Below are 48,550 nucleotides of genomic sequence, written 5' to 3' on the forward strand. Positions count from 1 at the left end.
GGCGAACGCCAGCCGAGGCCCTCACGAAGCTACTGTTAGATCAACAAACGACAGGTGTTGCAACCACCGCGTGAATCCGCCTGGCATTCACGGACCTTTGGACGGCAGCCGGGGATCAGAACCCGCCGAGGCCGTTCGGTACCCCGAGGCCCGTCGGGGCGTCGTAGCCCGGGCCCGCTACGCACAGGTAGTCGCCGCCGCACTTCTTGCCTGCTCCGGCCGGGTCGTTGTGGCCCGTGGTCACGTCGAGGAACGCGGCGGCCTCGGCGTACAGGCCGGCCGGTTGGGTCGCCCCCGCGTGCCCGGAACGGCCGACCAGGCCGGCGACGAACGGCGCCGAGGCGCTCGTGCCGTTCACCGGGAGCCAGCCGTCCGCGTCCGCGTAGTGGATGGCGATGTCCTCGGCCGCCGCCGCGATGTCCGCGACCGTCCGCTTGCCGCAGTGGGTGTCCTTCTGCCACGTCGGTTTCGCGATGTAGGCCGAGCAGCCGCTGCCGCCGTACTGCCACGCCGACTCCGCCCAGCCCCGCGGCGAGTCCGGGTCGCGGGCCAGCGACGTGCCGCCGACCGCGACCGTGGAGGCCAGTACCGCCGGATAGCTCGCCGCCGTGAAGCCGGTGTCGCCGGAGGAGGCCACCACCGTCACACCCGCGTGCTGGTAGTGGCTCGCGAACGCCAGTGGCGCCCCGCCTTCGCGCGCGCCGTAGCTGTTCGACACCACCTTCGCGCCCAGCCGCACCGCGGTGTCCTCGGTCTCGGCGAGGTCGGCGAACCCGGGGGTGTTGCCTTCCACGACGAGGATCCGGCAGGACGGGCAGGCCGCGGACACCATCGAGACGTCCAATGTGGACTCGAGAGCCCAGCCGAAGTTGGCGGGCGGCAGGGGAGCCACGGCGCCCTGCTGGTTGACCTTGCGGAAGCAGCCGTTCGCCGTGGTGCACGGCGGCAAGCCGTACTGCGCCCGGTAAGCGGCGAGGTCGGCCTCCAGGTTCGGCGCGTCGTAGGCGATCGAGATGCCGACGACGGTGTCCGGCCCCGCCTCGGCGGGCAGCCGGTAGGCCGACGCCAGGTCGTCGGCACCCCAGCCGACCGGGCCGTCGGCCAGGGTGCGCGGCGCGCCCGGCGTGTACGTGGTGAGGCAGCGCAGCAGCCCGGGACCCGGCTCGGGACACGCCGTGCGGGCCACCGGCGCGGCGGCCGCGGCCGGGGCGAACCCGCCCACCGCGGCCGCCGCGCACACGGCGGTCAGCGCGCGGATCATCCTTCTGTTCCCCATGAACAGTCCTTTCAGGACACGTAGACGTGGTAGGCGGCGGTGATCGTCTCGGCGATCGTCGCCCCGGCGGCGTCGGACGCCGTGACGCGCAGCGAGACGTCCGTGCCGCGGTACGCCTCCGTGGTCGCGGTGAAGTCCGCGTGGAAGACGCCGTCACCGCGCGGGCTCACCGTCGCGTCCTGCCAGGTCGTGCCGTCGGTCGAGTACTGCACCGTGGCCCCGGTGACCGCGCTGCCGGTGCTCAGCTGCAGGTGCCCGGCCGTGAGGTCCAGGCTCTGCGGCCCGGACAGGGCGGACCCGTCCGGCCGGAGGCCGCCGACGGCGTACCCGAGCGTCAGCAGCGGTTCGACCGCGCACGACCGGTCCGGGCCGTCGTCCCCGCGGGCGCAGTACAACGCCGCCGGGAGCGTCGCGCCTTCGACGTGCTGGGACTTCCACGTCCACTCCGTGTGGGTCGCGGTGCTCTGGCGGTACATCGGGCCCGTGCGGCCCGCGTCGATCGTCAGCCCGAGCGTCGACGGGCCGGGACCGACCTCCTGCTCCAGGCCGACCGTGGTGGCGCCGCTCGGGCTGCCCTCGGCGAGCGTCGTGCCGTCCTGGGTGAACCGGTAGTGTCCGGTGACGGTGTCCCGTGACTCGCCGTAGAACCCGAAGCCGGTGTGCCCGGGCTGGTTGTCGCTGAACGGCGTGATCGCGAACCGCACCAGGTCGCCGGCCCGGGTCGCGCCCGGTTGCGTGAAGACCGACGGGTCGCTCAGCGGCATCAGGGCCACCGCGCTCGCCGGGTGCAGCGGGAAGCGGTTCCAGTCCTCGGTGACCGAGGACCCGCCCTGGTAGGTGTGGAACGCCTCGTACTGACCGCCGGCCCAGCCGGGGAACGAGCCCGGCCCGGGCAGCGTGTACTTCGAGAACCCGCCGAACCACATCAGGTCGGGCGCGGCCGAGACGTATTCGGTCTGCTTCCGGGGCAGCTCGATCGGGTGCGACGTGCGGCCGCCGCCGTCCTCGAAGGAGAACATGCCGCTACGCTGCCGCAAGCCGAGGGAGGCGAACTCGCTGTAGTAGGTGGCGTCCACCGCGGCGACGTCCTTCGCCGTGATCGTGTACCGCTGCTGCGGAATCGTGCCGGTGGCCGCCTTCTGCAGCACGTATTCGTACGGCGTGCCCGGCCCGGGCGGGGACACGAGCCTGCTGTACGGGTAGGTCTGGAGCGCTCCGGTGCGCACCGGAACCGCGGTCGGGGACACCGAAATCGGGACGCCGGGCCCGGCGTCGAAGTCGACCACCAGCGCCGGCCCCGTCTTCGCGGCCCGGCGGAACAGGAACCCCGTGTCGTCCAGCAGGGCCGGCCGTGGCGTCACCCAGTTCAGTTTGCTGTTCGCGCGCTTCGCGTCGACGCGGACCGTCGTGTCCGCCTTCACCGCGAACTCGGGTTGCGCGCTGAACCGCATCTCGGTCGCGTTGCCGTCGGCGTCGGCCGTCCAGAAGACGCCGTAGGCGCTGTAGTTCCCGTCCGGCACGCTGAACTTGGCCGTGCCGCCGGAGAAGTAGCCGTAGTTCTCGTCCGCGGCGAGGGTGTTCCCGTCGTCGGTGTTGTAGAGGAACGCCATGCCGGTGTCGGCAGGCTTCCCGCCGATGTCGGTGGCATCGACCGACACCGTGCGCATCACCGACCGCGGCCGGACGGCCGCGCGCTTCGGCGCCCCGGCGAGCGCGAAGCTCGCACCCCCGGCGAAGAGCCCCTGCCCGCCGAACCGCCCGCGCGCGTTGTCTTCTTTGAACTGCTTCGCCAGTGCGGCCCCGAAGGTCTTGGTGTCGACCGGGGCCTTCGCGCCGGCCAGCAGCGCCTTGACGTCGAACAGGCTCAGGTCGAGCCCGCGGCCGAGGTAGGGCAGCGCGGTGCCGGGGACCTCGTAGTCGCGGCCGCCGAGCCGCAGGTGCACCAGCGCCCGCGCCATGCCCTTCTCGGCGGCCGGCTGGACCTCGAAGGTGTCCCGGCCGTCCGGAGTGGTCCGGACGGTGACGCGGTCGCCGGTGATGAGCGTGACGGTCGCCGAGGGAACCGCGGCGGCCGCGGCGACCGCGGAGGGCGGGGCGAGCCCGGCCAGTCCTGCTTGACCCGCGAGCAGGACCCCGAGGACGGACAAAGTTCTTCGCACTGGCACCTCCGTGTGGTGATTGATCACCACTACCGACGAGCCAGCCACCCGGACCGTTGAGCCCGAGCCTCGATCTCCCGTGAATTGCCCTGATCGGCCCAACGACGGAGGGCTACTTCTTCCTCGCCTCGTCGAGGGCGTCCAGGAACTCCTCGACCTTCGCGCGCTTCGGGTATTCGTAGCGGAACACGTTCCCGGGCAGCTTGTCGGCGCCGAGCGGCACGTTCGCGACGATCTCGGTCGGCGCGCCCGGGGCCACGAACACGATCTCGCCGTGCTTGCGCCAGGTGGCCGCCGTGTGCCGGACGTCGGTGAGCTTCCCGACCGGGAACCGGTGCTTGGCGTCGTCGGGGACGATCCCCATGCTCTTCGTCGCGATGCTGAGCGTCACGGTCCGGCCGTCGAAGCGGATCGACCTGCGCCGGGCCCGGACGTGCTGGGGCTTCAGGGTGCCTCCCGGTGGTCAGAGCGTCCGGCAGGTCAGCGCCGGGCGGGCGTCGTCACTTCCGTTCTGGGTCAGGGCGATCAGGCCGAACGTCGTCGTCGCGTCCGCGTCGAGCTGCGCGTTCCAGGCGGCGTTTTCGACCGTCACCGTCGAACCATCGACGGTGAAGGTGCCGTTCCACAAGCCGCTGATGCGGTGACCGGCGGGCAACGTCCAGCGGACGCTCCAGCCGGACAGGTCCGCGTCCCGGTCGTTGCGCACCGTCACCTGCACCTGGTAACCGCCGGGCCAGGAGTTCGTCACCTCGTAGCGGGCGGCGCAGCCCAGCTCGGCCGTCGTCGTGGGCGCCGGGCTCGGGTTCGTCGGCGCCGGGGGAGCGGAGGAGGCCGGTGCGGCGACGGTGGTCGTGCCGTCCGGGACGAGCACGGTGCCGATCAGCACGCCGAGGGCTAGCAGCACGGCGCCGGCGGCCGCCGCCAGGACCAGCCGGCGTCGCGGGCGGCGGACGCGCAACAGCCGGGTCCCGGCCCGCGGCCGGGGGCGGGGCGGCGGCAGCGGACGGCCGCCGGTGACCGCTTCGAACAGCTCCTGGACCTCCGCCATCGCCGGGCGCGCTTCCGGGTCGCGCTGCAGCATGCGGATCAGCACCTCGGAGAGCGGCCCGCTGTGCCGCGGCGGGCTGATCTCCTCCTTGGCGACGCGCAGGAGCAGGGCGATCGCGTTGTCGTCGTTGCCGAACGGGGGAGTGCCCTCCCCGGCGCGGTAGAGCGTCGAGCCGAGGGAAAAGACGTCGGCGGGGAAGCCGGCTTCGTGGCCGGCGGCGACTTCGGGCGCCAGGTAGGCCGGCGTGCCCGCGATGAAGCCGCCGCCGGTCACGGCCCCTTCGCCGGTGGCCCGGGAGATGCCGAAGTCGGCGATCTTGGCGACGCCGGACTCCCCGAGCAGGATGTTGCCGGGCGTGACGTCGCGGTGCACGACGCCCTCGGCGTGCGCGGCGGCGAGCGCCGACGCGATCTGCGCGCCGATGCGTGCCACCTCCTCGGCGGGCAGGCTCTCCCGGTCGAGCAGGATCTCCGCCAGGCTGCGCGACGGCAGGTACTCCATCACCAGGTAGGGCTCGCCGTCCTGCTCGACGACGTCGTGCACCGTGATGGCGTGCGGGTGCCGCAGCCGCGCGGTCAGCCGTGCTTCGCGCAAGGCGCGCAGGGCCGCCTGGTCACTCGCGGCCTGCCCGATGGCCGCGTCGTAGTCCAGCTGCTTGACCGCGACGACCCGGTCGAGCCGCTCGTCGCGGGCGCGCCAGACGACGCCCATCGCCCCCTGGCCGATCCGCTCGGCCAGCCGGTAGCGCCCGGCGATCAGCTCTCCTGCGTCGGTCACGACGACCTCCCCGGCCTTCCCCGGAACACACGGATGCGGGTGGCGATCGGTTCGAGCTTAACGGCCGGTCCGCCGGCGCGCCGACGGACCGGCCGCGCTCACGCGCCGACCCGGTGCAGCTGGTCCCACGCCGGGACGTACGGCGCGAAGTGCAGCTTCATCCCGGCCTCACCCGGCAGCTTGTCCGCCTTGCGGGCGTTGCAGCTGCGGGCCGTGCCCCCGCACGCGGCGACCGTGTTGAGCCAGTCGGTCCGGGCGCCGCCGCGGCTCAGCGGCGTCACGTGGTCGATCGTGGTGGCGCGCCGCCCGCAGTAGGCGCACCGGTACCCGTCACGGACCAGCACACCGCGCCGGGACCAGCGCGGTGGCTGCGTATATCGCCACTTCATGACGACGTACCGCAGCAACCGCACGATCTTCGGGCGCGGGAACAGCCCGTAGGCGAGGCCGTCCTCGGCCTCGTGGATCTCGGCGACGTGCCGCACGAGCATGCGGATCGCGTGCGGGACGGAAACGGTCTGCAGCGGCTCGTAGCCGGCGTTGAGGACGAGAACCTTCACAGCGCACCCCTTTTTCGGTGACGGAGAAGCGGAAAACCGCCCGGCGGGCGGCCTTTTGCCTGGTGCAGATCATCGTCGCCGAGCGCCGTGAGCTGCGTCAATCGTGTTTCAGCACAGCGGATGCGCAGGGGAAGAACCGCCGGATAGGATCGACCCACCTCGGCTTTGACATGCGGAAAGGAACGGAAGTGACTGCCCCGATCGAGACGCTGGAGTTCCAGTCGGAAGCGCGTCAGCTGCTCCAGCTGATGATCCATTCGATCTATTCGAACAAGGACACGTTCCTGCGGGAGCTCGTGTCCAACGCCTCCGACGCCCTCGACAAGCTGCGGCTGGAGTCGTACCGCGACAAGGACCTCGAGGCGGACACCGCCGACCTGCACATCGCCATCGAGACGGATCCCGCCGCGCGGACCCTCACGGTGCGGGACAACGGCATCGGCATGACGCGCGACGAGGTCGTCGCCCTGATCGGGACGATCGCCAAGTCCGGCACCGCGGACTTCCTGACCAAGCTGAAGGAGGCGAAGGACGCGGCGGCGTCGCAGGACCTGATCGGGCAGTTCGGCGTCGGGTTCTACGCGAGTTTCATGGTCGCGGACAAGGTCACCCTCGTGACGCGCCGCGCGGGCACCACCGAAGGCGTCCGCTGGGAGTCGACCGGCGAAGGCACGTACACGATCCAGCCGGTCGAAGACGCGCCCCAGGGCACCGCGGTCACCCTGCACCTCAAGCCCGAGGACACCGAGGACCACCTCTACGACTACGCGTCCCCGGCGAAGGTCCGCGAGATCGTCAAGCGGTACTCCGACTTCATCACCTGGCCCATCCGGATGGCCGGGGAAGCCGCCGAGGGCGAAGAGCCGAAGGTGGAGACCGTCAACTCGATGAAGGCGCTGTGGGCGCGGTCGTCGAGCGAGGTGACCGAGGACGAGTACCACGAGTTCTACAAGCACGTCAGCCACGACTGGCAGGACCCCCTGGAGACGATCCGGCTGCAGGCCGAGGGGACGTTCGAGTACCAGGCGCTGCTGTTCCTGCCGTCGCACGCGCCGATGGACCTGTTCCTGCGGGAGCGCAAGCGCGGCGTGCAGCTCTACGTCAAGCGCGTCTTCATCATGGACGACTGCGAGTCGCTCGTCCCCGAGTACCTGCGGTTCGTGAAGGGCGTCGTCGACGCGCAGGACCTCTCGCTCAACGTCTCGCGGGAGATCCTGCAGCAGGACCGGCAGATCCAGCTGATCCGCCGTCGCCTCGTGAAGAAGGTCCTCTCGACGGTCAAGACGATGATGACCGCCGACGCCGAGAAGTACGCGACGTTCTGGCGCGAATTCGGCCGCGCGGTGAAGGAAGGCCTGCTCGACGACTTCGAGAACCGCGAAGCCATCCTCGAGATCTCGTCGTTCGCGTCGACGCACGACGCCGAGAAGCCGACGTCGCTGCGCGACTACGTGGAGCGGATGAAGGACGGCCAGCAGCACATCTACTACATGACCGGCGAATCCCGGTCGGCGATCGAGAACTCGCCGCACATGGAGGCGTTCCGCGCCAAGGGCTACGAGGTGCTGGTGCTGACCGACCCGATCGACGAGATGTGGGTCGACGCGGTGCCGGGCTTCGACGGCAAGCAGTTCCAGTCGATCGCCAAGGGCCAGGTCGACCTCGATTCGGACGAGGACAAGAAGGCCACCGAGGTCGCCCGCGAACAGCAGAACAAGGACTTCGAGAGCCTGCTGACGTGGATGGGCACCGCCCTGGGCGACACCGTCAAGGAGGTCCGCCTGTCGTCGCGGCTGACGACGTCGCCGGCCTGCATCGTCGGGGACACCCACGACCTGACCCCGACGCTGGAGAAGATGTACCGCGCGATGGGGCAGGAACTGCCGCCGATCAAGCGCATCCTGGAGCTCAACCCGGAGCACGCGCTGGTCACCGGCCTCCGGGAGGCGCACGCGTCCCGTCCGGAGGACGACGGCCTGGCGGAGACGGCCGAGCTGCTGTACGGCATGGCGCTGCTGGCGGAGGGCGGCGAGCTGGCCGACCCGTCGCGCTTCATCAAGCTGCTGGCCGGCCGGCTGGAGAAGACGCTCTGAGCTGTGATTGAGCCCGGAACTCGCGTGATCGGGCCCGTGACTGGCGTGATGGGAGCCGGAACTCGCCGGTTCCGGCTCTGATCACGCGAGATCCGGCTCTGATCACGCGAGTTTCGGGTTCAGGGGGCTGCGTTCATCAGATCCAGCGCGCTCTGCTGGCGGGCCGCGTCGGACTGGTCGAACGGGCCCGCCCACACCAGCCCGTACGCGTCCGCGCTGTTGCGGTCGTTCGCGTACGCCGAGTTGGCCTGACGCTGCAGGTAGCCCGTGTACGGGTGGTCCGGCAAGGCCGCGTTCAGCACCGCCAGGTCCCGGACGTACACGCCCTTGAACGTCGGGCCGTCCGCGCCACCACCGCCGGCCGCTTCGCCCGGGTCGCGGAGGATGCCGCCCGGGTTCAGCGCCGAGTTCGTCGTCGACGCGTTGGCCATCGCGCGGGCCTTCGTCAGCAGGCCCGCGTCGCCGGTGGCGCGGTACAGCTCGGTCAGGGCGGCCAGGGGCACGCCCTGGTTGTACGTCCAGACCGGCTGGCCGTTGTTGGCGCACGTCGACACGTTCAAGCCGTCGTTGACCAGGTTCGCGCCGTTGATCACGCCGCTGCCCGAGAACCACGTCCACCCCGCGCGGGCGCGCGCCAGGTACGCCGTGTCGCCCGGGATGCGGTTGTGCAGGGCCGCGTTCAGCTGGATGTACAGCGAGTTCGGGATGGCGTTCTTGGTCGTCCGGGTCGTGTTCCACCAGACCCCGCCGCCGCAGACGCCGTCCCAGTAGGCGTACATGTGGTCGGCGTCGGCGCGGGCGGTGCTCAGGTAGCGGCTGTCGCCCGTCAGGTCGTAGGCGTCCACCCACGCCAGGCCCCACCACGCCGTGTCGTCCAGGTAGTCGTTGCGGAAGCTGCCGCCCTGCGCCGAGAGGTTCTTCGTGTACGTCGTGTCGATCGCGTAGCGGTAGCTGCCCATGCCGCTGATCCGGACGTTGTCGATGATCGCGGTCAGCGCGTTCGCCGAGTTCCACCACCCGGTGGTGTCGAAGAGGCCGGTGCCCAGGTTGTAGCGCTCCATCAGCGCCGTGGCGGCGGCGGTGCGGCGGTTCCCGGCGTTCCACGTCGTGCGGGCCCAGCCGGTGCAGGCGATCGTCCCCGAACCCGCGGGCTGACCGCACGCGCGCAGCAGGCCGACACCCTTGTTCGCCCAGTCGTCGGCGTTGTACATCAACGTCCGCCAGCCGGTCGCGCCCGCCGGGGTCGCCGTGTCGCCGAGCTTGCTGCCCGACGCCCACGTGCGCCCGGCGTCGAACGAGCGGTCCAGCCAGACGTGGTCGCCGGCCGTGCCGCCGGTGATCGCCGCCCAGCCCATGTCGTCGCCGTCGTCGAGGTGCAGGGAGATCCGGCGTGAACCGGTGGTCACGGCGACGCCTTCGCGGTCACCGGGAGACAGGGCCGGGTCTCGGGCGTCGCAGTACTTGGCACAGATCGGGGCGGCGGCCGGAGTCGCCGGGGCGGCCGGAGTGGCCGCCAGGACCAGGGACAGCAGGGGGATGAGGAAGTGCATCGGCCACCTTCCGCGCTGAAGGGCGATGCTTCCATTGTGGCGAGCCGATATTATTGGTCCAGTCCTTTACCGGGACAGGTTTCGGACAGGAATTCACGCCCGCCGCGAGCTCAGCAGGAGCAGGCACAGCACCGCGATCCCGGTGACGAGCCCGGCGACCAGCAGCATCGGGTCCAGGGTCGCCGGCGCCGCCGCGGTGGCCTGCTGGACCGGGGGCTGCGGCTCGGTGGCGGGCGCGGCGGCCGCCGGGGACGGGGTGGCTCCGGGTGTGGTCACCGGCACCGCGGCGGCCGAGGTGGGGGCGGCCGTGGTCCGGGGCGGCGTGGCCCGGGGGGCCGTGCTCGCCGGCTTCGGTGGCGCCGTCGTGGGGGCGGGCAGCACCGTCACCGACGCCCGCATGACGGGGTGCACCGAGCAGTAGTACTGGTAGGTGCCCGGCTGCCGGAACGTGTAGCTCCAGCTCTGCCCGGCCGACAGCCGCGGGCTGCGGAACGCGACCGGCGCGCTCGTCGTGACGACGTCGTGGGGGGCCTCGTCGTGCTGCATCCACGTGACGGTGTCGCCGACCCGCACGGTCAGCGCGGCGGGGGAGTAGGCGTAGCCCTGCATCATGACCTGCTGCGTCGCCGCGGCGGCCGGGCCCGCGAACGGCAGGTTCAGGAACACCAGCAGACCGGCGACGGCCAGGGCGGCGCGCCTCATCGGACGAACTCGATCGCGATCTCCACGCGCAGCCGCCGCCGGGCGAGCAGCCGGACGAGCCGTCCCGCGTGCGCCGGCTTCCGGCGGGCCGGGAGGACGAACCCGGTGGCCCAGACGACGACGCCGAACTCGTCCCGGTGCCGGACATCGCCGCGCAGGCGCACGGCTCGCCCGGCCACGCTGCCTTCGACGACGAACGGGTCTTCGGCGACTTCGCCGGCGGTGAAGCTCAGTTCGCCGCCGCGGAACGCCCGGCCGAGGAACGGGATCGGAGTCCGCAGCGAGCCGGGATCGAGGGTGACCGAGAGCGTGCCGCCGGGTGTCCAGTGCCCGCCGGTCGCGGTCAGGCGGCCGCGGACCAGGGGCGGGCGCGGGGAAACCTCGATGACGCAGCGATCCCGGCGCAGGGTGTAGCTGGTCGTGGCGGGCAGCAAGGCGGTGTCGGGCATGGGCGGTGGCCTCCGGGGAAGGGGAGCGGGTGGCCCGGCGGGCCGGGCCACCCGCGGGGTCAGCAGCTCGCCTGGTTCAGCAGCGGCGTCAGCACGGTTTCGAGCCACACCGTGTGCGTCTTGATGTACTGGTCGAGGTTCAGCAGGTCGGTCACCTGCTGCCCCAGCGACGTCTCCAGGTGCGCGCTCTTGATGTGCGCGATGATCGGCGCGAGCGTGTCGGTGACGACCTGGCTGCCCGATCCGTCGAACGCCGGGGCGAGCACGGTTTCTAGCCACACCGTGTGCGTCTTGATGTACTGGTCCAGGTTGAGGATGTCCTGCACCTGCTGACCCGGTGAGGTCTCCAGGTGCGCGCTCTTGACGTGGTCGAGGATCGGCTGCAGGACCGCCTTCGGCACGCAGGATCCCCCGCCGGCCGGGGTGGACGGCATCGGCATCGAGTGGCTCGGGGCCGAGGTGGGGGCGGACGTCGGGGCCGAGGTCGGCGGGGCACTGGTGGGGGCCGCGCCGGTCACGGTGACGGTCGCCTTCATGTCCGGGTGGATCGAGCAGTAGTACGAGTACTTGCCCGCCTTGGTGAAGGTGTGGCTGAAGGTCTGGCCGGTCTGCAGGGTCGGCGAGGTGAACTTCTCCGGCCCGTCGGTGACGACGATGTTGTGCGGTGCGGTGTCGTGGTTGGTCCACGTCACCGTGTCCCCGACGGCGACCGTCAGGTCGGCGGGCGAGAACTTGTAACCCATGGCCTCGACCGACTTGGCGGCGGGCGCGGCAGCCGGGGCGGCCCCGCCGGCCTGTTCCTGGGCGAGGCCCTGGTAGAGCGGGACCGCCAGGGGACCCTGCTGGGCCAAGGCGGCGAGGTCGACGTTCGTCGCCTGGCTCGGCGCGGCCTGCTCGGCCTGGCCGCCGCGCAGCGTGGCCAGGCTGAACAACGCCGTCGCCAAGGCGAGGATCGCCACGGCGATCGGCCAGTTCCGCCGTCGTCGCACCACCTCCGGCTGCTCGGGGGCGGTGGGAGTGGGGTTGTCCATCGAGGGACTCCTTTCGCAGGGCGATCAGCGGCCGGGGCTGGCCGTGACGAGGAAGCTCGCCGCGAGGAGGACCACGAGCACGAGCGTGGTCTCGGCGGCGACGGAATGGACGAACGGGCGGACGGTGCCGGCGTCCCCGCGCAGGACGACGGCGAAATCGAGGCGCCGCCCCACCCAGCTGCGGCTGGCCTGTGCGGCGAGGAGCACGACGGCGAGCACGGCCAGCTTGACCAGCAGGGTCTGCCCGTAGGCCGTGCCGAACACCCGGCTGACGCTGCCGACGGTCTGCCACGCGAGCACGACGCCCGCGGCGATCACCAGGGTGACCGAGGTCATCGCCAGCTTCGAGTACCGGGGAATCACCGAGGCGAGCTCTTCGGGGTCGCGGCGGGCCAGGACGCCGAACAGCAGCACGGCCAGGCCGCCGATCCACGCCGACGCTCCCGCGAGGTGCACGAGGTCGGCCAGCTGCGTCAGCCACGGCCGGGTGCTCTCCACCGCGTGGCCGGTGAGGCCGGTCGTGCGGAGCAAGCCGAGCAGGACCGCCCCGGTCCCGACGCGCCAGGGCAGCGCCGTGGCGGCGGCGTGGCCGCGTTGCAGCAGCCAGGCCAGCACGACCCCGCCGAGCAGCCACAGCAGCGCCCTGGCGAACCAGATCCGCCCGAACTGGCTGTCCAGCGCCTGGCCGACGAGGTCCCAGGCCAGGAAGTCGCCGGCCGGGCGCTGTGCGGCCCACGCCGCCTGCAGGCCCAGCCCGGTGAGCGTGCCGAGCAGGCCGAGGAGCCAGCCCGTCACCAGGACCGACCGCGCGCCGCGGTGGCCGGCGCCCGCGGGCCAGAGCACGGCCAGGAACAGCAGCCCGCCGGCGAACAGCGTGAGACCGGCGTAGTCGACGGTACGGGCGATCACGTACCACGCCTTGACGGGTTCCACGGCTCACCGTCCACTGGGGACGGTCGTGGCCGGGACGTCGACGGCGTCCGCGGGGACCATCGCGGGTTCCAGCCCGCCGTCGGCCGCGCGGCAGTAGCCGAGGACGAGCGCGCCGAGCCCGTCCGGCCCGGTCACTCCCAGGCCGGTGGTGACGGTCCCGAGCAGGGGCAGCCCGCCGACGGTGTCCAGGACCTGTTGCGGGACCCCGGGCCGGCACGCGGGCACGTCGGTCCCGGGCGGCGGTGGGTCCGGCGTCGTGGGCGACGGCGGGGAGGGGGGTTCGGGTGCGCCGGGCTGCGGGGACCCCGGATCCGGGATGGGGGTGACCTCACCCGGCATCGGCGGCATGGCTTCCGCCGGCGGGCCGCCCACGGGAGCGGCGGGCAACGGGACCACCGGCACACCCGACGGGAGCAGGCCGGCCGGAAGGGGCGGCGGGCCCGGGGTTTCCGGGGTGACGGGGCGTCCGCCGTCCGCGACCGCGGGCGGGGTGGTCGCGTCGGCGGCGCCGCCCGGGCGCAGGCCGATGCCGGACGCGTAGCCGACGACGATCACGACCGCGCCGGCCAGGCTCGCGGCGATGACGTGGTCACGGCGCAGGGCGGGTCCTCGCACGGTTTCGTCCTCCAAAGAACGGGAATTCGCTCCCCTGCAAAGGGCTGCGCCGAAATTTCGGAGCGGCGGGGAAAGGGCGGGATGTGGGAGCAATAAACCAGCCGGCACGTTTCGCGGAGTGATGTTCACGTGAAGCTCGGGTAAAGTCGACCGGCGCTCTCGCGGCCGGACTCGGTGAGTTGCTGCGCCGAAAGCCGGTTTCGCTGGGCTGTTCGGGTGACCGGGTGCGCGGACTACCGGAGCAATGGCCCGGTATGCCCGATTGTGGGGCGGCGATCCGCCGCGGCGGTGAGAATTGCTTAACACAGCCGTTTCACGGCCTTCCGTCGCGGCGCCGGATGTGCTCGCTACGGTTCCGGCTGTCGCTCGAATTCCCGAGAAGCGAGGAAATCATGACTTCCCGCTGGTCTTTTCCCGTCCGGACCGCCGCCGCGCTGGCCGCCGCCGGGTGCGCGGTCCTGTTCGGCGCGCCCGCGGCGGACGCGCACAGCGTGCTGGTGTCCAGTTCGCCGGCCGAGGGCGCGGCGGTCGCCGCGGCCCCGGCCGAGGTGGCGCTCGTGTTCAACGAACCCGTGGAGAACCGGTTCACGGAACTCGCTGTGCTCGGCCCCGACGGCACCTCGCACTGGGAAGCCGGTCCGGCGTCCGTTGTGGACGCCCGGGTGTCGGCGCCGCTGCGGCCGCTCGGCCCGGCGGGGGGTTACACGATCCGGTACCGGGTCACCTCCGCCGACGGGCACCCGGTCTCCGGTGCCGTCCCGTTCCGGCTCACCGTGGCGGGCCCGGTGGCGGCGGTGCCGGCCGCCGCGGTGGTGGCGAGCGCCGGTGACGCCGGCTCGGTGCCGCTGTGGCCGTGGATCACCGGGGGTGCCGTCCTGCTCGGCACCGGATTCGCGGTGGCCAGGCGAGTGAGCCGCGCGGACGCTTGAGGCCGCGGCCGGGCGGGTATCCCGGGCCCATGACGAATCTCGACGACACCACGACGGCGAAGCTCGACGAATTCGTGCTCGCCCGGCTCGCGGAGGACGAAGAGCGCGTCCGGGCGGGTGAACTGCCGCTGATCGACGAGGCCGAGCGGCGCGGGCGGCTGCGGATCATGTACGCCGACGGCGGCGAGGGGCTGCTGCTCGCCGGCGGGCCGCTCGAGGCGCCGGAGGACCGGCACCCGGTGCCGTTCGCCGAGAAGGTGGAGTTCCTGCGCCGCGAGATCCGCGACGCCCACGACGACGCGTCCGTCAAGCTCATCGCGTCCGTGTACGAAGCCCACCCCGACTGGCGCGACGAGTGGCGCCCGTGACGTGATGCCCGCCCGGGAAGCCCGTCCGCAGGTCTTCGCCGACCGCGAGGACGGCGGCCGCCGGCTCGCGGGCGAACTGCGGCACCGCGCCTGGGGTGACCCGCTCGTGCTCGGCCTCGCCCGCGGCGGGGTGCCGGTGGCCGCCGTCGTCGCGCGGCGGCTCGGTGCCGAGCTGGACGTCGCGGTGGCCCGCAAGATCGGCGCGCCGGGCCGCCGCGAGTACGGCGTCGGCGCGGTCACCCCGGACGGCCCGGCGATCTACGACGAGGCCGCCCTGCGTGCGCTGAAGCTGACGGCCGCGCGGATGGCGCGGGCCGAGACCCGGGAGCGGGCCGAGGCGCGCCGCCGGCTCGCGTGCTACCGCGCCGGCCGGGAGCCGGCCGGCCTCACCGGCCGCGACGTCATCCTCGTCGACGACGGGCTGGCGACCGGCGTCACCGCGACGGCGGCGCTGCGTGACGTCCGCGCGGCCCGGCCGCGGACGCTCGTCTTCGCCGCGCCGGTGGCCGCCCCGGGCGCGGCGGACCGGTTGCGGCAGGAGGCCGACGACGTCGTCTGCGTGACCGCACCGCCGGGTTTTCGCGCGGTCGGCCAGTGGTACGCCGATTTCCGCCAGATGGGCGACCAGGACGTGCTGGACCTGCTCGATCGGTGACCGTCGGAAATCCACAGAGGACATCCGGTGACGTGCTGCGCCACCCGGGGCGGGCCGGGTTCACCGGCCGGGTGACGGGGTATCACCCGATGGGGCACCGACCGGAGGGGCGGGCGCGGGATGACCGAACGAGACGGGCTCGGCGCGGCGGCGCGCGGGCTGCGGCAGTACCTGCTGGCCGTCGCGGCCGAGCTGGACGCGCCCGCCTGGTTCTGCGAGGTGGACGTCCCGGCCGGCGCCTACCTCGCGTTGGAGCGGCGGCTCGCGCGCTTCCCCGGCCACGAAACGGCGCTGCTGTGGGACGAACGCGACGGCTGGGCCGCGGCCGTGGAGTCGACGGCCGGCGACGAGGTGATCGTCCTCGCCTACCTCGGCGACAACGTCCTGCCCCCGCCGGAAGCCGTGGTGGCGTTCGTGACCGGCTTTTACGGCGAGGCCTACCCCGGGCAGCCGGATCCGCCGGATTTCCGCAGACCCGGCGCCGCGGACGGCTTCGACGAACGGCTGGCCGCTTACGCCGGCGACACCGTCGGCCGAGCCTGAGCCTCATTGGGCCTGAGCACGCAGAACTCGTTGCCCTCCGCAAGTGTCAGTGGCGGAGGACGTTCGGGGTGCGCCGACGGACACCATCTCGTTGTGCGAAGATCCGAGCCGTGGCTGACCTCCCGTTGCTGCTGAGCAGCTCAGTACCTTCTGGTAGTGGCATCGATGATCTCGCGGTTGTCGATGTAGCCGGTGCGGTGCTGGTGGTCTGCGTGGCCGACAGCACCGTGTGGACGTGGAACCCGGCTCGGGATGAGTGGCGGAAGCGGCCGTTGGCGTTTGCCCACGCTGGGGATCCTCTCTTCGCCGAGTATCCCGATGCCGACAACGAGATTGATTCGGTGGCCGCGGCTGTTGTTGACGGGCGGATCGTGCTCGCCGCCGGTGGCGACGAGCAAGAGCCCGCGTTCTGGGACTTGGACAGCGGCCGGCTGCTGCACGCGGTGCCGTCCTGCGGTGCGTATCTCGCGGGGGTGGCTGCCGTGCAAGGTCCGGGGCCGGTCCGGTTTGTGACAGCAACGCAGAATGCCGATGAGGTTCAGGTTTGGCAGACGCCGTTCGACGAGCCTCCGGTGCTACTCCAGGACTACTCGAATGTGTCAAAACTGGCGACGGCATGGATCAATGGCGAATCTCTGGTCGCGGGAGTCGACCAGGGGGTGGTGGTGTGGGACCTGGCTCGGCCCGGCCAATGGCTGCGGCTTGGAACCAGCGGGGACGCCGGTACCCTCAAATCCGTCGCGTGGTCGAGGCTCGACGATCGGCCCGTCGTGGTCGGCGGGTCCAGCGCCGGTGAACTGTGGGTATGGGCGTTGGGCGCCGAGGACCTGCGGCGGCCGCTGAACGATCTGGAGGACGTGGAGCCCCTGTACGATCCGATCGTCGGCCACGAGGATCGGATCGTTGCCCTGGACACGATTACGGTGGGCGGCCGATCCCTGGCGGTGACCGGGTCACAGGACACGACTGTGCGGGTCTGGGACCTGGCCGAACGCGCCATGGTCGGTGGCCCGGTGGTCGGCGGCCGGCTGGTCGCCAACAACCGCAGCCGGGTCATCTCCGTGGTGACCACCATGCTCCAGGGCCGCCCTGTCGTTCTCAGCAGCAGCAGGTTGCACAGCACAATACGGGTCTGGGATCTCGCAGCCCTGCTGTAGTCAGGCCTTCCGGGCAGTACCGCAGGTCGTGGTGGGTCCAGGTGGTCAGCAAGGGCGTCGGTCCGGGAGTGCGGCACCGGTCGGTCTCGATCAACGTGCCGTCGATGTTCAGGTGGGCGTAGCCTGCCATCTTCGCCGCAAGCAGCATCGATCCCAGCCCGGGGCGCGCAGTGCAAGAGGCCGGACAGGGAACCCCACCGTGTGGTCGCGTACGGGCCGGGTGGCGTGTATGTGACATTCATGGCTGCGCACGAACCCTGCTGAAGTAGCTCGGCAAGGAGACCGCTTCATACCGGAATTCTCGTCATTTCGTTGCGCCACAGCGAGTTCGGGCATGTCCACACTCGACCAGCACGGGAGGGCTGACCCTTTCCGAACCAGGTGGACGCAACCTCGGCAGCTTCGTCATCTCACACGCAAGGCTTCAGCGCCGGCTGTCGAGATGAGTGCGCAGCGCCCGGCCGAACCAGGTGAACACCGGTTCCGGATCCGGGAACGGAGGCCAGCCGTTGATGGAGGCCACCAACTGCCAGTACCGCGTGACGCGATGATCGCCGGCGACCTCGAGCCGTTCGAGGATCCACCACTTCAGCCGGTCGTCGTCGGCCTTGCCGAAAGTCTCGGCGTAGCGTGCAGTGAGCGCGGCGACCACGCCGCCGGCCTGCTCCGAGTCCGGTGCGGTCCCCGCCGCAAGCGCACGGCCGACGTCTGCGCGCACGGTTTCGGTCAGGTCGTGGTGCAGGCCGGTCGTGTCTCCGTCGGCGCGTTGGGTCGCCTGGTACTCGGCCATCCGCCGCACAGCGGCCCGGAAGTCGGTGTCCTGGACCAACTCCACGAGCTCCATCCACGCCTCGACCTGTTCGGGAGTGGCGTCTTCGGGTAGCTCCGGCATGGTCGAACGCAGCAGTTCCACCATGGCCGGATTGGCGTCGACACCGCCGAAGGTGTCGTCGATGAAATCGTGGATGAAGCGGTGCCGTTCGGCGTCGGACAGGTTCACCAGCTTGTGCATCTGATCCATCTCCTGAGGGGTCGATTCCCGGTTCGCGACCGCTGCCAACACCGCACGCCGCAGGCGCAGGGCCCGGATCTGCACGTCGAGGGCCGCTGCGTGCGCTGCGGCGACCTCGGCCAGCGAGGTTTCGTCGGCCAGCACGCGCCGGACCGTGGCCAGATCGATGTCCAGCACACGGAGCGTGCGGACCAATTCCAGACGAGCCAGGGCACCCACGTCGTACAGGCGGTAGCCGGCCGGGCTGTGACAGGTCGCCGGAACGATCCCCTTGTCGGAGTAGAACCGGATCGTCTTGACCGACAGTCCGGTCCGCGCAGCCAGAGCCCCGATCGTGAGAAGGTTCTCGTCGTCCATGCCCACAGCCTGCAGGCTCCCCCCGGGGGAGACTCAACTCGAAATCGCGACCGGCGGCAGGCCCGAACTCACCTGGGCGGGAGCACGCAGAACTCGTTGCCCTCCGGGTCGGCGAGCACGATCCACGGGTCGTCGTCCGGATCGGCGAGGACCTTCGCGCCGAGCATCACCAGCCGTTCGACCTCGGCCCGCTGATCGCGGCCCACCGGGGCCAGGTCGAGGTGCAGCCGGTTCTTGACGGTCTTTTCTTCGGGCACCGGCTGGAACAGCAGCGCGGGCCCGTCGTCGAACTCGACCTGCCGGTAGGTCAGGCCGTGGGAGTCGGTCCACGTCCGGGTTTTCGCGTTCCCCAGCGCCTTTTCCCAGAACTCGGCGAGCAGGTCCGGCTTCCGGCAGTCGACCGTCACCGCCAGGATGCGCGCCGTGGTCATGACTCCGCCACGATCCGGTTGACGGCTTCGGCGACCAGCTCCGGTTCGGAGACCGTCACCGTCAGCCCCGGGTGGCGGAGCAGGCCCCACGGGTCGAGACCCCGGACGGGCTCCCGGAACCGCAGGCACACACCCCCGCGCGTCGTGGTGCCGAAGGTCAGGCCGCGGTCGGCGAGGGAAAGCCGGACGCCGAAGACGCGAAGAGCGCTGTACGGGCCGGCGGCTTCCGCGCCGGCGAGATTGCTCAGCGGGGTTTCGACCAGCCAGGGTCCGAAACGGACGCGCAGACCGCCGGCGTCCAGTTCCAGACCGCTGCGCGGGCCCAGGACCCGGCGCAGCCCCGGGAACGGGACCGCGAACTCCGCGTGGAGCCGGTGGTGCACGACGACGGTGGGTTCACCCACCGCCGCCCCTTCGCTCGTGGTCATGCTCCGCCGCCCAACGGCGGGACGTCCGCTTCGTCGTCGGCCGGGGGTGCGGGGTCACGCTCCTCGGCGTGGGACGGGCCGGTGCCCTGCGGGGTTCCGCGCAGCTCGGCCTTCAGCGCGTCGTCCTCCCGGGCCGAATGCCGGTCGCTTTCGCGGTGCATGGGAACCTCCTCCAGGCGGTGTCCTTTTCGGCTACCCGGTGTTCACCCGCCGAAACGGCCGGGATCACCGCGTCCGGGCGGCGGCCCGCGTGGCCGCACGGGCGCCGGCGATGCCGAGCACCAGCCCGGCGGCCGCGGTCAGCCCGTGCAGCCAGTTGTCCGCCCAGTTCAGGTTGACCGGGTCCTCGGGGTTGACGAACGCGGTCGCCAGGATCCCGTACGCGGTCATCCCGGTGAAGCCCACGAACAGCACCCAGCAGTAGATGATCGCCCCGGTGCGCCGGGTCGCGGCGAGCAGCCCGAGCACCCCGACTCCGGTGTGGACGATGTTGAGCAGCGGGGTCACGCTGAAGATCCACACGGCGCGGCTCGTCTCGTGCCCGACCGCCGCGGTTTCCGGGGTCAGGAACCCGGCGATCCCCAGAGCCAGGTAAAGCAGCCCGACCACGGCGACGACCGGGCGCAGCCAGGTCGGGCCGGTGCGGGGACGGGTCTCAGCGGACGTCATGGGTGCCTCCTTTGTCCCTTTGCGCGCGGATACCCGGCGTGGCGGCGAAGAAACGGGGAGTGGAAGGGGCCGGACGGCGGGCTGGGGGAGCCGCCGTCCGGCCCACGGCCGGGACCCGCGCCGGTCCCTGCAGCCGGGACGCGGGCCCCCGGTCTCAGGGGGAGCGCCAGTCGTGGTCGCGAACGGCGGTCCCGTGCTGGGCGCCCATCAGCAGCAGGCCGCCGTCGACGACGAGCGACGTGCCGGTGATGTAGCCGGCCGCCGGGGTCGCCAGGAACGCGACCGCGGCCGCCACCTCGGCCGCGTGGCCGGGGCGGCCGAGCGGGATGCCGGGCCGGTCCTGCTCACGCGGGTCGGCGTCGGTCTGTCCCGTCATCGGTGTCGAGATTTCGCCGGGGGCCACCGAGTTGACGGTGATGCCGTGCTCGGCGAGCTCCAGTGCGAGCACCTGGGTCAGCGCGCCCGCCCCGGCCTTCGCGGCGCAGTAGGGCGCGGCGCCGACCCGGGGCACGTGCTCGTGGACGCTGGTGATGGTGATGATCCGGCCCCCGTGGCCGGCGTCGATCATGTGCCGCGCCGCGCGCTGCGAGAGGAGGAACACCCCATCGAGGTCGACGTCGAGGACCTGGCGCCACTTCTCGAAGCTGAGGTCCGTGACGCGCTCGCTGCTGCCGGTGCCGGAGCAGTTGACCAGGACGTCGATGCCGCCGAGGTCTTCGGCGAACGCGTCGACGACGTCGGCGGCGCCGGGCAGCTCGGTCAGGTCGAGCCGCCGGACGTGCGCGGCGACCCCGTGCGACCGGGCTTCGGCGGCGGTTTCCTCCGCGCCGTCGGCGTCCGAGTGGTAGGTGATGCCGACGTCCAGGCCACCACCGGCGAGGGCGGCCACGACCGCGCGGCCGATGCCGGAGTCGGCGCCGGTGACGACGGCGCGCCGGGGCGAGGCGGCTTCCGCGGGCAAGGGTGCCGGGAGCGACACGGGAGCTCCTTTCGTCACCGGGCGGCTACCACCGCTGCCGGGGGCTAAACGCGCCCGGTCGGGTATCCCTTCGCGGTGAGACTCGCCGGGCGTCGAGGCGGGCGTGGGTGTTGCGGGCGGCGGCCACCCTTCACCCGGCGGGGGAGCAGCCGCTGCCGTCCGGAACGTGTGCCGGCCGCGGGGCGGGGTAATCGCGCGGTTCCCCGAACGGAAGGAGAGCTCCGTGAGCAAGCCGAACCCGATCGAACTGCAGAAGTACCTCTCCGGTGTCGACTACCCGGCGAAGCGCGACGACCTGGTGCGCGCGGCCGAGCGGAACGGCGCGGACTCCGACACCTTGGACATCGTGCGTGCGCTGCCCGACCGGACCTACGAGGGGCCGAGCGGCGTGAGCAAGGAAATCGGCGGCTGAGAGGTCCGCGGCCCGGGTGGCGTCCCCGTCCGCCCGGGCCGTCACAGCCAGCGGCGCAGCAGCCGGGTGACCGCCGGCATCACGACGTAGGTCATCGTCGTCAGCAGCACGACCGGGAACAGCGCCGCCCGCGCCGGCAGCGGCCAGGACGCCGTCAGCGGCACCACCCAGGCCTGGAAGCCGAGCACCAGCGGGTAGACCGAAACCAGCGAGATCAGCCACATCTTCCAGCGCGGCGGCGGTTTCATCGTCGCGGTGGCTTCGGACGGCACGTGGAACCAGGTTTCGAGCCCGGTGCGGTGCTGCTGGGCGGTCTTGGTCGCGGCGAGCTTCCTCGCGTGGCGCAGCCACTTCTCGCGCTCCGGCGAATCGAGCCAGTGCTGCAGGTCGCGCCGGGTCGTGAACTGCTGGACGACGTGGAAGTCGCGGCTGTCCTCGTTGTGCACGACGGTCGCGGCGAGGTTGCCGGGGAACCGCGCCGCCTCGGCGGTGGCGCCGCGCGCCCACTCGGCGAACTCGTCGATCCGGTCCGGCCGGGCGCGCCAGCTGTACACCGCGGTCACCGGTTCCTCCCGGCGATCGCGGCGGCGCCTGGTGTCCGAAGACGACGCAGGGGACATGGCTAACGCGACGACGTCATCTCGGCGCTCTCCGGGGAAACGACTCCGGGCTGAGCGAGGGCCGTCACCGCGCGGCAGACGTCGGCGGGGTCGATCGTGTCCAGGCAGGGGTGGCCCGGGACCGGGCAGATCCGGGCACGGCTGGCGCGGCAGGGGGCCTGCTGATCGCCCAGCACCACCGTGGGGACGCCGTACGGTGCCCACCGCTCCGGCGGCACCACCGGGGCGAACAGCGACACCACCGGGGTGCCCGCCGCCGCGGCGAGGTGGGCGGGGCCCGTGTTGGGCGCCACCACGACCCGGGCGCCGGACAGCACCGCCGCCAGCTCCGCCAGGGACGTCCGGCCGCCGAGGTGCACCCCCGACGTCCCGGCGACCTCCTGGGTCAGCGCCCGCTCGGACGGCGCGCCCGTCACGAGCACCCGGTGCCCGTCGGCGGCCAGCGCCCGCACCGTCTCGCGGCTCCACGCCGCCGACGGCTGGCGGGCGGGCACCGACGCCGCGGGGTGCACGACGACGTACGCCCCGCCGCCGGTCAGCCTGCTCATGTCCGGCAACGGGCGCCGCAGCGCCAGGGCACCGTGGTCGTCCGGCGGCAGGGAATACCCCGCCGCTTCGGCGAGCGAAAGCATCCGGACCGGCTCCGGCGGATCGCCGTCGACGCGGTGGCGCAGGTCGAGCAGGCTGCCCGGGTAGTCCTCGGAGATCGCGCCGACCCACGGGACCCCGGCCTGGCGCAGCAGCAGGGCCAGCGGCAACGGGGACTGGTGGAACGACGTCAGGATCAGCGCCCGGTCGAACGACCGCGACCGGATCAGCGAGACGAACGCACCGGTGTCCTCGGCGGTCACCGGCGGCGGCTCCGGGTCGATCCACGGCGCCGTCCAGGTGAGCACGTCGGCCACGCCCGGCAGCAGGTCGCCGGCGGCGCGCCCGTGCGGTCCGGTCAGCAGCGTCACGCTCGCCCCGGACGCGGCGACCGCCCGGACGCAGGGCCCGGCGAGCAGGACGTCCCCGAGGTTGTCCTGGCGGGCGACGAGCACCCGGGTCATCCGGCGACCCCGGCGACGCGCAGCGCCTCGGACAGGTCGCGGGCGACGGCGGCGTGCCGGCGCGCGCGGGCGATCTCGGGTTCCAGCGTGCGGGCGGTCGGCACCAGCACCGCACGGGCCCCGGCCGCGAGCGCGGCGTCGACGTCGGCGCCGGTGTCGCCGATGACCACACAGGACGCGGGGTCGACGCCGAGCTCGCGGGCGGCCCGCAGCACCATGCCGGGGGCGGGTTTGCGGCACGCGCAGCCGTCGCCGTCGTCGTGGACGCAGACCTGCCAGGTGCCGAACGGGCCGAAGAGCTCCTTGACGCGGGCGTTGACCGCGTCGAGCTGCTCTCGCGTGATCAGTCCTTTCGCGACCCCGGACTGGTTGCTCACCACGCCGACCGGAATGCCGCGGTCACGCAGGTCCTGCACCAGTTCGACGGCGCCGGGCACCGGGCGGACACCGTCCGGGTCGTTGAGGTAGGGGACGTCGACGATCAGCGTGTCGTCCCGGTCGAACAGCACCGCGACCGGGGGCCGGGGCCGCCGGGCCGCGATCTCCCCGCGCAGCCGGTGGTAGCACGCGGCGGGCGGGATCAGGGCGCTGGTGACGACCATGCGCGCCACCTCGCCGGGGGTCCGCGGGCCCGGGAGGATCCGGCGGCCGGCGAACTCCGCCGTCAGCCCGGCCCACAGCCCGGCCGCGAGCAGCGCTCTTCCGCGCTGCCGCAGCAACGGCAGGGTGAGCGCGGCCAGACCGGCCATTGTGGACAGTGCGTGCAGGCCGAGCCGGCCGGGCCCGGCGCCGGTGCGCTGCCGCCAGAGCACGCCGTGCTTGGCCCGCATCAGCGCGTTGTCGGCGTTGCCGCGCTGGGCTTTCAGGCTGTAGAAGAACCCGGCCCGCCGGGCCGGGTGCGTGGTCAGCCGCTCGCCCTGGTCGATCCGGTGCCCGGCCTCGGCGACGCGCAGCGCGAGGTCGGAGTCTTCGCGGAACGCGCGCGGGAAGCGCTCGTCGAAGCCGCCCACTTCGGCGAGCACGCGGCGGCGGTAGGCCATGTCCGCGGTGATCCACCGCGCGTGCTCGAGGCCCGCGGTGCCGCGTTCGTCGTCGGTGGGCCGCCGGTCCGTGGGCAGCGGAACCGTGATCCGGCCTTGGGACGCGGCCACTTCCGGCGGGAGCGCACCGAGGTCGTCTTCGAGCTGCCGCGGCCAGTCGGGGGCGAGCACGACGTCGTCGTCGACGAAGGCGATCCACTCGCTCTTCGCGGTGCGCCAGCCGAGGTTCCGCGCCGCCGCCGGGCCGCGCCCGCCGGAGCGGAGCACGCGGACGCCGCCGGGAACGTCGAGTTCGGCACCGCTGGGGCGGTCGTCGACGACGAGGATTTCCGCCGGCCGCGGGTCCGGCCCGCCGAGGAGGGTTTCCAGCAGTGGCCGAAGCGTCTCCCGGCCCGTCGTGGGGATCACCACGGTGTAGTCGAGCGAAGCAGTCACGAGGTAACGGGTACCCGCGGCGGGGGTGATCAAACGGCGTGTCGAAGTCGTCGCGCCCGGGTAACCGGCGGGCGACGAGAAGGAGGTGCGGATGACCGCGGGGACGATCGAAATCCGGAACCCGGCCGACGGCAGCTTGGTGGGCCGGGTGCCGGCCGCCGGCGAAGACGAGATCGACGCCGCGCTCGCGCTGGCTCGCCGGACCCGGGCGCAATGGGCCCGGACCCCGGCCGCCGAACGCGGGGCGCTGCTGCACACCGCCGCCGAACGGCTGCGGGCCCACGCCGACGAGCTGGCGAAGGCGAACGAAGCGGAAACCGGGAAGCCGCGGGACGAAGCCCGCGGAGGCGTGCTCGCCGGCGCGGGCACTTTGGACCAGTACGCCGAGCTCGGTCCGGTCCACCGCGGCCGCAGCCTGCTCGGCGACGTGGGCGCGACCGACCTCATGGTGCCCGAACCGCACGGCGTCGTCGTGGCGCTCACGCCGTGGAACGACCCGGTCGCGGTGGCCTGCGGGCTCCTCGGTGCGGCCCTGGCCACGGGCAACACCGTGGTGCACAAGCCGAGCGAGCGCGCGCCGCACACCGGGCAGCTGCTCGGCGACGTGCTCGGCGGGGTCTTCCCCGGTGGCGTGCTGCAGACCCTCCACGGCGACGGCGGGGTCGGCGCGATCCTCGCGATGCGCGACGACGTCGACGTCATCGCCCACGTGGGCAGCACCGCGACCGGCCGGTCGATCGCCGCGAGCGCGGCCGCGACGGGGGCGAAGACCCTGCTGGAGAACGGCGGCAACGATCCGCTCGTGGTCGACGAAGACGTCGACCCGACGTGGGCGGCCGGCCAGGCGGCACTGGGCGCGTTCGCCAATGCGGGGCAGATCTGCGTGGCCGTCGAGCGGATCTACGTGTGCTCCGCGATCGCCGAGCCGTTCCTGGCGGCGCTGGTGAAGGAGGCGGAAAGCCGGACACTGGCCCCGCTGGTGGACCGGCGGCACCGCGACCACGTGCACTCGCACGTGACGGACGCACTCGAGCGCGGCGCCCGGCTGCTGACCGGGGGAGCGGTCCCGGACGGCCCCGGCGCCCACTACCCGGCCACGGTCCTCACCGGCTGCGCGGCCGACCTGCGGGTGATGACCGAAGAGACGTTCGGCCCGGTGGCGCCGGTCCAGGTGGTGCCGAACTTCGACGAGGGGCTGGCCGAAGCCGCGAAGGGCGACTACGGGCTGGCCGCGACGGTGCTGACGGCGTCGATGGCGCACGCCCAGCGCGCGTGGCGCGAGCTGCCCGCCGGCACGGTCAAGGTCAACAACGTGTTCGGCGGGGCACCGGGCGGGGCCGCGCACCCGCGCGGCCGCAGCGGCAGCGGTTACGGCTACGGGCCCGAGCTGCTCGACGAGATGACCCAGACGAAGCTCGTGCACATCGCCCTGCCCGCATGACCGAACGGCGGGACAGACCCGGTGCTCCCCGGCCGGAGGCGGGCGAGCAGGACCGGCCGGACGGGGAACGGCAGGACCGGACCCCGGCCGGCCGGGTCGCCCCCGAGCCGGCGGGGAAGGGGAGCACGCAAGCCCGGTCGGGTGGCGGCTCCTGGGCAGAGGCGGATCAGCGGGGCGGGACGCCGGACGGCCGGGTGTTCCGGCCTGACAGGGGTCAGCGGGGTGCCGGAAGCGGCGGCTCTTCAGCGGACGCAGAGCAGCGGGGCGGGACGCCGGTCGGCCGGTTGGCCCGGGTGTTCCGGCCCAACCAGGGTGAGCAGACCTCGGCGGACCCGGATCAGCACGACCGGACCCCGTTCGGCTGGGTCGCCCGCGCGCTCCGGATCCCGGGCCGCGAACGGCGGATCCTGGTCCAAACGGCCAAAGCCACCCTCGCGGCGACCGCGGCCTGGCTGCTGGCCACCCTGGTGCTGCGGCTGCCCCAGCCGTTCCTCGCGCCCTACGCGGCCGTTTTCCTGGTGGAAGCCACCGTCTACCGGTCGCTGCGGGGGTGGGTCCAGCAGGTCGGCTCGGTGGCCCTCGGGGTGCTCCTCGCCGCCGTGGCGGGCCAGCTCATCCCGTGGCAGGCGGTCGCGCTGGCCACCGTCGTGTTCGTGGGCCTGCTGGCCGGCAGCTGGCGGCGCTTCGGCGATTCGGGGGTCTGGGTCGGCGTCACCGGCATGCTGGTGATCTCCTACGGCACGGCGACCGAGCCCGTGCTCCTCGGTGACCGCCTGCTGGAAACGGCGCTGGGCGCGGCGATCGGCGTCGCGGTCAACACGCTGATCTTCCCGCCGCTGTACGGCGAGCGCCTGGCCGTGGCGGCCGGGCGGCTCGCGACGGCGCTGGCCGGCCTGCTGGAGTCGCTGTCCGACCTGATCCGCCGCGAGGAGCCGCCGGACGACCTCGACGAGCTGCTGTCGCAGGCGCAGGACGCGCGGAGCCAGGTGCTGGCGGCCGAAGAGGCGGTCGGCCTGACGCGGGAAGGGCGGAGGCTGAACCTCCGCCGCGGCCGCCCGGCCGCCGGGGCGCACCACGAACGTCCCCTCCGGACGCTCATCGGGTTGTGGCCCGCGGTTTCGCAGCTGCTCGTCGCGGTGCGCACGACGGCGGGCCGCCGGGAGCACCCGTTCGAGTACCCCTGGCCGGACGCCCGGGAGTCGCTGGCGGACCTGATGCACCACCTGGCCGGCGCCGTGCAGGCCGTGGCGGCGGTGGGGGAACCGGTCGAGCTGGACGAATGCCGGGCGCTGCTCCAAAAGCTCGAAGAGCGGCTGGTGACGGCGGAAGAAGACGGCGTGCCGGCCCGGCTGGGCCTGGGCACGATGACGCTGCCCGCGCGGCTGCTGGTGGAGAAGCTGGAAGAACGCTGAAGGCCACCGCGGGGAACTTCCCCGCGGTGGCCTTCAGGGCGGGCTACTGGACCGCGACCGTGTCGGCTTCCGACCGGTGCCGCCGGCAGGCGGTGCACACCATGGTCTGGCCCAGCAGGGTGCCGTCGCCGGACACCAGCCGGGCGACGTGCAACGTGGGCAGGCCGCACTCCTCGCACGGAATGGGCTTGCTGTCGCGGCTGATCATGACTCGGTTCGGCATAACGCCCCCTGGCGAGGTCGAAGGTGCCCCAGGGTTACCCAGGTGGCTTGCGCCACACTCGTCCGGCCCAGTGATGCCACTCGAATGGAGTAATCAGGCGACCGGGTACTGCTGCGCACGCAGCAGGTTGGCCAGGTGGACGGCGTTGCGGACCAGGGTCGCGTTCGTCGAGGCCACGGCCTCCGGCGTCTCCTCGAGGTCCTGGTAGTCGCCGCCCTGCATGGCTTCGCCGTTCCAGTAGGTGGCGCCCTGCGCGGGCACGGTGAAGCCGGTGTCGTTCAGCGCCTGGAACAGGTCCGCGATGATCTTGTGGGCGCCGTCCTCGTTGCCGACGACCGCGGCCACCGCGACCTTGCCGAACATCGCCGGCCGGCCTTCGCCGTCCGTCTCGGACAGCTCGGCGTCGAGGCGTTCCAGGACCCGCTGCGCGACACTCGACATGTGGCCGACCCAGGTCGGGGTGGCGATCAGCAGGACATCGGCGTCGGCGATCTTCCGCCGGATGCCCGGCCACGCGTCACCGTTGCCCATGTCGGCCTCGACGCCCGGGCGGACGTCGTGGTCGACCACGCGGACCAGCTCGCCGGTGGCGCCGCGTTCGGCGAACAGGTCGAGCAGCTGCCGCGCGATGAGGTCGCTGCTCGACTTCGCCGGCGACGGCTTGAGCGTGCAGGTCAGCGCGAGGACGCGCAGGGTCATGACTGCCTCCTGGGTCGGGTGCCGACGCCGACGTGGGTGAACCCGGCCTCGGCCAGCCGGTCGGGGTCGAGCAGGTTGCGGGTGTCGACGACGACCGCCCGATCGGCCGCGGCGGCGAGCCGGGCCCAGTCGAGGTCCCGGAACTCGGGCCACTCGGTGAGCACGACGAGGGCCGCGGCGTCCTTGGCCACCAGGTACGGGTCGTCGACGACCTGGACCGCGCCCGTGCCGGGGACGCACCCGACGGCCGGGTCGTGCGCGGTGAGCTCGGCGCCCGCGCGGGCGAGCTCCGTCGCCACCGCGAGCGCGGGGGAGTCGCGCAGGTCGCCGGTGCCCGCCTTGAACGCCAGGCCCAGCAGGCCGATGCGGGTGCCGGCCAAAGACCCGTCCGTCGACCCGGTCACCGCCTGCCGCACGGCCCGCACCACCCGGGCGCGCTGCCGGGCGTTGACGCGGACCGCGTCGCGCAGGATGCCGAAGTCGACGCCCGCCGTCTCGGCGGCGTGCAGCAGCGCCGAGGTGTCCTTCGGCAGGCACGAACCGCCCCAGCCGGGGCCGGGGGCGAGGAACTCGGAGCCGATCCGCGCGTCGAGGCCCATGGTGCGCGAAACCTCGCGGACGTCCGCGCCGAACCGCTCGCACAGTTCGGCGAGGACGTTCACGTAGGACAGTTTCACTGCGAGGAACGCGTTGCTCGCGTACTTCGCGAGTTCGGCGCTGGCCGAGTCGGTCGCCACCACGGGCGCACCGGTCGGCTCGTACAGCCGGGCGATCCGCTGCGCCGCCGGCGAATCCGCCGGGTCGGTGCCGACCACCACCCGGTCCGGGTGCAGGAAGTCTTCGACGGCGTGCCCTTCGCGGAGGAACTCGGGGTTGGCCACCACCGGCAGGTCGTCGCGGCCGAGCAGGCGGGGCAGCCGCGCCGCGGTGCCGACCGGCACCGTCGACTTGGTGACCACCACGCAGCCCGGCCGCAGCAGCCGTCCGAGCTGGGGCACGACCTGCTCGAGGACGCCGAGGTCCGGCCGCCCGTCTTCGGCCGGCGGCGTGGGCAGGCAGAGCAGGACGATGCCGGCGCCGTACAGCTCGGCCTGGGCGGTGGTGAAGGTCAGCGTCCCGTCGGCGAGGCCCTGGCCGACCAGCTCGGCCAGGCCGGGTTCGGCGATGGCCACCACGCCACGGTTCAGCTCGTCCACTTTGGACTCGTCGGCGTCCACGCAGGTCACCCGGTGCCCGAGCCGGGCGAAACAGGCCGCACTGGTCAGGCCGACGTAACCCGCGCCGACGATCCCGATGTGCTCAGCCATGGGCCACCCGCATTCCGAGGGCCGACCGCGTCGCGGCGAGCACGCGTTCCTCGCCCAGCAGCAGCAACCCGCCGTCGGGCTCTTCGCCGTGCGGGTCGCCGACATTTCCGGCCCACAGCACGACATGCTGCTTCGCGGAGGGCGGCGGGCCCCACAGCCGGGGCGGGGTCGGGCCGAACAGCAGCACCGACGGCGTGCCGAACGCCGTGGCGAGGTGCCCGACGCCGGTGTCGCCGCAGACGACGAGCGCCGCCCCGGCCACCAGCGCGGCCAGTTCCGCCAGGCCGGTGCGCCCGGCCAGCACGGCGTCGTCGCCGAGACCGGCCGCCTCGGCGATCCCGCGGGCCAGGTCGCGTTCGCCGGCGCTGCCGGTGAGCACGACGCGGTGGCTGGCCGCGGCGAGCTCCCGGACCACGGTCGCGAACCGCTCGGGCGGCCAGCGGCGGGCGGGGAACGCCGCGCCGGGGTGCACCACGACGGCGTCCGGGGCCGGGCTCGGGCCCGGCGGCACGGGCAGCCGCAGGGCCGAGCGGTCGGCCTCCAGGTGGGCGTACTCGACGAGCCGGCACCAGCGGTCGACCTCGTGCACGTCGTCGCGCCACTCGAGCCCGGGCACGTCGGGGAAGTCGGGGTGGCGGTGGGTCAGCAGCTCGGCGGGGTCGGTGTCCAGCAGGTCGTGGATGCTTTCCGGCCCGCTGCCGTGCAGGTTCACCGCCAGCCTCGGCGGCGGACCCGGCCAGGCGAGCTCGCCGAGCCCGGGCGTCGGCAGCAGCTCGTCGACCGCGTCGATCAGCTCCACCAGGTCCCGCAGGCTTTCCGGCGCGGCCAGCACGAGCCGCTCGCCGGGGTGGGCCGCGCGCAGGGCGCGCAACGCGGGCACCGCCGTCAGCAGGTCCCCGACGCCGAGCGCGCGCAGCACGAGGACCGCGCCGCTCACGGCCACGACCCCTCCTCCGACGCGCACACGACCATTTCGCGGACTTCGGCGCCCGGCGGCTGCTGGAGCGCGAAGACCACGGTGTTCGCGACGTGCTCGGGCTGGTTGAGCTTCGCGTCCGGCGGCGGCTTGTACTGGTCGGTCCGGTCGTCGAAGAAGTGCGTCCACATCCCGCCGGGGACGAGCAGGGTGACGCCGACGCGTCCGGCGAGCTCCGCGGCGAGGGCGCGGGTGAAGCCGACGACGCCGAACTTCGACGCGCAGTAGGCGGTCGCGTCGCTGACCGCCTTGATGCCCAGGGTGGACGCGACGGTGACGACCGTGCCGTGCGAGCGTTCCAGGTAGGGGAGCGCGGCGCGGATCACCGCGGCCGTGCCGAACAGGTTGACCTTGACGACCCGCTCCCAGTCTTCGGTGGGCACGGTGCCGAGCGGCCCGCAGGCGTCGGTGCCGGCGGCGGTGAAGACGCCGTCGAGGCCGCCCGCGCGCTCGGCGAGCTCGCGCACCGCCCGCTCGGTGGCGGCGGTGTCGGTCAGGTCGGCCTCGACGTATTCGGCCGGGTCGTCGGGGCGGACGCGGTCGAGGACGTAGGGGGTGCCGCCCGCCTTGCGGACGGCGTCGACGGTGGCGGCGCCGAGTCCGGACGCGCCACCGGTGATCAGGACGTTGCCGAGGGGTCGCATCGCTCTCCTTCGCGGGGGAGGGGATTCAGGCACTGGCCGCCGCGGCGACCAGCCGGGAGGTCGAGTAGCCGGGCACGGTCGGGACGAGCACGACCTCACCGCCGTGCCGCTCGACGACCGCGCGTTCGGGCAGGTCCGCTTCGGCGTAGTCGCCGCCCTTGACCCAGACGTCCGGGCGCAGCTTCTCCAGGACGGCGGTGGGGGAGGGCTCGTCGAAGACGGCGACGGCGTCCACGAAGGACAAAGCCGTCAGGAGCCGGGCCCGGTCGCGGTCGCGCACCAGCGGGCGGCCGGGCCCCTTGAGGGCGCGCACCGACGCGTCGGAATTGAGGCAGACGACGAGCGCGTCGCCGAGGGCACGGGCCTGCCGCAGGAGGCTGACGTGCCCGGGGTGCAGCAGGTCGAAGCAGCCACCGGTGGCGATCAGGCGGCCGCCGCCCGCGCGAATCCGGTCGGCGAGGCCGAAGGCGTCGGTCGCCGGCTGCGGGTCGGGAACCGGGCCGTCGTCCGTGGACAGCGCGGTCGCGCCGCCGGCGGCGACGAACCGGGCGGCCGCCTCCACCGCCGTCACCACGGCTTCGGTCGTGTCCGCGCCGCCGAGCAGGGCCGCGGTGGCCGCGGCGGCGAACCGGTCGCCCGCACCGCAGGTGTCGGGCGCGGCGTGGCCCGGGGTCCGCGCCGCGGCGGGGACCGGGACGTCCGTTTCGCCGAGGCCGTCGGCGAGCACGGCGCCGCGCGCGCCGACGGTGACCGCGACCGCGTCGGCGTGCCAGTGGCCGCGCAGCAGCTTGGCGAGCTCGGCCGGTTCCTCGTGCCCGGCGAGCACCGCGCGCGCCTCGGCGAGGTTCGGGGTGACCAGCCGCGTGCCGGGCACCGGCTGGGCGCCGCGGGGGTGCGGGTCCCAGACCACCGGGATCCGCTCGGCCAGCTCCCGCAGGAGCCGCCGGACGTCCGGGTTGCGCGTGAGACCGCGGCCGTAGTCGGCCACCAGGATCGCGCCGGCGTCTTCCAGCACCTCGCGGGCGCGGGGCGGCAGTGGGTCCGCGGTCGCCGTGCCGTCGCCGGAATCGAGGCGCAGCAACGACTGCCCGCCCGCGCGGACCCGGGTCTTGCACACCGTCGTGCCGCGCAGCGGCAGCGGCAGCACGCCGACGTCCGGTTCCAGCAGCCCGGTGAGCGCGTGCCCGCCTTCGTCGTCGCCGAGCGGCGTGACCAGGACGACCTCGGCCGCGGACCGCGCGGCCAGCAGCGCGGCCAAGCCGGCCCCGCCGGGACGGCGGCGCCGCGCCGTCAGGTCGACGACCGGCACCGGCGCCTCCGGGCACAGCCGCTCGGCGGTGCCTTCGGCGTCGACGTCCAGCAGCGTGTCGCCGAGGACGACCAGCGGCCTCATGCGGTGACCCCGAGCGCGTCGTCGAGCGCCGCGCACAGGCCGTGCACCAGGGCCAGGTGCATCTCCTGCACGGTCGCGACGGTCGGCGCCTCGACCGTCACCGCGTCGTCGCACAGGGCGGCGAGCGGGTTCGGGGCCGGCCCGGTCAGGGCCCACGTCGTCACGCCCAGCTCGTGCGCCGCCTTCGCGGCGGCGACGACGTTCTGGCTGCCCCCGCTGGTCGACAGGCACACCAGGACGTCGCCCGGCCGCCCGTGCGCGTGCACTTGGCGGGCGAAGACCTCGTGGTCGCCGTAGTCGTTGACGATCGCCGTGGTCGCGGACGTGTCCGCGTGCAGCGCGATCGCCGAGAGCGGCCGCCGCTCGTGGCGGAACCGCCCGACGAGCTCGCCGGTCAGGTGCTGGGCCTCGGCGGCGCTGCCGCCGTTGCCGCAGGCGAGCAGCCGGCCGCCGGCTTCGAACACGGTGGCCAGGTGCCGGCCCCACGCGGTGATCTTGGGTGCGGATTCCCGGGTTCGCCGGGCGGCCTCGGCCAGAGCGGCGAGGTGGTCTTCCATCACGGCACCTCCTTTTCCGGCGACGCCGCGCCGGGTCGGGTCGGACGGGGACGCCGGAGCACGAACGGCCCCAGCGCGAGCAGGTCGATCGGCGCGGAACCGAAGCATTCGAGCGCGTCGCGGGGGGAGTCGACCATCGGGCGGCCCGCGGTGTTGAGGCTGGTGTTGATGACGACCGGCAGGCCGGTCCGGCGCTCGAAGGCGGCCAGCATCCGGGCCAGCACCGGGTTTTCGCGCTCCTCGACGGTCTGCACGCGGGCGGTGCCGTCGACGTGCGTGACCGCCGGGATGCGGTCCCGCCAGGCTTCGGCGACGTCGTGCACGAACAGCATGTAGGGGCTGGGCAGCGGGCCACGGGTGAAGATCTCGGCCGCCCGTTCGGCCCGCACCATCGGTGCCACCGGGCGGAACTGCTCGCGGCCCTTGACGTCGTTGAGCCGTTCCAGGTTCGCCTTGCGGCCCGGGTGGGCCAGCAGCGACCGGTGGCCCAGCGCCCGCGGGCCGAACTCGGCCCGGCCCTGGAACCAGGCGATCACTTCGTCGTTCGCCAGTGCTTCGGCGACGGTTTCGGCGAGGTCGTCGGGGCGTTCGTAGGGCAGCTTGGCCGTGACGAGGATTTCTTCGAGTTCTTCCTCGGTCCACCCGCGACCCAGCCCGGCGTCCCCCATGGACGTGCGGCGTTCCCCCGCTTCGGCGGCCAGCTGCAGCGCCGCGCCGAGCGCGGTGCCCGCGTCGCCCGCGGCGGGCTGCACCCAGATCCGGTCGAACGGGCCCTCGGCGTGCAGCCGGGTGTTGGCGACGCAGTTGAGCGCGATCCCGCCCGCCATCGCCAGATCGCGCTGGCCGGTGGCCTCGTGCAGCCAGTCCGCCAGCTCCAGCAGGATGTCCTCGAGGACTTTCTGGACACTCGCGGCGAGATCGGCGTGCCGCCGGCTGAGCTCTTCGCCGGCTTCGCGGCGCGGGGCCAGCGAGGCCAGGTCGACGCCGGAGGCGCGGAACCCGCCGTCCCCGGTGACGTGGACGCGCTCGCACAGTTCGTCCAGGAACTCCGGCTTGCCGTAGGAGGCGAGCGCCATGACCTTGTACTCGTCGCTGGACCGCGCGAAGCCGAGGTGCTCGGTGAGGTCCTCGTAGAGCAGGCCGAGCGAATGGGGGAGCCGTTGGGCCGCCAGTTCCTTGAACCGCCCGTCGCGGTACTCACCGGCCAGATAGGACGTGCTTTCGCCGCGTCCGTCGGCGACGAGCACGGCGCAGTCGCCGAACGGCGCGGCGAGCGCGGCCGACGCGGCGTGCGCGACGTGGTGGCGGACGAACTTGACGATCCCCGGGTCCAGCCCGGGCAGCGCGGCCTTGAGGAATTTCGGGGCCCGCCGGGCGAATTCCGTCCGCAGCTCCTCGCCGCTGGGGTCGTGCCCGGCCAGGCCGGGTTCGACCAGCGCGGGGTCGTAGGAGTACCCGACCGCGTCGAGGTCCTTCGGGGACAGTCCCGCCTGCGCCAGGCACCAGGCGGCGGCCTGCGCGGGTTGCTCCCAGGTGGAGAACGGCACCGCTTGTTTGCCGTGCTTGCGGCGGCTGAACCGCTCCTCTTCCGCCGCGGCGACGATCTCCCCGTCCACGACCAGTGCGGCGGCGGGGTCGTGGAATACGGCGTTGATCCCGAGTATGCGCATCGACCTGCCTCTGGCGTTTCGGTGCGGACTCGTTCCGGCCCGCTCTCACCTATAGCGCTACCCGCCGAAGTCGTTGATAAACGATCGCGCGCAAAACCCCTGGGCGTCGCTACTCAGCGTGACGGCGCCCGGCGGAACCACGCCGCAGTGCGACGGAGGCCGTCGTCGGCTTCGACCTTCGGTTCCCAGCCGAGGACGTCGCGGGCGAGGGAGATGTCGGGGCAGCGGCGCTGCGGGTCGTCGACCACCGCGTCGATGTACTCCACAGGGGAGCCGGACCCGGTGATCTCCTTGATCCGTTCGGCGACTTGGCGGACCGTCAATTCGTGCGGGTTGCCGATGTTCACCGGGCCCGGGTGGCCCGACCGCGCCAGGGCGAGCAGGCCGCGGACGGTGTCCTCGACGTAGCAGATGGACCGCGTCTGCTCACCGGTGCCGGTGACGGTGATCGGCTGCCCGTTGAGGGCCTGGTCGAGGAACGCCGGGATCATCCGGCCGTCGTGGGCGCGCATGCCGGGGCCGTAGGTGTTGAAGATCCGCGCGATGGCGGTGTCGACGCCGAGTTCCCGGCGGTAGGCCGATGTCAGCGCTTCGGCGTAGCGCTTGGCTTCGTCGTAGACGCTGCGCGGCCCGATCGGGTTGACGTTGCCCCAGTACTGTTCGCGCTGCGGGTGTTCGAGGGGATCGCCGTAGACTTCGCTGGTCGAGGCGAGCACGAACCGGGCGCCGTCGCGGCGGGCCAGCTCGAGCGCGTTCTCGGTGCCGTACGAGCCCGCGCGCAGCGTTTCCAGCGGCAGGGCCAGGTAGTCGCGGGGCGACGCGGCCGACGCCAGGTGGAACACGACGTCGGCCCGGCAGTCCGGTGGCAGCGGCCGGGTGACGTCGTGGCGCACGAACCGGAACCGCTCGTGGCGGCGCAGGTCGTCCAGGGTGTCCGCCGAGGACGTCGCGAGGTTGTCGACCGCGACGACTTCGATGTCCTCTTCGAGCAGCAGCTCGCACAGGTGCGCGCCGACGAAGCCGGCACCCCCGGTCACCACCGCACGCTCGAACCGCCTGGTCACTCCCGGATCCGTCATGCCGTGGCGGCTACCCGGCCCCGGGTGGCGCAAAACCGTGTAAGGGACAGGAGAACGGGTACGCCCCAAGCCATGCGAGTTCTGCTCACCGGTTGGGCCAGTTTCCTGCACGGCGAAGCGACGGCAGGTGACGTCCTCAGCCTGCGCGCGGTCGGTGCCGCGCTGGAAGGGGCGGGGATCGAGCACCGGGTGGCGTGGAGCCCGGGCTTCCGGCCCGGCACCCTGCACCTGCCCGACGCGCCGCCCGAGGACTACACGCACGTGGTGTTCGCCTGCGGCCCGGTGCACGGGCCGCAGGTGCGTTCCCTGCACGAGCGGTACGCCGCGTGCCGCCGGATCGCGGTCGGCGTGTCGGTGCCCGACGCCGAAGACCCGGCGGTGACCGGGTTCCACCGGGTCCTCCCGCGCGACGACGGCGTCACCGCCGAACCGGATCTGTCGCTGGGTGCCCCGGTGTCGCCCACGCCGGTGCTCGGCGTGATCCTCGCGCCGCACCAGCCGGAATACGGCCGCGCGGGCCGCCACGGTGCGGTCCACGAGGCACTGACCGGCTGGCTCGCCGGCCTGGACTGCGCCCGGGTGCCGCTGGACACCCGGCTCGCGCACGAGGACTGGGAGCGGTGCGCGACACCGGACCAGTTCGCCGCGGCGGTGTCCCGGATGGACGCGGTGGTGACGACCCGGCTGCACGGGCTGGTGCTGGGCCTCAAGGCCGGGGTGCCGGTGCTCGCCGTCGACCCGGTGGCCGGCGGCGGGAAGGTGACCGCACAGGGGACGGCGCTGGACTGGCCGGTGGTGACCGCCGAGGACGCCGGGGACACCGCGCTGCTCGACGCCCGCCTGAAGTGGTGCCTGTCGGCGTCCGTGCGCCCGCCCGCGCACCCGGGTTCCCTGGCCGCGCTGGTGGCCGAACTGGTGGGACAGCGGTGAGCGCGCGCACGACCGTCGTCATCGCCACCCGCAACCGCGCCGCCGAGCTGGCACGCACCCTCCGCCAATTGTCCTCTTTGGACCCACGGCCGCCGGTCGTGGTGCTGGACAACGCTTCCGAGGACGACACGGCCGAGGTCGCCGTCCGGCACGCGAACGTGCGCCTGATCCACCTGCCGCAGAACCTCGGCGCCGCCGCCCGCACCCTCGGCGTCATCGCGGCCGACACGCCCTACGTCGCCTTCAGCGACGACGACTCGTGGTGGGCGCCGGACGCGCTGACCGAGGCGGAGCGGATCTTCGACGAGCACCCGCGGACCGGCCTGCTCGCCGCGCGCACCCTCGTCGGCCCGGAATGCCGGGACGACCCGGTGACGCCCGAAATGGAGCGCAGCCCGCTGGGCCACCCGGAGGGGGCCCCCGGGCCGCTGGTGCTCGGCTTCCTCGCCTGCTCGGCGATCGTGCGCCGCACCGCGTACCTGCAGGTGGGCGGGTTCAGCCCGCTGCTGCACTTCGGCGCGGAGGAACAGCTGCTCGCCTACGACCTGGCCGCGCACGGCTGGGAGGTCTGCTACGTCGGGCGTCTGCGCGCCCACCACCACCCGTCCCGGTCGCGGCCGCCGTCGTCGTGGCGCCGCCGGGCCGAACTGCGCAACCGGCTGCTCATCGCCGTGCTGCGCCGCCCGCCCCGCGTCTGCCGCCGCGAGGTGGCGCGGACGCTGGTGAAGGCGCCCGGCGCCGTCCTCGGCGCGGTGCCGCGCCTGCCGCGCGCGCTGAGCTCCCGCCGCGTCCTGCCCGCTCACGTCGAACACCAGGCCCGGACTCTGGAAAGGACCGCCGAATGGCGCGAATCTCGGTCGTGATCATCACCTGCAACCGCCGTGAGCAGCTGCGGGAAACCCTGGCGCACATGACGTCCCTGCCGGACGGCGCGCCGGTCTTCGTCGCGGACAACGGGTCCGCGGACGGCTCGGCCGACATGGTTTCCCGGGAGTTCCCCGGCGTCCGCCTGTTCCGGCTGGCGGAGAACCTCGGCGCGGTGGCGCGCAACGTCGCCGTCGAGGAGGTGACGACGCCGTACGTCGCGTTCTGCGACGACGACACGACCTGGCAGCCCGGCGCGCTGACCCGGGCCGCCGACATCCTGGACGGCCACCCCGGCCTCGGCTCGGTGACCGGGCGCTGCCTGGTCGAGCCGGGCCTGGCCGAGGACCCGATCACGCCGGAGCTGCGCGAATCGCCGGTGCCCGGGCCGGCCTGGCTGCCGGGGCCGGCGCTGCTCGGCATCATGGCCGGCTTGACGGCGGTGCGCGTCGACGCGTTCCGCGAGGTGGGCGGCTTTTCGCCGCGGATGTGGCTCGGTGGCGAGGAGGAGCTGTTCGCCCTCGACCTGGCCGCGCGGGGCTGGTGGATGTGCTGGGCCGAGGACGTGGTGATCCACCACGCGCCGTCGAAGCTGCGCGACCCGCGCCACCGTCGCCGCCTCGGCATCCGCAACACGCTGTGGACGCTCCTGCTGCGCCGCCCCTGGCCCGCGGTCTTCCGCCGCGGCCGCGATGTGCTGCGTTCCGCACCCGCCGACCTCGCCACGGCGGCGGCGCTCCTGGACGTCGTCCGCGGCCTGCCGTCGGTCCTCGCGAACCGCCGGGTGGTGCCGCCCCACGTCGAGCACGGCCTCCGTCTCCTGGAAGCCCCCCAGCGCGCCTCGAAGGCCCGCCGCTACGTGGGCTGAACCCGGCAGGCCCGGACGCCGCTTTCACGCGAAAGGGGCGTCCCGGCCTGTCACTATCACTTGAAAGCGGCGGTCAGCGGGCCTCGGCCGTGGCCGCGGCCTGGGGAACCAGCTTGTGGTAGGCACGCAGCGTGTCGGCGGCGACGCGGTCCCACGAGTAGCGGGCCACCGCGCGGTCGTGGCCCGCGGTGCCGTAGGCGTGGCAGAGGGCCGGGTCGTCGATCAGCCGCCGCGCCCGGGACGCGAGTTCCTTCGGCTGCTGCGGGCGGACCAGCAGCCCGGTGACGCCGTCGACGACGGTGTCGGTCAGGCCGCCGACCGCGGCCGCGACCACCGGGACGCCGCAGGCCATCGCCTCCAGGGGCACGATTCCGAACGGCTCGTACCACGGCGTGCACACCACGGCGTCGGCCGAGCGCAGCAACGCGGGCATGTCCTCCCGGGACACCTGGCCGGGCCAGCGGACGCGGTCGCCGACGCCGAGCCGGTCGGCCAGCTGCCGCAGCCGCTGCGCCTCGGGGTCCTGGGACAGCTTGCCCCGCTCGGGCCCGCCGGCGATGACGAGCTCGGTGGCCGGCAGCTGGGCGAGCGCGGCGATCGCGGTGTCGAACCCCTTGCGCGGGACCAGCCGGCCGACGGCGACCAGCCGGTGCGGCAGCCGGCGGCGGGCCACCGGCCCGTCGGGGCTGAACCGGTCGAGGTCGACGCCGCAGGGGACGATCGAGATCCGCGACCGCGGCACGCCGAGGCGGGACAGCTCGAAGACCTCGTCGGAGCAGGTGGCGATCACGCGCCCGGCCTGGCGGCCGATGATCCGCTCCAGCCGGATGCGGTCGGCGGGGCTGGTGTCCTGGTCGCCCTGGTAGCGCTTCTTGACCACGCCGAGGGCGTGGAAGGTCTGCGTGACCGGTGTCCCGGTCGCGCTCGCCGCCAGCGAGGTCGCGAGCCCGGACATCCAGAAGTGCGCGTGCGCCACGTCCGGCCGCTCGATCGCCCAATGGTCGCGCAGGAAGCTGCCGAACTCGCCCATGTAGGGCAGGAGGCGGTCCTTCGGCTCCTTGCGCGGCGGCCCGGCCGGCACGTGCACGACGCGGTACCCCTGCGGCGTCCGGACCTCCGGCGGCTCGTCGCGGCTCTCCCGGCGCGTGTAGACGGTGACGTCGTGACCGGCGCGCACGAGCGCGGCCGACAGCTCCGCGACGTGCACGTTCTGGCCACCGGCGTCGGCTTCGCCCAGTGCGGCGAGGGGGTTGGCGTGCTCGGACACCATGGCGATCTTCATCGGGGAGGCGTTCCCTTCGTGGTCAACGGACCGTCTCGGCGAGGAGGTGGTCCCAAGCGGTCAGGAAGGCGTCCAGCCCGTGGTGTTTCAGGGCGTGTTCGCGGGCGTTCTTCCCGGCGAGGGCGGCGAAGTCGGGCTCGTGCAGCAGTTCGCGGAAGCCCCGGGCCAGCACGGAGACGTCGGTGGAGAGCACGCCCGCGTCGGCCGGCACCGCCTCGACCGCCTCGGTGGCGGCGAAGACGACGACCGGCATCGCCAGGTGCATCGCCTCCAAAAGGGACAGTCCCAGCGACGTCCACCGGGCGGTGTGCAGGTAGACGCGGCGGCGGGCGATCTCGTCGTGCAGCGCGGGTGCCGGGACGTCGCCCAGTCCCCGCAGCGGCGCGGCGAGTTCTTCGGTCCCCATGCCGAACACGTCGACGGGCGCGGCCTCGGCGAGCGTGCCGAGCAGATCGGCGCCGGTGACGCGCTGCCGCCGCACCGGCTCGTTGATCATCGACACGCCGGCGGCGAGCTCACCGGTGTAGCGCGGCCCCGGATCGGGGATGCCGTGCGGCACCACGGTCGTGGGTGCGCGGCCGCAGTCCCACATCGCCCGGTTGAAGTGGGTCACGTGCGCGACGGTGATGTCGGAGCGGCCGGCGAGGGGGTGCTCACTGGACGCGGCGTACGGCCGGGGCGCGTTGTGTTCCACGTAGACGCACGGCACGCCCAGCCGAGCGGCCAGGTCCAGTTCCTCCGGGCGTTGCAGGACGACGACGTCGGGCTCGGCCTCGGCCAGCCGGCCGAGCGGCACTTCGGTCACCGACGGCCAGTCGCGCCCGGCCTTGCCGAGGCCCCAGGGCGCACCGTCGGGTGATACCGGCAGGAGGTAGTCGTGGCGGCCGCGGACGAAAGCGTCGGTCCACGAGCCGTGCACGTGCCAGAGCAGTACTCTCAGGCGCCGGGATCCGGGATCGGTCATGCCTCCTGATTTCCCGGAGATCGCTCGTTAAACGTGCGGCCGAACGGGGTACCCGGCTCCGGACGGCTGTGTGCCGAGGAAGGGACGTCCATTCATGCGGTTCACCCCACGGGGCAGCCGGTTCTTCGACCTGCTCACCGACGCCGCGAAAAACCTGGTGGCCGCGACCGCGTTGCTGCGGGACATCGTGGCGGCCGAGCCCGCGGACCGGGAGGCACTGGCCAAGCGCCTGCACGAGGTCGAACACCAGGGCGACGAGCTGACGCACACGATCATGGTCGAGCTCAACAGCTCCTTCGTGACCCCGTTCGACCGCGAGGACATCCAGGCGCTCGCCGGGAAGATCGACGACGTGCTCGACTTCATGGACACCGCGGCCGACCTGGCCGTGCTGTACCGCATCGAGGCGTTCCCGCCGGGCACCGACATCCTGGTCCGGGTGCTGTGCCGGTGCGCGGAGCTGACCGCGTCGGCCATGCCGGGCCTGGCGAAGGTCGGTGAGCTCGAACCGTACTGGATCGAGGTCAACGAGCTGGAGAACGAGGCCGACCGGGTCTACCGGCGGATCCTGGCGCACCTGTTCGAGCCGGGCGGGGACGCCCTCGAGGTGCTGAAGACCAAGGAGGTCGTCGAGCAGTTCGAGCTGGCGGCCGACGCGTTCGAGCACGTGGCCGACGTGCTGCAGACCATCGCGGTCAAGGAGTCCTGAGTGACGGGGACCGCCGCCCTGGTCACCGTGATCGTGCTGACGCTCGTCTTCGACTACACCAACGGGTTCCACGACGCGGCCAACGCCATCGCCAGCGCGGTGTCGACGCGGGCGCTGACGTTGCGCGCCGCGCTCGTGCTGGCGGCGGTGATGAACCTGGCGGGCGCGCTGCTGTCCACCGGCATCGCGGCGACGGTGGCGAAGGGGATCATCGACGTCCCGGTCGGGCCGGACGCGCTCACCGTGGTCTTCGCCGCGCTGGCCGGGGCCATCACCTGGAACCTGATCACCTGGTACTTCGGGCTCCCGTCGTCGTCTTCGCACTCGCTGATCGGCGGCATGGTCGGGGCGGCACTGGCCGCGGCGAGCACCGTGCACTGGGCGGGGATCGCGGAGAAGGTGCTGATCCCGATGGTGGTGTCGCCGCTGGTCGGGCTGGTGCTGGGGTACCTCGCGATGGTGGCCGCGCTGTGGTTGCTGCGCCGGGCGAACCCGCACCGCAGCGGCCGGGTGTTCCGCCGGTTCCAGATCGTCTCCGCGTCGGCGCTCGCGCTCGGCCACGGCCTGCAGGACGCCCAGAAGGGCATGGGCGTGATCGTGCTGGCGCTGGTGGCGGCGGGGCAGCAGACGACGTTCGCGGTGCCGATGTGGGTGACGCTGGTGTGCGCGGCGGCGCTGTCGCTCGGCACCTACTCCGGCGGGCTCCGCATCATGCGCACGCTGGGCCGTCGGGTGTTCCCGCTCGACCCGCCGCACGGCTTCGTCGCGGAATCCGTGGCGTCCTCGGTGTTGTACGTGACGGCGTTCGCGGTGAAGGCGCCGATCTCGACGACGCACGTGATCACCGCGGCGATCATGGGCGTCGGCGCGACCCGGCGGCTGTCGGCGGTGCGGTGGGGGATCGCGCGCGACATCGTGCTGGGCTGGGTCCTGACCTTCCCGGCCGCCGCGGCGGTGGCCGCGGCCGTGTACCTGGTGGCCGACCTGATCACCTGAGTTGTCGAAGCCCCGGAGGTCACCGACCGCGGCGGGTTTGTCCGCCACCGCCCGCGGGAAGCCGGGGCGGAGACAGCCGTACGCGGAAAGGGAGAGCCATGAAGGCAGTGACCTGGCACGGCAAACGCGACGTCCGCGTCGAGGACGTGCCGGATCCGAAGATCGAGGAGGCCACGGACGCGCTCGTGCGGATCACGTCGACCGGGATCTGCGGCTCCGACCTGCACCTCTACGAAGTGCTCGGCGCGTTCATGACCGAGGGCGACATCCTGGGCCACGAGCCGATGGGCGTGGTCGAGGAAGTCGGGCCGGGGGTGAAGAACCTCAAGCCCGGCGACCGCGTCGTGATCCCGTTCAACATCTCCTGCGGCCACTGCTGGATGTGCGAGCGCGGCCTGCAGTCGCAGTGCGAAACGACCCAGGTCAAGGAGCACGGCAAGGGCGCATCGCTGCTCGGCTACACCAAGCTCTACGGGCAGGTCCCGGGCGGGCAGGCCGAGTACCTGCGCGTGCCGCAGGCGCACTACGGCCCGATCAAGGTCCCGGACGGCCCGCCGGACGAGCGGTTCGTCTACCTCTCCGACGTCGTCCCGACCGCCTGGCAGGCCGTCGAGTACGCGAACGTCCCGCGGGACGGCACGGTCGTGGTCTTCGGCCTCGGGCCGATCGGGCAGATGTGCTGCCGGATCGCGCGGCACCGCGGGGCCGGCCAGGTGATCGGCGTCGACCTGGTGCCCGAGCGCCTCGCCCGGGCCCGCGAGCACGGCGCCACCGCGCTCGACACCCGTGACCACAAGGAAATCGGCGACAGCATCCGCCAGCTGACGAACGGGCGCGGCGCGGACTCGGTGATCGACGCGGTCGGCATGGAGGCGCACGGCGCCCCGGTCGGCAAGCTGGCGCACACCCTCGTCGGGCTGCTGCCGCAGCCGCTCGGCGAGAAGATCACCGAGAAGGCCGGGATCGACCGGCTCAGCGTGCTCTACGCCGCCATCGACAGCGTCCGCCGCGGCGGCACGATCTCCCTCTCCGGCGTGTACGGCGGGATGGTCGACCCGATGCCGATGATGGAGCTGTTCGACAAGCAGATCCAGCTGCGGATGGGCCAGGCCAACGTCCGGCACTGGCTCGACGACATCATGCCGGTGCTCACCGGCGACGGCGACCCGCTCGGCGTCGAAGGCTTCGCCACCCACAAGCTCCCCCTGGAAGACGCGCCCCGCGCGTACGAGATCTTCCAGAAGAAGCTCGACGGTGCCCAGAAGATCCTGCTGCAGCCGAACGCGTAAAACCGGGAGGAACCTGCTCTTGCGAGCCGTCACCTCGCTGCCGTACGAAATCACCGAGGAAGACCACGTCCGGATTCCGATGTCCGACGGGACCGTCCTGTCCGCCCGCATCTGGCGGCCGGTCTCGTCGGACACCGAACCGGTACCGGCGATCCTCGAATACATCCCCTACCGCAAGCGGGACCTCACCGCGCCCCGCGACTCGATCCACCACCCCTACCTCGCCGGGCACGGGTACGCCTGCGTGCGCGTCGACATCCGCGGCACCGGCGAGTCCGAGGGCGTCCTGGCCGACGAGTACCTCGAACGCGAGCAGCTCGACGCCGAGGAGGCCCTCGAGTGGATCGCCGCGCAGCCGTGGTGCACCGGCGACACCGGGATGATGGGCATCTCCTGGGGCGCGTTCGCGGCGTTGCAGGTCGCGGCGCGGAAACCGCCGAGCCTGCGTGCGATCGTGATCTCGTCGTTCACCGACGACCGGTTCGCCGACGACATGCACTACATGGGCGGCTGCCTCCTGTCGGACAACGTGGCCGAGTCGGGCACGATGTTCGCCTACGCCACGCTGCCGCCCGACCCGGCGGTCGTCGGGGAGCGGTGGCGCGAGATGTGGCTGGAGCGGCTGGAGAACTGCAGCCTGTGGATCGAGAACTGGCTCGGCCACCAGCGCCGCGACGACTACTGGCGGCACGCCTCGGTGTCGGAGAACTACAGCGACGTCCAGGTGCCGGTGCTGGCCTCCAGCGGCTGGGCCGACGGCTACTCCAACGCCGTGATCCGACTGCTGGCCCACCTCGACGTGCCTCGCCGCGGGCTGATCGGCCCGTGGTCGCATAAGTACCCGCACCTCGGCGAACCGGGGCCGGCGATCGGCTACCTCCAGGAGGTCGTCCGGTGGTGGGACCACTGGCTGCGCGGTGAGGAAAACGGAGCCATGGAGGGGCCGATGCTGCGGACGTGGATGCAGGAGAGCGTGCCGCCGTCGACGTCGTACGAGGAGCGGCCCGGCCGCTGGGCGGGCGAGCCGTCCTGGCCGTCGCCGCACGTCGAGGTCACCGCGCTGCCGCTGGCCCGGCACCGCCTCGCGCGGCCGGGCGAGGCGGTCTCCGACGAGGCGCTGACCGTGTCGTCCCCGTTGTCGGTCGGGCAGTTCTCCGGGAAGTGGGCGTCCTACAGCGCCCCGCCCGATCTGCCCTACGACCAGCGCGAAGAGGACGGCGGGTCGCTGGTCTTCGACACCGACGTGCTCACCGAGCGCTGCGAGATCCTCGGCTCGCCGAAGGTGCGGCTGGAGGTCTCGGCCGACCAGCCGGTCGCGATGGTGGCGGCGCGCCTGTCCGACGTCGCGCCGGACGGGCGGGCCACGCGCGTCACCTACGGGCTGCTCAACCTGACCCACCGCGACGGCCACGACGAGCCGTCGCCGATGGAGCCGGGGCAGCGGTGCGCGGTCGAGATCGAGCTGAACGCCGTCGCGCAGGCGTTCCCGGCCGGGCACCGGATCCGGCTCTCGCTGTCCACGTCGTACTGGCCGCTGGCCTGGCCACCGCCGACGCCGGTGCTGCTGTCCGTCCACACCGGACACAGCGCGCTCGAGCTGCCGGTCCGCCCGGTCGCCGAACCGGACGAGCTGCCGTCCCGGCCGTTCGGCGAACCCGAAGGCGCGCCGCCGATGACGGTGACCGCGGTGACGCCGGGGGAGCAGCGCTGGACCGTCTCACGGGACCTCGTGGACTACCACTCGGCGCTGGACATCGTGAAGAACGCGGGGACGGTCCGGTACGACGACCTCGACCTGGAGGTCACCCGGGACGTCCGCGAGCGCTACAGCTGGGTCGCCGACGACTTCTGCTCCCCGGTGGCGGAGACCGGGTGGGACGTCACCTTCGCCCGCGGCGAATGGGTGGCGCGCAGCGAGACCCGCACGCGCGTCTCGTGCACCGACACCGAGTTCGTCATCGACGCGCAGCTCGACGGGTACGACGGGGCGCGGCGGATCGTCTCGCGGAACTGGCACCGGCGGATCCCGCGGGATCTCGTCTGAATTCTGTGAGTTCGGGCCGAAGCCCGGTGGACGCGGTTTCGTGGGCACGACACCGGGTAAGCCTTTCGGGTGCGCATCGTGATCACCGGGGCGACCGGGAACGTCGGAACGGCACTGCTGGCCGCGCTCGAGCCCGGCCACGACGTGGTCGGGCTGGCGCGGCGGCTGCCCGACACGACGGCCGAACCGTACCGCCGGGCGGCTTGGCGCGCCGTCGACATCGGCGTCCCCGGCGCGGAGGAGGAGCTGACGGAGGTGTTCGCGGACGCGGACGCCGTCGTCCACCTCGCGTGGGCGATCTCGCCGGTGCGCGGCGACCCGCCGATGTGGCGCACCAACGATCACGGCACCCGGCACGTGCTCGCCGCGGCGGCGGCCACCGGCGTGCCGCACCTCGTCGCCGCCTCGTCCGTGGCCGCCTACGGGCCGGCGCCCCGCTGGGAGAAGGTGGCCGAGGACTGGCCGTGCGACGGCATCGCGGGCAGCGCCTACAGCCGCGGCAAGGCCGCGCTGGAGACCCTGCTCGACCGGTTCGAGCGGAAGTACCCGCAGGTCCGGGTGGCCCGGATCCGGCCGTGCGCGATCCTGCACCGGCGTGCGGCCGGGGAGTTCGCGCGCTGGCTGCTCGGCCCGGTGGTGCCCGCCGGCGTCGTCGGTGGACGGCGGCTGCCGGTTCCGCTGTGGACGGACCTGCGCGCGCAGGTGGTGCACACCGCCGACGTCGCCGACGCGATCCGGTCGATCCTCGCCACCGGCTTCACGGGCCCGGTCAACCTCGCGGCACCGGAGGTGCTCGACGCCGACGCGCTGGCCGGTGTCCTCGGCGGTGCCCGGCTCCCGGTGCCGAAGCCGGTGGTGCTGGCCGCGGCCCGGGCGGCCTGGCTTGGCGGGGTGCTGCCGCTGCACCCGGGCTGGCTCGAACTGGCCGACCGCGCGGCGCTCGCCGACACCACGCTGGCGGAGACCGCGCTGGGCTGGCAACCTCGGTATGACGCCGCGGCCGCGCTCGCCGACCTGGTCGCCGGGCTCCGGTCGGGCGCGGGGGCGGCGAGCCCGCCCCTGGCCCCGCCGCGCCGCGACGGGGTACTGGCCCGGTTCCGCTCGCTCACCCGGGTCGGGCCGAGCCACCAGTCGCAAGCCTGACCCGCCGGGAGGCCGGAGTGAGTACGGAAGCCGTCGACGCGGTGGTGATCGGCGCCGGGCACAACGGCCTGGTGGCGGCGAACCTCCTGGCCGACGCGGGGTGGTCGGTGCTGGTCCTGGAGGCGACGGCGCACCCCGGCGGCGCGGTCCGGACCGCCGAAGTCACCGAGCCGGGCTTCCGCAACGACCTGTTCAGCGCCTTCTACCCGATGAGCGCGGTGTCCCCGGCGATCCGGGGCCTGCGGCTGGAGGAGCACGGCCTGCGCTGGCGGCACGCGCCCGACGTGCTCGCGCACGTCCTGCCCGACGACCGGTGCGTGGTGCTTTCGCGCGACGTCGGCCGCACGGCGGCGTCGGTCGACGAGTTCGGTGACGGCGACGGCGACGCGTGGCGGCGGTTGTTCGAGCAGTGGCGCGAAATCCGCGAGCCGCTGCTGGAGACGTTGTTCACGTCGTTCCCGCCGGTCCGCCCGGCACTGAAGCTGCTGCGCCGCACCGGCACCGGTGACGCCCTGCGGCTGGCGCGCATGCTGACGCTGCCGGTGCGCCGGTTCGGCGACGAGCTGTTCACCGGCGAGGGCGCGAAGCTGCTGCTGGCCGGAAACGCCGCGCACAGCGACGTTTCGGTGGACAACGCGGGCAGCGCGGTGTTCGGCTGGCTGATGGCGATGATCGGCCAGGACGAAGGGTTCCCGGTGCCGGCGGGCGGCGCGGGCGAGCTGACCGCGGCGCTGGTGCGCCGCCTGGAGTCGCGCGGCGGGACGGTCCACTGTGGACGCCCGGTGCGGGAAGTGCTCGTCGCCGGCGGCCGGGCGATGGGGGTCCGGGACGCCTCGGGCGCCCCGGTCCGGGCTCGCAAGGCGGTGCTCGCCGACATCCCCGCGCCGCTGCTGTACGGCGAGCTGCTCGCGCCGGAATGGCTGCCGTCCCGGTTCGTCGAAGACCTGGCGCGGTTCCAGTGGGACAGCGCGACGGTCAAAGTGGACTGGGCGCTGTCCGGCCCCATCCCGTGGACGGCCGAAGCGGCGCGCGGGGCCGGCACGATCCACCTGGGCACGGACCTGGACGGGTTGTCGGCCTTCGGCGGCGAACTCGTCCGCGGCCGGACCCCGCGCCGCCCGTTCCTGCTGCTGGGCCAGATGACCACGAGCGACCCGGACCGCTCGCCGCCGGGCACGGAGTCGGCGTGGGCGTACACGCACGTCCCGCGCGGCACGATGGAAAACCGGGCCACGCTCGAGCGGCGGGCCCGGCGGATGGAGGAGACGGTCGAGGCGAACGCGCCGGGGTTCACGGACCTGATCAAGGCGAGGTACGTGCAGGGCCCGGTCGAGCTCGCCGAGCACGACCCGGGCCTGGTCGGCGGCGCGGTCAACGGCGGCACGGCGGCGATCCACCAGCAGCTGTTCTTCCGCCCGGTGATCGGCACGGGCCGCCCGGACACCCCGGTCGACCGCCTCTACCTGGCGGGGGCGTCGGCCCACCCGGGCGGCGCGGTCCACGGCGGCCCGGGAGCGAACGCGGCCCGCGCGGCCCTGGCCCGCTCGGGCACCTTCGGCGGCGGCTACGCGGCGGTGATCCGCGCGGCGCACCGCGCGATCTACGGCTGACGCTCCCGGCCCGGCGTTGACGCTCCCGGCCTGGCTCAGCGCCGCTTGCGGCCGCTCCCGCGCAAGTCCGTGAAGGCCAGGCGGATTCACGCGGTGGTTGCAACACCTGTCGTTTGTTGATCTAACAGTAGCTTCGTGAGGGCCTCGGCTGGCGTTCGCCAGCCGAGGGT

At 73.2% G+C, this 48,550-nt stretch carries 49 protein-coding genes and 1 pseudogene; 18 read left to right on the forward strand and 32 right to left on the reverse strand.

Annotation, left to right across the window (positions count from 1 at the left end):
- Positions 1 to 115 precede the first annotated feature (115 nt).
- The 5 genes from AB0M80_RS41795 to AB0M80_RS41815 all read right to left on the reverse strand — a co-directional run bounded on the left by AB0M80_RS41795 (position 116) and on the right by AB0M80_RS41815 (position 5,820).
- Positions 116 to 1,276 (reverse strand): S8 family serine peptidase, encoded by a 1,161-nt coding sequence (locus AB0M80_RS41795; RefSeq protein WP_364576031.1) that lies wholly within the window; start codon positions 1,274 to 1,276, stop codon positions 116 to 118.
- 11 nt (positions 1,277 to 1,287) lie between these two features.
- Positions 1,288 to 3,435, reverse strand: coding sequence for a hypothetical protein (locus AB0M80_RS41800; RefSeq protein ID WP_364576033.1), 2,148 nt, complete (start codon positions 3,433 to 3,435; stop codon positions 1,288 to 1,290).
- Between the two features lie 112 nt (positions 3,436 to 3,547).
- Complete coding sequence (locus AB0M80_RS41805; protein ID WP_364576035.1) at positions 3,548 to 3,826, reverse strand: hypothetical protein; 279 nt, start codon at positions 3,824 to 3,826, stop codon at positions 3,548 to 3,550.
- Between the two features lie 72 nt (positions 3,827 to 3,898).
- Entirely contained in the window at positions 3,899 to 5,260 is a 1,362-nt protein-coding gene (locus AB0M80_RS41810; protein ID WP_364576037.1) for a protein kinase, read from the reverse strand.
- A gap of 98 nt (positions 5,261 to 5,358) precedes the next feature.
- Positions 5,359 to 5,820, reverse strand: coding sequence for an HNH endonuclease (locus tag AB0M80_RS41815; RefSeq protein ID WP_364576039.1), 462 nt, complete (start codon positions 5,818 to 5,820; stop codon positions 5,359 to 5,361).
- Between the two features lie 188 nt (positions 5,821 to 6,008).
- Here AB0M80_RS41815 and htpG point away from each other — a divergent pair, with 188 nt between their 5' ends.
- Positions 6,009 to 7,913 (forward strand): molecular chaperone HtpG, encoded by a 1,905-nt coding sequence (htpG, locus tag AB0M80_RS41820; RefSeq protein ID WP_364576041.1) that lies wholly within the window; start codon positions 6,009 to 6,011, stop codon positions 7,911 to 7,913.
- 119 nt (positions 7,914 to 8,032) lie between these two features.
- On the opposite strand, the gene AB0M80_RS41825 is transcribed toward htpG, so the two are convergent.
- From AB0M80_RS41825 to AB0M80_RS41850, 6 genes are all read right to left on the reverse strand, one after another.
- Positions 8,033 to 9,463, reverse strand: a complete 1,431-nt coding sequence (locus AB0M80_RS41825; RefSeq protein ID WP_364576044.1) for a glycoside hydrolase family 76 protein — start codon at positions 9,461 to 9,463, stop codon at positions 8,033 to 8,035.
- A gap of 93 nt (positions 9,464 to 9,556) precedes the next feature.
- Complete coding sequence (locus AB0M80_RS41830; protein WP_364576046.1) at positions 9,557 to 10,165, reverse strand: cupredoxin family copper-binding protein; 609 nt, start codon at positions 10,163 to 10,165, stop codon at positions 9,557 to 9,559.
- Entirely contained in the window at positions 10,162 to 10,614 is a 453-nt protein-coding gene (locus AB0M80_RS41835; protein WP_364576048.1) for a hypothetical protein, read from the reverse strand. Before AB0M80_RS41835 ends, AB0M80_RS41830 begins: the two co-directional genes overlap by 4 nt.
- A 59-nt stretch (positions 10,615 to 10,673) precedes the next feature.
- Positions 10,674 to 11,645 (reverse strand): cupredoxin family copper-binding protein, encoded by a 972-nt coding sequence (locus AB0M80_RS41840; protein ID WP_364576050.1) that lies wholly within the window; start codon positions 11,643 to 11,645, stop codon positions 10,674 to 10,676.
- A 24-nt stretch (positions 11,646 to 11,669) separates the two neighbouring features.
- Complete coding sequence (locus AB0M80_RS41845) at positions 11,670 to 12,578, reverse strand: CopD family protein (RefSeq protein ID WP_364576052.1); 909 nt, start codon at positions 12,576 to 12,578, stop codon at positions 11,670 to 11,672.
- Positions 12,579 to 12,581: 3 nt separating this feature from the next.
- The gene (locus AB0M80_RS41850; protein WP_364576054.1) at positions 12,582 to 13,193 is read right to left on the reverse strand and encodes a hypothetical protein; all 612 of its coding nucleotides are present in this window, start codon (positions 13,191 to 13,193) and stop codon (positions 12,582 to 12,584) included.
- 392 nt (positions 13,194 to 13,585) lie between these two features.
- On the opposite strand from AB0M80_RS41850, the gene AB0M80_RS41855 reads away from it, so the two are divergent.
- From AB0M80_RS41855 to AB0M80_RS41875, 5 genes are all read left to right on the forward strand, one after another.
- Positions 13,586 to 14,122: a copper resistance CopC family protein gene (locus tag AB0M80_RS41855; protein WP_364576056.1), complete on the forward strand. Its 537-nt coding sequence runs from the start codon at positions 13,586 to 13,588 to the stop codon at positions 14,120 to 14,122.
- 29 nt (positions 14,123 to 14,151) lie between these two features.
- A complete protein-coding gene (locus AB0M80_RS41860) occupies positions 14,152 to 14,490 on the forward strand; it encodes a hypothetical protein (RefSeq protein WP_364576058.1) in 339 nt (112 codons plus the stop codon).
- A 4-nt stretch (positions 14,491 to 14,494) separates the two neighbouring features.
- Positions 14,495 to 15,145 carry a phosphoribosyltransferase family protein gene (locus AB0M80_RS41865; protein WP_364576060.1) on the forward strand — a complete coding sequence of 217 codons (651 nt, stop codon included), beginning with the start codon at positions 14,495 to 14,497 and terminating at the stop codon, positions 15,143 to 15,145.
- A gap of 120 nt (positions 15,146 to 15,265) precedes the next feature.
- Entirely contained in the window at positions 15,266 to 15,688 is a 423-nt protein-coding gene (locus AB0M80_RS41870) for a DUF6292 family protein (protein WP_364576062.1), read from the forward strand.
- Positions 15,689 to 15,798: 110 nt separating this feature from the next.
- Positions 15,799 to 16,845 carry a hypothetical protein gene (locus tag AB0M80_RS41875; RefSeq protein WP_364576063.1) on the forward strand — a complete coding sequence of 349 codons (1,047 nt, stop codon included), beginning with the start codon at positions 15,799 to 15,801 and terminating at the stop codon, positions 16,843 to 16,845.
- 55 nt (positions 16,846 to 16,900) lie between these two features.
- Here the strand turns inward: AB0M80_RS41875 and AB0M80_RS41880 are convergent.
- The 7 genes and pseudogenes from AB0M80_RS41880 to AB0M80_RS41910 all read right to left on the reverse strand — a co-directional run.
- Positions 16,901 to 16,990 (reverse strand): annotated as a pseudogene (locus AB0M80_RS41880) (IS5/IS1182 family transposase); the annotation flags it as partial.
- Between the two features lie 279 nt (positions 16,991 to 17,269).
- Positions 17,270 to 18,214 (reverse strand): MerR family transcriptional regulator, encoded by a 945-nt coding sequence (locus tag AB0M80_RS41885; RefSeq protein WP_364576065.1) that lies wholly within the window; start codon positions 18,212 to 18,214, stop codon positions 17,270 to 17,272.
- 68 nt (positions 18,215 to 18,282) lie between these two features.
- Positions 18,283 to 18,645, reverse strand: a complete 363-nt coding sequence (locus tag AB0M80_RS41890) for a VOC family protein (protein ID WP_364576067.1) — start codon at positions 18,643 to 18,645, stop codon at positions 18,283 to 18,285.
- Positions 18,642 to 19,049 (reverse strand): hypothetical protein, encoded by a 408-nt coding sequence (locus AB0M80_RS41895; RefSeq protein ID WP_364576069.1) that lies wholly within the window; start codon positions 19,047 to 19,049, stop codon positions 18,642 to 18,644. The genes AB0M80_RS41890 and AB0M80_RS41895 overlap by 4 nt, the downstream gene beginning before the upstream one ends.
- 20 nt (positions 19,050 to 19,069) lie before the next feature.
- Positions 19,070 to 19,234 (reverse strand): hypothetical protein, encoded by a 165-nt coding sequence (locus AB0M80_RS41900; protein WP_364576071.1) that lies wholly within the window; start codon positions 19,232 to 19,234, stop codon positions 19,070 to 19,072.
- 64 nt (positions 19,235 to 19,298) lie between these two features.
- Positions 19,299 to 19,742 carry a DUF4383 domain-containing protein gene (locus AB0M80_RS41905; protein ID WP_364576073.1) on the reverse strand — a complete coding sequence of 148 codons (444 nt, stop codon included), beginning with the start codon at positions 19,740 to 19,742 and terminating at the stop codon, positions 19,299 to 19,301.
- Positions 19,743 to 19,896: 154 nt separating this feature from the next.
- Positions 19,897 to 20,721 (reverse strand): SDR family oxidoreductase, encoded by an 825-nt coding sequence (locus tag AB0M80_RS41910; protein ID WP_364576075.1) that lies wholly within the window; start codon positions 20,719 to 20,721, stop codon positions 19,897 to 19,899.
- A 223-nt stretch (positions 20,722 to 20,944) separates the two neighbouring features.
- Between AB0M80_RS41910 and AB0M80_RS41915 the strand changes: the two genes are divergently transcribed.
- The gene (locus AB0M80_RS41915; RefSeq protein WP_364576077.1) at positions 20,945 to 21,133 is read left to right on the forward strand and encodes a DUF2795 domain-containing protein; all 189 of its coding nucleotides are present in this window, start codon (positions 20,945 to 20,947) and stop codon (positions 21,131 to 21,133) included.
- 41 nt (positions 21,134 to 21,174) lie between these two features.
- Here AB0M80_RS41915 and AB0M80_RS41920 read toward each other — a convergent pair whose 3' ends face one another.
- The 3 genes from AB0M80_RS41920 to AB0M80_RS41930 are packed head-to-tail and all read right to left on the reverse strand — an operon-like array spanning position 21,175 to position 24,280.
- A complete protein-coding gene (locus AB0M80_RS41920) occupies positions 21,175 to 21,696 on the reverse strand; it encodes an antibiotic biosynthesis monooxygenase (protein WP_364576079.1) in 522 nt (173 codons plus the stop codon).
- A 59-nt stretch (positions 21,697 to 21,755) separates the two neighbouring features.
- On the reverse strand, positions 21,756 to 22,805 hold the full coding sequence (locus tag AB0M80_RS41925; protein ID WP_364576081.1) for a glycosyltransferase family 9 protein: 1,050 nt from the start codon (positions 22,803 to 22,805) through the stop codon (positions 21,756 to 21,758).
- Complete coding sequence (locus AB0M80_RS41930; RefSeq protein ID WP_364576083.1) at positions 22,802 to 24,280, reverse strand: HAD-IIIA family hydrolase; 1,479 nt, start codon at positions 24,278 to 24,280, stop codon at positions 22,802 to 22,804. The genes AB0M80_RS41925 and AB0M80_RS41930 overlap by 4 nt, the downstream gene beginning before the upstream one ends.
- 91 nt (positions 24,281 to 24,371) lie before the next feature.
- Between AB0M80_RS41930 and AB0M80_RS41935 the strand changes: the two genes are divergently transcribed.
- On the forward strand, positions 24,372 to 25,721 hold the full coding sequence (locus tag AB0M80_RS41935; RefSeq protein ID WP_364576085.1) for an aldehyde dehydrogenase family protein: 1,350 nt from the start codon (positions 24,372 to 24,374) through the stop codon (positions 25,719 to 25,721).
- Positions 25,722 to 26,014: 293 nt separating this feature from the next.
- The gene (locus tag AB0M80_RS41940; protein ID WP_364576087.1) at positions 26,015 to 27,133 is read left to right on the forward strand and encodes an aromatic acid exporter family protein; all 1,119 of its coding nucleotides are present in this window, start codon (positions 26,015 to 26,017) and stop codon (positions 27,131 to 27,133) included.
- Positions 27,134 to 27,176: 43 nt separating this feature from the next.
- On the opposite strand, the gene AB0M80_RS41945 is transcribed toward AB0M80_RS41940, so the two are convergent.
- The 9 genes from AB0M80_RS41945 to AB0M80_RS41985 form a co-directional block, all read right to left on the reverse strand.
- Positions 27,177 to 27,356, reverse strand: coding sequence for a hypothetical protein (locus tag AB0M80_RS41945; RefSeq protein WP_364576089.1), 180 nt, complete (start codon positions 27,354 to 27,356; stop codon positions 27,177 to 27,179).
- Positions 27,357 to 27,449: 93 nt separating this feature from the next.
- A complete protein-coding gene (locus tag AB0M80_RS41950; RefSeq protein ID WP_364576091.1) occupies positions 27,450 to 28,055 on the reverse strand; it encodes an NAD(P)H-dependent oxidoreductase in 606 nt (201 codons plus the stop codon).
- Positions 28,052 to 29,362: a UDP-glucose/GDP-mannose dehydrogenase family protein gene (locus AB0M80_RS41955; protein WP_364576093.1), complete on the reverse strand. Its 1,311-nt coding sequence runs from the start codon at positions 29,360 to 29,362 to the stop codon at positions 28,052 to 28,054. The genes AB0M80_RS41950 and AB0M80_RS41955 overlap by 4 nt, the downstream gene beginning before the upstream one ends.
- The gene (locus AB0M80_RS41960; RefSeq protein WP_364576095.1) at positions 29,355 to 30,305 is read right to left on the reverse strand and encodes a glycosyltransferase family 9 protein; all 951 of its coding nucleotides are present in this window, start codon (positions 30,303 to 30,305) and stop codon (positions 29,355 to 29,357) included. The genes AB0M80_RS41955 and AB0M80_RS41960 overlap by 8 nt, the downstream gene beginning before the upstream one ends.
- A complete protein-coding gene (locus tag AB0M80_RS41965; RefSeq protein WP_364576097.1) occupies positions 30,296 to 30,982 on the reverse strand; it encodes an SDR family oxidoreductase in 687 nt (228 codons plus the stop codon). Before AB0M80_RS41965 ends, AB0M80_RS41960 begins: the two co-directional genes overlap by 10 nt.
- A 25-nt stretch (positions 30,983 to 31,007) precedes the next feature.
- Positions 31,008 to 32,375 (reverse strand): PfkB family carbohydrate kinase, encoded by a 1,368-nt coding sequence (locus tag AB0M80_RS41970; RefSeq protein WP_364576099.1) that lies wholly within the window; start codon positions 32,373 to 32,375, stop codon positions 31,008 to 31,010.
- Entirely contained in the window at positions 32,372 to 32,932 is a 561-nt protein-coding gene (locus AB0M80_RS41975) for an SIS domain-containing protein (RefSeq protein WP_364576125.1), read from the reverse strand. Before AB0M80_RS41975 ends, AB0M80_RS41970 begins: the two co-directional genes overlap by 4 nt.
- Positions 32,932 to 34,602, reverse strand: a complete 1,671-nt coding sequence (locus AB0M80_RS41980) for a carbamoyltransferase C-terminal domain-containing protein (RefSeq protein WP_364576100.1) — start codon at positions 34,600 to 34,602, stop codon at positions 32,932 to 32,934. Before AB0M80_RS41980 ends, AB0M80_RS41975 begins: the two co-directional genes overlap by 1 nt.
- A gap of 113 nt (positions 34,603 to 34,715) precedes the next feature.
- The gene (locus AB0M80_RS41985; protein ID WP_364576102.1) at positions 34,716 to 35,681 is read right to left on the reverse strand and encodes a UDP-glucuronic acid decarboxylase family protein; all 966 of its coding nucleotides are present in this window, start codon (positions 35,679 to 35,681) and stop codon (positions 34,716 to 34,718) included.
- Between the two features lie 72 nt (positions 35,682 to 35,753).
- Here AB0M80_RS41985 and AB0M80_RS41990 point away from each other — a divergent pair, with 72 nt between their 5' ends.
- Genes AB0M80_RS41990 through AB0M80_RS42000 form a run of 3 tightly spaced genes read left to right on the forward strand, consistent with a single transcriptional unit; the run spans position 35,754 to position 38,343 of the window.
- Complete coding sequence (locus AB0M80_RS41990; RefSeq protein WP_364576104.1) at positions 35,754 to 36,611, forward strand: polysaccharide pyruvyl transferase family protein; 858 nt, start codon at positions 35,754 to 35,756, stop codon at positions 36,609 to 36,611.
- Complete coding sequence (locus AB0M80_RS41995) at positions 36,608 to 37,474, forward strand: glycosyltransferase family 2 protein (RefSeq protein WP_364576106.1); 867 nt, start codon at positions 36,608 to 36,610, stop codon at positions 37,472 to 37,474. Before AB0M80_RS41990 ends, AB0M80_RS41995 begins: the two co-directional genes overlap by 4 nt.
- Positions 37,453 to 38,343, forward strand: a complete 891-nt coding sequence (locus AB0M80_RS42000; RefSeq protein WP_364576108.1) for a glycosyltransferase — start codon at positions 37,453 to 37,455, stop codon at positions 38,341 to 38,343. The genes AB0M80_RS41995 and AB0M80_RS42000 overlap by 22 nt, the downstream gene beginning before the upstream one ends.
- 73 nt (positions 38,344 to 38,416) lie before the next feature.
- Here AB0M80_RS42000 and AB0M80_RS42005 read toward each other — a convergent pair whose 3' ends face one another.
- Complete coding sequence (locus tag AB0M80_RS42005) at positions 38,417 to 39,625, reverse strand: glycosyltransferase family 1 protein (RefSeq protein ID WP_364576110.1); 1,209 nt, start codon at positions 39,623 to 39,625, stop codon at positions 38,417 to 38,419.
- 22 nt (positions 39,626 to 39,647) lie between these two features.
- Positions 39,648 to 40,589, reverse strand: coding sequence for a glycosyltransferase (locus tag AB0M80_RS42010; protein WP_364576112.1), 942 nt, complete (start codon positions 40,587 to 40,589; stop codon positions 39,648 to 39,650).
- 94 nt (positions 40,590 to 40,683) lie between these two features.
- On the opposite strand from AB0M80_RS42010, the gene AB0M80_RS42015 reads away from it, so the two are divergent.
- From AB0M80_RS42015 to AB0M80_RS42040, 6 genes are all read left to right on the forward strand, one after another.
- Positions 40,684 to 41,298, forward strand: coding sequence for a DUF47 family protein (locus AB0M80_RS42015; protein ID WP_364576114.1), 615 nt, complete (start codon positions 40,684 to 40,686; stop codon positions 41,296 to 41,298).
- Positions 41,299 to 42,294, forward strand: a complete 996-nt coding sequence (locus AB0M80_RS42020) for an inorganic phosphate transporter (protein ID WP_364576116.1) — start codon at positions 41,299 to 41,301, stop codon at positions 42,292 to 42,294.
- A gap of 98 nt (positions 42,295 to 42,392) precedes the next feature.
- Entirely contained in the window at positions 42,393 to 43,583 is a 1,191-nt protein-coding gene (locus AB0M80_RS42025) for a zinc-dependent alcohol dehydrogenase (protein ID WP_364576118.1), read from the forward strand.
- A 19-nt stretch (positions 43,584 to 43,602) separates the two neighbouring features.
- Entirely contained in the window at positions 43,603 to 45,627 is a 2,025-nt protein-coding gene (locus AB0M80_RS42030; protein WP_364576119.1) for a CocE/NonD family hydrolase, read from the forward strand.
- Positions 45,628 to 45,696: 69 nt separating this feature from the next.
- Positions 45,697 to 46,770 carry an NAD-dependent epimerase/dehydratase family protein gene (locus tag AB0M80_RS42035; protein WP_364576121.1) on the forward strand — a complete coding sequence of 358 codons (1,074 nt, stop codon included), beginning with the start codon at positions 45,697 to 45,699 and terminating at the stop codon, positions 46,768 to 46,770.
- Positions 46,771 to 46,787: 17 nt separating this feature from the next.
- The gene (locus tag AB0M80_RS42040) at positions 46,788 to 48,380 is read left to right on the forward strand and encodes an NAD(P)/FAD-dependent oxidoreductase (protein WP_364576123.1); all 1,593 of its coding nucleotides are present in this window, start codon (positions 46,788 to 46,790) and stop codon (positions 48,378 to 48,380) included.
- The last annotated feature ends 170 nt before the right edge of the window (positions 48,381 to 48,550 follow it).

Origin of the sequence: Amycolatopsis sp. NPDC051045 (assembly GCF_040682955.1) — a bacterium.
In the GTDB taxonomy this organism is placed as follows: Bacteria; Actinomycetota; Actinomycetes; order Mycobacteriales; family Pseudonocardiaceae; genus Amycolatopsis.

Excerpts from the sequence above, each read along its gene's own strand:
- AB0M80_RS41860 (WP_364576058.1), top strand. The coding sequence starts at position 14,152 with ATGACGAATCTCGACGACACCACGACGGCGAAGCTCGACGAATTCGTG.
- AB0M80_RS41950 (WP_364576091.1), bottom strand. The coding sequence starts at position 28,055 with ATGACCCTGCGCGTCCTCGCGCTGACCTGCACGCTCAAGCCGTCGCCG.
- AB0M80_RS42025 (WP_364576118.1), top strand. The coding sequence starts at position 42,393 with ATGAAGGCAGTGACCTGGCACGGCAAACGCGACGTCCGCGTCGAGGAC.
- AB0M80_RS41985 (WP_364576102.1), bottom strand. The coding sequence starts at position 35,681 with ATGACGGATCCGGGAGTGACCAGGCGGTTCGAGCGTGCGGTGGTGACC.
- AB0M80_RS41925 (WP_364576081.1), bottom strand. The coding sequence starts at position 22,805 with ATGACCCGGGTGCTCGTCGCCCGCCAGGACAACCTCGGGGACGTCCTG.
- AB0M80_RS41795 (WP_364576031.1), bottom strand. The coding sequence starts at position 1,276 with ATGGGGAACAGAAGGATGATCCGCGCGCTGACCGCCGTGTGCGCGGCG.
- AB0M80_RS41825 (WP_364576044.1), bottom strand. The coding sequence starts at position 9,463 with ATGCACTTCCTCATCCCCCTGCTGTCCCTGGTCCTGGCGGCCACTCCG.
- AB0M80_RS41830 (WP_364576046.1), bottom strand. The coding sequence starts at position 10,165 with ATGAGGCGCGCCGCCCTGGCCGTCGCCGGTCTGCTGGTGTTCCTGAAC.
- AB0M80_RS41835 (WP_364576048.1), bottom strand. The coding sequence starts at position 10,614 with ATGCCCGACACCGCCTTGCTGCCCGCCACGACCAGCTACACCCTGCGC.
- AB0M80_RS42010 (WP_364576112.1), bottom strand. The coding sequence starts at position 40,589 with ATGACCGATCCCGGATCCCGGCGCCTGAGAGTACTGCTCTGGCACGTG.
- AB0M80_RS41905 (WP_364576073.1), bottom strand. The coding sequence starts at position 19,742 with ATGACGTCCGCTGAGACCCGTCCCCGCACCGGCCCGACCTGGCTGCGC.
- AB0M80_RS41965 (WP_364576097.1), bottom strand. The coding sequence starts at position 30,982 with ATGCGACCCCTCGGCAACGTCCTGATCACCGGTGGCGCGTCCGGACTC.
- AB0M80_RS41970 (WP_364576099.1), bottom strand. The coding sequence starts at position 32,375 with ATGAGGCCGCTGGTCGTCCTCGGCGACACGCTGCTGGACGTCGACGCC.
- AB0M80_RS41870 (WP_364576062.1), top strand. The coding sequence starts at position 15,266 with ATGACCGAACGAGACGGGCTCGGCGCGGCGGCGCGCGGGCTGCGGCAG.
- AB0M80_RS42000 (WP_364576108.1), top strand. The coding sequence starts at position 37,453 with ATGGCGCGAATCTCGGTCGTGATCATCACCTGCAACCGCCGTGAGCAG.
- AB0M80_RS41975 (WP_364576125.1), bottom strand. The coding sequence starts at position 32,932 with ATGGAAGACCACCTCGCCGCTCTGGCCGAGGCCGCCCGGCGAACCCGG.
- AB0M80_RS42005 (WP_364576110.1), bottom strand. The coding sequence starts at position 39,625 with ATGAAGATCGCCATGGTGTCCGAGCACGCCAACCCCCTCGCCGCACTG.
- AB0M80_RS42015 (WP_364576114.1), top strand. The coding sequence starts at position 40,684 with ATGCGGTTCACCCCACGGGGCAGCCGGTTCTTCGACCTGCTCACCGAC.
- AB0M80_RS41885 (WP_364576065.1), bottom strand. The coding sequence starts at position 18,214 with ATGGACGACGAGAACCTTCTCACGATCGGGGCTCTGGCTGCGCGGACC.
- AB0M80_RS41990 (WP_364576104.1), top strand. The coding sequence starts at position 35,754 with ATGCGAGTTCTGCTCACCGGTTGGGCCAGTTTCCTGCACGGCGAAGCG.
- AB0M80_RS41890 (WP_364576067.1), bottom strand. The coding sequence starts at position 18,645 with ATGACCACGGCGCGCATCCTGGCGGTGACGGTCGACTGCCGGAAGCCG.
- AB0M80_RS41945 (WP_364576089.1), bottom strand. The coding sequence starts at position 27,356 with ATGCCGAACCGAGTCATGATCAGCCGCGACAGCAAGCCCATTCCGTGC.
- AB0M80_RS41900 (WP_364576071.1), bottom strand. The coding sequence starts at position 19,234 with ATGCACCGCGAAAGCGACCGGCATTCGGCCCGGGAGGACGACGCGCTG.
- AB0M80_RS41980 (WP_364576100.1), bottom strand. The coding sequence starts at position 34,602 with ATGCGCATACTCGGGATCAACGCCGTATTCCACGACCCCGCCGCCGCA.
- AB0M80_RS41935 (WP_364576085.1), top strand. The coding sequence starts at position 24,372 with ATGACCGCGGGGACGATCGAAATCCGGAACCCGGCCGACGGCAGCTTG.
- AB0M80_RS41840 (WP_364576050.1), bottom strand. The coding sequence starts at position 11,645 with ATGGACAACCCCACTCCCACCGCCCCCGAGCAGCCGGAGGTGGTGCGA.
- AB0M80_RS41865 (WP_364576060.1), top strand. The coding sequence starts at position 14,495 with ATGCCCGCCCGGGAAGCCCGTCCGCAGGTCTTCGCCGACCGCGAGGAC.
- AB0M80_RS41855 (WP_364576056.1), top strand. The coding sequence starts at position 13,586 with ATGACTTCCCGCTGGTCTTTTCCCGTCCGGACCGCCGCCGCGCTGGCC.
- AB0M80_RS41955 (WP_364576093.1), bottom strand. The coding sequence starts at position 29,362 with ATGGCTGAGCACATCGGGATCGTCGGCGCGGGTTACGTCGGCCTGACC.